General features: G+C 66.2%; 36 protein-coding genes, 1 tRNA gene and 1 pseudogene. 2 read left to right on the forward strand and 36 right to left on the reverse strand.

All coding sequences use genetic code 11. The annotated features are described in order from the left end of the window. The 34 genes and pseudogenes from ACESNG_RS15440 to tilS form a co-directional block, all read right to left on the reverse strand. Positions 1–213, reverse strand: a pseudogene (locus ACESNG_RS15440) (hypothetical protein); the annotation flags it as partial. Then, a complete protein-coding gene (locus ACESNG_RS15445) occupies positions 210–1,760 on the reverse strand; it encodes a UDP-N-acetylmuramoyl-L-alanyl-D-glutamate--2,6-diaminopimelate ligase (protein WP_373062125.1) in 1,551 nt (516 codons plus the stop codon). The gene ACESNG_RS15445 and the pseudogene ACESNG_RS15440, both read right to left, overlap by 4 nt. Continuing rightward, the gene (locus ACESNG_RS15450) at positions 1,757–3,913 is read right to left on the reverse strand and encodes a penicillin-binding transpeptidase domain-containing protein (RefSeq protein ID WP_373062123.1); all 2,157 of its coding nucleotides are present in this window, start codon (positions 3,911–3,913) and stop codon (positions 1,757–1,759) included. The genes ACESNG_RS15445 and ACESNG_RS15450 overlap by 4 nt, the downstream gene beginning before the upstream one ends. Further along, positions 3,910–4,287 carry a hypothetical protein gene (locus ACESNG_RS15455; protein WP_373062121.1) on the reverse strand — a complete coding sequence of 126 codons (378 nt, stop codon included), beginning with the start codon at positions 4,285–4,287 and terminating at the stop codon, positions 3,910–3,912. Before ACESNG_RS15455 ends, ACESNG_RS15450 begins: the two co-directional genes overlap by 4 nt. Continuing rightward, positions 4,287–5,237 (reverse strand): 16S rRNA (cytosine(1402)-N(4))-methyltransferase RsmH, encoded by a 951-nt coding sequence (rsmH, locus tag ACESNG_RS15460; RefSeq protein WP_373062119.1) that lies wholly within the window; start codon positions 5,235–5,237, stop codon positions 4,287–4,289. The genes ACESNG_RS15455 and rsmH overlap by 1 nt, the downstream gene beginning before the upstream one ends. A 206-nt stretch (positions 5,238–5,443) precedes the next feature. Continuing rightward, entirely contained in the window at positions 5,444–7,147 is a 1,704-nt protein-coding gene (locus ACESNG_RS15465; RefSeq protein ID WP_373062117.1) for a tetratricopeptide repeat protein, read from the reverse strand. A 226-nt stretch (positions 7,148–7,373) separates the two neighbouring features. After that, a tRNA-Val gene (locus ACESNG_RS15470) sits at positions 7,374–7,447 on the reverse strand. 133 nt (positions 7,448–7,580) lie between these two features. Beyond that, positions 7,581–7,751: a hypothetical protein gene (locus tag ACESNG_RS15475; protein ID WP_373062115.1), complete on the reverse strand. Its 171-nt coding sequence runs from the start codon at positions 7,749–7,751 to the stop codon at positions 7,581–7,583. Between the two features lie 60 nt (positions 7,752–7,811). Then, the gene (locus ACESNG_RS15480) at positions 7,812–8,885 is read right to left on the reverse strand and encodes a peptidase MA family metallohydrolase (RefSeq protein WP_373069644.1); all 1,074 of its coding nucleotides are present in this window, start codon (positions 8,883–8,885) and stop codon (positions 7,812–7,814) included. Next, positions 8,816–9,715, reverse strand: coding sequence for a tetratricopeptide repeat protein (locus tag ACESNG_RS15485; protein ID WP_373069646.1), 900 nt, complete (start codon positions 9,713–9,715; stop codon positions 8,816–8,818). The genes ACESNG_RS15480 and ACESNG_RS15485 overlap by 70 nt, the downstream gene beginning before the upstream one ends. Before the next feature lie 20 nt (positions 9,716–9,735). Next, positions 9,736–10,185, reverse strand: coding sequence for a chemotaxis protein CheW (locus ACESNG_RS15490; protein ID WP_373069648.1), 450 nt, complete (start codon positions 10,183–10,185; stop codon positions 9,736–9,738). Between the two features lie 29 nt (positions 10,186–10,214). Then, a complete protein-coding gene (locus tag ACESNG_RS15495; protein WP_373069650.1) occupies positions 10,215–11,372 on the reverse strand; it encodes a chemotaxis response regulator protein-glutamate methylesterase in 1,158 nt (385 codons plus the stop codon). Continuing rightward, positions 11,359–11,835: a chemotaxis protein CheD gene (locus tag ACESNG_RS15500; protein ID WP_373062105.1), complete on the reverse strand. Its 477-nt coding sequence runs from the start codon at positions 11,833–11,835 to the stop codon at positions 11,359–11,361. Before ACESNG_RS15500 ends, ACESNG_RS15495 begins: the two co-directional genes overlap by 14 nt. Continuing rightward, the gene (locus tag ACESNG_RS15505) at positions 11,835–13,523 is read right to left on the reverse strand and encodes a DUF4388 domain-containing protein (RefSeq protein ID WP_373062103.1); all 1,689 of its coding nucleotides are present in this window, start codon (positions 13,521–13,523) and stop codon (positions 11,835–11,837) included. The genes ACESNG_RS15500 and ACESNG_RS15505 overlap by 1 nt, the downstream gene beginning before the upstream one ends. Then, entirely contained in the window at positions 13,523–15,250 is a 1,728-nt protein-coding gene (locus ACESNG_RS15510; RefSeq protein ID WP_373062101.1) for a DnaA ATPase domain-containing protein, read from the reverse strand. The genes ACESNG_RS15505 and ACESNG_RS15510 overlap by 1 nt, the downstream gene beginning before the upstream one ends. Continuing rightward, positions 15,247–15,957 (reverse strand): ATP/GTP-binding protein, encoded by a 711-nt coding sequence (locus ACESNG_RS15515; RefSeq protein WP_373062099.1) that lies wholly within the window; start codon positions 15,955–15,957, stop codon positions 15,247–15,249. Before ACESNG_RS15515 ends, ACESNG_RS15510 begins: the two co-directional genes overlap by 4 nt. Positions 15,958–16,031: 74 nt before the next feature. Then, positions 16,032–17,114, reverse strand: a complete 1,083-nt coding sequence (locus ACESNG_RS15520; RefSeq protein WP_373062097.1) for a DUF4388 domain-containing protein — start codon at positions 17,112–17,114, stop codon at positions 16,032–16,034. 7 nt (positions 17,115–17,121) lie between these two features. Continuing rightward, positions 17,122–19,839, reverse strand: coding sequence for a tetratricopeptide repeat protein (locus ACESNG_RS15525; RefSeq protein ID WP_373069652.1), 2,718 nt, complete (start codon positions 19,837–19,839; stop codon positions 17,122–17,124). A 20-nt stretch (positions 19,840–19,859) separates the two neighbouring features. Next, on the reverse strand, positions 19,860–20,480 hold the full coding sequence (locus tag ACESNG_RS15530) for a chemotaxis protein CheC (protein ID WP_373062093.1): 621 nt from the start codon (positions 20,478–20,480) through the stop codon (positions 19,860–19,862). A gap of 38 nt (positions 20,481–20,518) precedes the next feature. Further along, the gene (locus tag ACESNG_RS15535; RefSeq protein ID WP_373069654.1) at positions 20,519–22,438 is read right to left on the reverse strand and encodes a chemotaxis protein CheW; all 1,920 of its coding nucleotides are present in this window, start codon (positions 22,436–22,438) and stop codon (positions 20,519–20,521) included. A gap of 33 nt (positions 22,439–22,471) precedes the next feature. After that, complete coding sequence (locus ACESNG_RS15540) at positions 22,472–22,837, reverse strand: response regulator (RefSeq protein ID WP_373062089.1); 366 nt, start codon at positions 22,835–22,837, stop codon at positions 22,472–22,474. Continuing rightward, on the reverse strand, positions 22,834–23,307 hold the full coding sequence (locus tag ACESNG_RS15545) for a chemotaxis protein CheW (protein WP_373062087.1): 474 nt from the start codon (positions 23,305–23,307) through the stop codon (positions 22,834–22,836). Before ACESNG_RS15545 ends, ACESNG_RS15540 begins: the two co-directional genes overlap by 4 nt. Continuing rightward, positions 23,255–24,325, reverse strand: a complete 1,071-nt coding sequence (locus ACESNG_RS15550) for an RluA family pseudouridine synthase (protein WP_373062085.1) — start codon at positions 24,323–24,325, stop codon at positions 23,255–23,257. The genes ACESNG_RS15545 and ACESNG_RS15550 overlap by 53 nt, the downstream gene beginning before the upstream one ends. Continuing rightward, a complete protein-coding gene (lspA, locus tag ACESNG_RS15555; RefSeq protein WP_373062083.1) occupies positions 24,322–24,873 on the reverse strand; it encodes a signal peptidase II in 552 nt (183 codons plus the stop codon). Before lspA (ACESNG_RS15555) ends, ACESNG_RS15550 begins: the two co-directional genes overlap by 4 nt. Continuing rightward, positions 24,870–25,433: a signal peptidase II gene (gene lspA, locus ACESNG_RS15560; protein WP_373062081.1), complete on the reverse strand. Its 564-nt coding sequence runs from the start codon at positions 25,431–25,433 to the stop codon at positions 24,870–24,872. Before lspA (ACESNG_RS15560) ends, lspA (ACESNG_RS15555) begins: the two co-directional genes overlap by 4 nt. 1 nt (position 25,434) lies before the next feature. Beyond that, the gene (locus ACESNG_RS15565; protein WP_373062079.1) at positions 25,435–25,860 is read right to left on the reverse strand and encodes a TraR/DksA family transcriptional regulator; all 426 of its coding nucleotides are present in this window, start codon (positions 25,858–25,860) and stop codon (positions 25,435–25,437) included. After that, on the reverse strand, positions 25,860–29,153 hold the full coding sequence (ileS, locus tag ACESNG_RS15570; RefSeq protein ID WP_373062077.1) for an isoleucine--tRNA ligase: 3,294 nt from the start codon (positions 29,151–29,153) through the stop codon (positions 25,860–25,862). Before ileS ends, ACESNG_RS15565 begins: the two co-directional genes overlap by 1 nt. Before the next feature lie 66 nt (positions 29,154–29,219). Continuing rightward, on the reverse strand, positions 29,220–30,038 hold the full coding sequence (locus ACESNG_RS15575) for a purine-nucleoside phosphorylase (protein ID WP_373062145.1): 819 nt from the start codon (positions 30,036–30,038) through the stop codon (positions 29,220–29,222). Positions 30,039–30,118: 80 nt separating this feature from the next. Then, on the reverse strand, positions 30,119–30,730 hold the full coding sequence (locus tag ACESNG_RS15580; protein WP_373062075.1) for a DivIVA domain-containing protein: 612 nt from the start codon (positions 30,728–30,730) through the stop codon (positions 30,119–30,121). 17 nt (positions 30,731–30,747) lie between these two features. Continuing rightward, positions 30,748–31,431 (reverse strand): YggS family pyridoxal phosphate-dependent enzyme, encoded by a 684-nt coding sequence (locus ACESNG_RS15585; RefSeq protein ID WP_373062073.1) that lies wholly within the window; start codon positions 31,429–31,431, stop codon positions 30,748–30,750. A gap of 11 nt (positions 31,432–31,442) precedes the next feature. Then, a complete protein-coding gene (locus ACESNG_RS15590) occupies positions 31,443–33,290 on the reverse strand; it encodes a protein O-mannosyl-transferase family (protein ID WP_373062071.1) in 1,848 nt (615 codons plus the stop codon). A gap of 103 nt (positions 33,291–33,393) precedes the next feature. Beyond that, on the reverse strand, positions 33,394–35,379 hold the full coding sequence (gene ftsH / locus ACESNG_RS15595) for an ATP-dependent zinc metalloprotease FtsH (RefSeq protein WP_373062069.1): 1,986 nt from the start codon (positions 35,377–35,379) through the stop codon (positions 33,394–33,396). A 12-nt stretch (positions 35,380–35,391) separates the two neighbouring features. Then, a complete protein-coding gene (gene hpt, locus ACESNG_RS15600) occupies positions 35,392–35,955 on the reverse strand; it encodes a hypoxanthine phosphoribosyltransferase (protein ID WP_373069656.1) in 564 nt (187 codons plus the stop codon). Then, on the reverse strand, positions 35,948–37,324 hold the full coding sequence (tilS, locus tag ACESNG_RS15605) for a tRNA lysidine(34) synthetase TilS (protein WP_373062065.1): 1,377 nt from the start codon (positions 37,322–37,324) through the stop codon (positions 35,948–35,950). Before tilS ends, hpt begins: the two co-directional genes overlap by 8 nt. Positions 37,325–37,459: 135 nt before the next feature. Here tilS and ACESNG_RS15610 point away from each other — a divergent pair, with 135 nt between their 5' ends. Then, on the forward strand, positions 37,460–37,615 hold the full coding sequence (locus ACESNG_RS15610; protein WP_373062063.1) for a hypothetical protein: 156 nt from the start codon (positions 37,460–37,462) through the stop codon (positions 37,613–37,615). Between the two features lie 217 nt (positions 37,616–37,832). Here the strand turns inward: ACESNG_RS15610 and ACESNG_RS15615 are convergent, their stop codons facing one another. Both ACESNG_RS15615 and ACESNG_RS15620 read right to left on the reverse strand, forming a co-directional pair. After that, positions 37,833–39,161, reverse strand: a complete 1,329-nt coding sequence (locus ACESNG_RS15615) for an ammonium transporter (protein ID WP_373062061.1) — start codon at positions 39,159–39,161, stop codon at positions 37,833–37,835. Then, positions 39,161–39,571: a P-II family nitrogen regulator gene (locus ACESNG_RS15620; RefSeq protein ID WP_373062059.1), complete on the reverse strand. Its 411-nt coding sequence runs from the start codon at positions 39,569–39,571 to the stop codon at positions 39,161–39,163. The genes ACESNG_RS15615 and ACESNG_RS15620 overlap by 1 nt, the downstream gene beginning before the upstream one ends. 147 nt (positions 39,572–39,718) lie before the next feature. On the opposite strand from ACESNG_RS15620, the gene ACESNG_RS15625 reads away from it, so the two are divergent. Then, positions 39,719–40,240, forward strand: coding sequence for a type 1 glutamine amidotransferase domain-containing protein (locus ACESNG_RS15625; protein WP_373062057.1), 522 nt, complete (start codon positions 39,719–39,721; stop codon positions 40,238–40,240). Positions 40,241–40,461 lie beyond the last annotated feature (221 nt).

Genomic DNA, 40,461 nt, shown 5'->3' on the forward strand with positions numbered 1-40,461 from the left:
CACGTCGAAGCGTTCGCCGATGAGCGCGACGAACACGTCGCCACGGGCCATCGCGCGCGTGTCGGTGGAGACACCGGCCAGCGGACGTGGGATCCGCGGTCCGGTACCCAGCGCATCAGCCACGCGCTCGAAGGTCCAGTACGCATGCGCATGGTCGGGCGCGACGGCGGGAATCGCGCTGAACGCGGTGCCGGCGGTTGAGAAAGCGGTCACGCAGAATGGGGCGGACTGTGAGGAAGGACAGCCGGCATCGCGGCCGTGAGTTCGCGCACGATCTCACGTTCATCGAACGGATACGACGTCGTACCGCGTATCTGATAGGTCTCGTGTCCTTTGCCGGCCAACACCACCACGTCGTGCGGTGTGGCGATGCGCAGGGCGTGGGCGATCGCATCGCGCCGATCGACGATTCGGACGTGATCACGCCGCGTCATGCCCGCCTCGATGTCGTCGAGAATACGATCAGGATCTTCGGTGCGTGGATTGTCACTAGTTACGATCGCGACGTCGGCCAACGCCTCGGCAAGACGGCCCATCTCGGAGCGCTTGCCGCGATCCCGGTCGCCGCCGCAGCCGAAGAGCACGATCAGGCGGCTGGACGATCCGTTGTCCTGCCGCGTGAAGGGGCGCACGGCGCGGAGCGCGCGATCGAGCGCATCGGGTGTATGTGCATAGTCACGCAGCACCGTGGGCGCCGTGTGCAATCGTTCGAGACGACCCGGCACCTGCGGTGCGCACGACAGTCGCTCCGCCACGTCGGCGATCGGCATGCCCAAGGCCAGTGCGACGGCGGCGGCACCAAGTGCGTTGGCGATGTTGAAGTCGCCGATGAGCGGCAACGACACCGACTGCGCGCCGTGCGGCGACACGAGCAGGAAATGGCTGCCTTCACTGGTGAACGTGACATCGCGGGCCGAGATGTCGGCACCCGACTCGCTGCCGAACGTCCACGACGTGGGCGCGTTGGTCACACCGCGCCAGGACGGATCGTCGGCATTGAAGAGGGCCACGCCATCGCGCGCCAGCAGTCCCACCAGCCGCAACTTGGCGGCACGATACGCCTCCATCGTGCCGTGATAGTCGAGATGATCGCGCGTGAGATTGGTGAACACCGCCGCCGCGAACGAGAGGCCATCCACCCGTCGCTGATCGAGCGAGTGCGACGACACTTCCATCGTGACCGTGCGCACGCCACGATCGAGCAGTTCACGCAACACGCGCTGCAACTCCACGGGGCCTGGTGTCGTGAGTCCGCTGCCACCGGGCATGGCCACGCCGTCACTGCCCAGAAGCACACCGAGCGTACCGATCGACGCCGCCGGTCGCTCGGGGGCATCGAGCAGATGACGCAACAGGCCGACGGTGGTCGTCTTGCCGTTGGTGCCGGTCACACCCACCAGTGTGAGATCGCGCGCCGGCCAGCCATGGAAGGCGGCCGCGGCCACCGCGGCCGCTCGTCGGCCATCGCGTACCACGATCGCCGGGAGTTCGGCGGCCGCCGCTGCGGCGGCGCCATCGGCCGCGTCCTCCACCAGCGCGAGCGCGGCCCCACTGGCCTTGGCCGACGGCAACCAGGCATGACCGTCCTGGACGGCACCTTTCACCGCGATGAACGCTGATCCTGCGGTCACGCGCCGACTGTCGTCGATCACGTCGGTCACCGAGGTCGGCAGATCAGCGCCTGCTGACACCAGCAACCCGGCATCGCGCAGCGCATCGAGTACGACCGACACGTTTACCGTGCGCGAGGTCGTACTCACTTGGCCGACTCCATGCGCGGCATCTCCAGTTGCACCGTGCTGCCCATGCGCAGCAGCGTGCCGGCAGCGGGACGAGTGCGCACCTCGGACCCCGGCGCGACGCTCACCTGAAAGCCGGCCGCGTAGAGTGTGCGCGTGGCCTGCCGCACGTCGAGCCCGAACACGGATGGCACCACCCGCACGTCGCGTTGGTCGCGCGCGATTGCCTTCGGCGCCTTGAACGGCAGCGAGACGACCACGCGCGCGGCAGCGGGCGCTGGCTCCGCCTTCGGCGGCGGTGGTGCCAGCAGTGAGTCACGCCGCAAGGAGTCGCGCGTCGCGAGCGCCAGTGCTTTCTCCGATTTCGGCTTCGCGACGGGCACCGGCATCGCCTTCGCGACCCCCGCCAGCGCATTGCGATCGAGCGCCGAATTGCGGGTCGCGAGCGCGGCCTGCAAAATCCCGTTCACGAGCGTGCCAGAGACGATACCGCCATAGTACGTCCCCTTGGGATCGATGATGCGCGCGACGAGCACGTACTGCGGTGCCTGCGCCGGGAACATGCCGGCGAACGTCGCATTGTACTTTCCCACGAGGTATCGCCCGTTCTCGCTGCGTCGCGCCGTGCCCGACTTGCCGGCCACATCGAAGGTGGCCAGCTCGGCGGCCGTGCCCGTGCCACTGTCGACCACCGACGCGAGCAGGCCACGCATTTCCGTTGCGGTCCTGGCCGTAAGTACGCGACGTACTACGCGTCGTTCGTGGCGATAAATCGTCGCCCCCTGCGCGTCGCGCACTTCCTTGACCAGAGCCGGCTGCAGCAGTTCACCACCATTCGCGATGGCAGCATAGGCGAGGGCAATCTGCAGCGGAGTGGCCAGCACTTCGTAGCCGATGGAAACCGCCGTCTGGGTACTGCCACTCCAGCGCGCGGGCAGCGGCAACGACCCCTTCGATTCGGCCGGATAGGGCACACCAGTGAGCGAGCCGAAGCCGAAATCACGCATCGCTTCGAACTCTTCGCGTGGCGTCAGGCGTAGCGCCAGCTTGGCCGTGCCGATGTTGCTGGAAAAACGGATCACGTCGCGCACCGGCATCTGCGCGGCCTTGTGTTCGTCGGTGAGCGGCCGTTTGCGACCGGGCAGCATCGCGCTGCCGTTCTCGGTGTTGATGATCTCGTTCGACGTGGCCTTCCCCATATCGAACAGTCGCGACACGAGAAACGGCTTCATCACGGAGCCCGGCTCGTAAGCCAGCGCCATCGGCGTGCTGGTGCTGGCCGGCTTGCCGTCGCGCACTCCGGCCAGCGCGAGCACCGCACCATCGCGCGGATCGAGAATCACGACATCGCCGCCGGTGCCGCCGGTGCGGACCAACGCCCGCTGCAGTTCGTTCTCCGCAATCTCCTGCAGCGCCTGATTCACCGTGAGCGTGACCGTATGTCCCGGTAGCGCGTCGACACTGACCAGCTCCGGCGACTCCACATTGCCGGCCTTCGGATCCTTCACGACAGCCCGCCGGCCTTCTTGTCCACGCAAGAACGAATCGAGTTCCAGTTCGATGCCGCCAACGGGTGCATCGTCGGCATCGACGGCGCCGAGTAGGCCGCGCAGATTGTCGCTGGCCGAGTTGATCCGACGGCGAACCCGCTCGACGTGCACGCCGGGCAAGCCGGCAAAGCGCTCCACATCGGAGGGCGAATAGAGCCTGGGCAGCGAGACCCACTTCTGATTGGTGTCCAGCGCCTTGCGAATCTGCGACTCGGGTACCGACAGCGCACGCAGTCCATTGCGAATTACGGTGCGCGTTTTCACGAGCGGGTCGCCGCGCTTGGCGTTTCTGCGGCGCACATCGCGAATCTCACGCGGCGCGATGCTCAGCTTCATCTGCTCGCGCGATTCCACCAGCACGGTGCCAGTGGCATCGGTAATGGCCCCTCGCAGCGGTTTCACCGTTTGCTGATCCACGTGCTGTCGGTCAGCGGTCCGCAGCCAGGTGTCGTGCTCCACGATCTGCAGCTGCACGGCGCGGGCCAGGATCGCGACGGCAAACACAACGAGTCCAGCGTGCACGATCATGGAGCGCGCGCGGCTGACCGTGGCTGGCGTGTTCACGACATCGGCGACGGGCCGTAGCCCGTGCGCGGCGGCTTCTCGAATCGGTCCGAACATCATGAGCGCGAGGCAGAGTCGGGTGCGGCGGTATCCGGGCGAACCGGATCGGCAAACATCGAATCGGAGAGCATGCGGGTTTGCGCGTCAGTAGCCACGTGTAGTCCCAACCGACGTTCGGCCTCACCGATGACGCGACTACGGGCCATGGCAGCTCGGATGTCGCGATCGAGCGTGGTCTTCTCTGAGATGAGCGCCCGCTGGCGATCGATCAGCCGTTCAATATCGCGCGCGGTGGCCACCCCGACACTGCGCCGCCACACCGCAAGTGATGCGACCACCACGAAGACGCCTAACCCGATCGCGACCCAGGCGCGCCCCTTGAGGGGACCTCGCGAGGTACGACGGGTGGTGCGCTTCGCGGAGGCGGCGGCCATCAGCTCGCGAACTTCCAGGCACGCAGGCGCGCGCTGCGGGCGCGCGGATTCCCGTCCACCTCTACGTCAGTGGCGTTGATCGGGCGACGCGTGAGCGTGTCGCCAAGAGGCATGCCGCGGCAGGTGCAGATCATCTGTCGTGGCGGGCAGATACAGGCCGTGCTCCAGTCGCGGAAGGCATTCTTGACGATGCGATCTTCACCGGAGTGATAGCTGATGATCGCCAGCACACCGCCGGGGGTGAGTCGATCGCGCAGCAACGGCAGCGCGTGTTCGAGCCCGGAGAGCTCGTCGTTCACGGCAATGCGGATGGCCTGGAAGATGCGCGCGAAGTCGGGCGCGCCACTGCGCGGTCCGAGCACGGCGCGAATCGCATCCACCAGATCATCGGCGGTAGCGAAGGGCCGCCGCTCGCGGCGTCGCACGATCTCGCGCGCCATGCGCGCCGCCCGCGGCTCGTCGGCATAGGCCCGCAGCAGCGCCGACAGATCGACTTCATCGATCGTGTTCAACAGTTCACCCGCATCCGTCTCGGCGTCAGTTCCCATGCGCATGTCGAGCGGCGCCCCCTCGCGGAAGGTAAAGCCGCGACTGAGATCGTCGAACTGGTGCGAAGACACGCCGAGGTCGAGCAGAATGCCGTCGAAGTGCTCGATCGGGGCAAGCCCGGCGGCGTCGAGGGCGGCGTAGTTGCCGAGCAAAGCGCGGAACTGTCCGGCCCGCTCGAAATCGGCCAATCGTTCGCGCGCCGATGCGAGCGCCCGCGGATCGCGATCAATGCCGCTGACACGCATGCCACGTTCGAGAAGGGCAGCGGTGTGCCCGCCACCGCCCAAGGTGCAATCGAGAACGGTCGAGGCGCTGGCGAGCAGCGTCTCGATCTCGGCCAGCAACACTGGGACGTGGTAGGCGCCAACGCGCCCTGATGGGAGAGTACGAACCGGGCTCACGCGCGTAATGGGGACTTGTTAGGGCGCGTCATGTTAGTGAGGTACTGAGTGCACCGTCAAGCGATGATGACGCGTTCAAGAATGTGTATTACCCGTATTCGCGCACGGATGTGATGGTGCCTGTGGTATCCCGTGCGCGGACGGGGGGAAAACGAACGGGCCCACCGTCGGAGCGACGGCGGGCCCGATGTCCTACGAAGGTGGTCTTACTTACAGAACGCCTTCACCATCTGGTCGGCCGACGGATCGAGCTGCATTACGAAGCCCATGTACTGGCGCATGGCGTCCGGGGCAAACGTGCCGCCCTTTGGCAGATTGATCTGGGCGTCGACGAAGAGATTCTTCGCTTCCTTGGCCAGTGCACAGCTTTTTTGCTCACTAGCCGCCGTCAGCTTGAGCTGGCCATACACAACGCCAGCCGCACCCAGGAGAAACTGCGCCTGAGCTTTCACCGGTCCCTTCGAGACCGAATCAGCGTAGTTGAGCGTTGAGATCATGGCATCGAACTCTGCCGGGAGCTTGCTCGCCTGCGCCTTCTTGAACTGATCGTTGCCGATTTGCACGAGAATCTGCCGCACGAGCGTGCTGGTGTCGCCGGCCGCAATCAGCGCTCGAGCCGCAGGAACGACCTCCACGGTGCGGTTCAGATCCTTGAGGAGCGTGAGCCGCAGGAACGCTGAGTTATCAACGGACACCTTGGCGGCCGTCGCCTTGTCCAACGCTTCGAGCGCCTGCTGGTTCTGACCGGCCTTCTGGAGCGCCACGATCTGCGTGAACGAAAGGCCGGGGTTGCTGGGGAACTTGGCCAGACCCAACGCGGCCATCTCGGCCGCCTTCTGGAACTGGCTGTCCGCCGCCATGGCCGCTGCGGAGAGCACGAAGTACGTGGTGTCGGCAAACGACGTGTCGAGCTTCACGAGTTCTTCGCCCTGCGCGAAAGCTTCCTTGTAGTCGCGCGTGGCGAGGAGAATGCGCCAGCGAAGACGGAGCAGGTCCGGATCGCCCGGGTTGAGCATCACGGCCGTATCGATAACGGGCTTTGCGAGGCGCGGATTGGCGACGCTGGCCAGCTCTTCGACGACGTCCTTTTGTAGACGCGGGTTTTTCGGATCGGTCGCGAGGAGACGCGTGAGCGACACCACGGCCGAGTCCTGCTGACCAAGCGCACGGTATGAGGAGGCGAGAATCGCGAGGCCCGGACGACTCTTGGGGTCGATGGCGACGATCTCTCTGGCAATCACAAGCTGCTCAGCGGACGGCGCCTTCTGTGTGATCATCACGTTCGCCATGCAGATGCGGGCGAGCGTGGCGCGCGGGTACAGCACGAGGCCTTCCTTGGCCGCTGCGATCGCCGCGTCGTACTTCTGTTCGCGAGCCAAGTTGATGCACTTCTTCTCGGCGTCGAGCTGCTTGCGGGCTTCCTTCAGCTCCTTCGAGATCGCGCCGGCGGCATCGCCCACCGACTTCACGTCGTACGAGCCGATCGGCTGCACGAGCGCATTATCGCGGGCGAGTACCAGGTTCGCCTCGACCTTCACACCGGTCGCCGTCTTGGTGACGGTTCCGGTTACGTACTCATCGGCGCGGAGCAGTGTTGCGAGCGCGCGCTGGTCATGCGCTTCAAGAGCGTCGGCGATGGGGAAGCCGGAGGCTTCCAGCGTGGCGTTGATATCCGTTTTGGGCAGGACATAGACCTGCTTGAACGGGAACTCGCTGTTCATGCGCGAGCGCACCGCATCGGAGGCCTGCACTCCCAATCCCTTCTCAGCAGCCTTGAACACCGCCACGAGAACACGTGTGGCGTTCGGGTCGGGGACCCGATTGTACTGAGCGGACGCAATCGACGGCACCGCAAGGGTACCACCGAGGGCGAGACCGATTCCGGCGAGCGCCTGGAAATGCCGTGACATCAATGTCGTAACCTCCGCACCGTGAGCCGTGGATCCGGCATAATGCCGGCCTACCTGCAACCCGAGTGGCCGTGCGCGAGCCAGGCGGGTCTGGGGGGAACTGCAGAACTTGAAGAGCGCCTGCGCATCGTGCAAGCATCTGGCCGAAGCCGAAGCAAGTCGGTACGGACATCACATCCCGAACGAATCGCGCCACACCGCCGCGCGGCTGCACGGTAGAGCCGAGTGGGCGAAGAGGGACTCGAACCCCCGACATCCTGCGTGTAAGGCAGGCGCTCTAACCAACTGAGCTATTCGCCCGGTGATACTACGCGCCGCATTACCCATTGAGAAACTACAACGGACGGGGAGCGCTGTTCCCGCTTGAGGCACAACTTAACCGGATCGTCACGTTCGGTAGGGCCATCGGACCGCCCTCGGCCGTCGTGTCCGCTCAGCCTTTCAGGATGGCAAGCGGTACCAGCACCACGTAGCCGATCACGAGCAGCAGTGGTGCGATGGTCTCGCCGCCACGGGCAAGATCCACGTAGCCGACCACCAACGAGAGTGCAGCGGCGCCCCAGTACATCAGGGCGCGAGAGCGGGGCTTGTCGATCGAAGTCATGGCGCACGATACCGCTAGACCAAGCAGCACGGCAAGGGCGCGGTCAGACCGGCTTCGTTATCAGAAGACCCCGGTAGTCCCGGATGGACCCGCGTTCTGTCCCAGTTCCTGTATGACGTCCCGTCCACCGTCCTGTCCCGCATCCAACAGCGCCTGCAACGCGGAGGCCCGAGCGGCAGCCTCTTGTGCCACATCGGCCGCCCGCATCGCTTCCAATTTCTGCCGGTCGCGGCGCCGCTTGCTGATGTACAACGGCACCAGCAGCACGCCGAACAGTCCGAACACCGCAGAAATGTTGGTCACCAGCGAAAGGGCCCCGTAGCGGCGCCGCGTGCGCGCCTGCCAGTGCTTCTCGAACTGGTCACCCGTGATCCCGTACGCCTGCCGGACCGCCTTCTCCATTGAGCCGGTCGCTTTCCAATAACTGAAAAGATTGGAGAGCCCGTTTATCGGATCGAGCGCCTGCAGTTCGCTCACCACGCGGTAGGCCATTGCGTAGCTCCAGCTTGCCTCCGATGCACCGGCAAAAAAGCCGTCCTCCAGCCGTTGAAGGGAGGGCAGCGTGCGCCACACCATCGTCAGGGACGTTTCGAAGGCCGCATCGCGGGTCCACTCGCCGGCGGCGACGCTGGCGTAGCCTTCATCGAACCAGCGCGGTGGCAGACGCCCCATCTGCTCGTGCAGCGCGAGGTGGGCCAGTTCGTGACGCAGCACGGCCACCGGATCGCCGGCATCGCTGCCCGCCCCACCGCCCTGCAGGACCAGCCGCTGCTCGTCGGGGATCGCAATGGCGGCGCCCCACTCCGGCGCGTGCGGACCCACCCATTGCCGGAATCGCTCGGCGTTCGGAGCCACCGCGATGAGCACATGCGCCTTCGGACGCGGCAGTCCGGGAAAGCTGTCGTTCGCCTGCGCCGCCGTGAGCAGCGAGCGGGCCAGCCGGGCATCACGCGCCTCCGCGACCACTGTGAAACGACCCTCGTCGAGCCGCACACCAGGTGCCATCGGCGTCTGCGCCGAGACGGCGCGTGCACCGGCAATCGCCGCCACGAACAGCGCGACCGTCAGTCGGTGCGCGGTGGCGCTCCGCCCTGCTCTACCTGCCCCAGCAGCTCCGCGCAGCGTTTCCCCCATGGATTGAACTTGTTGGCCTCTGCACCCGAACGCCACGCCGCGAGCGCTTGATCGCGGCGATCGGCGAACCAGTGCACGCGTCCAAGTTCATACCAGCTCTGCAGCAGGTTTGGTCCGAGCTCGAGGGCCTTACGGAAGAATGTCTCGGCGTCGTCGTACATCTCGCGCTCGCGGTACACCATCCCGAGATAGAGATGCGCGTACAGCGTGGCTTTCCGGTCGAGGTCCAGCCGGATCACGCGCGAGAGATGTTCGATGGCCTCGCCATAGAGCCCTCGCCGGAGGCAGATGTAGCCCACGTTGGTGTGCGCCAGCGCGTATTCGGGGTCGCGCCCCAACACGCGCTGAAAGGTGGCGAGGGCAGCGTCGTATTGCGGTTGCATCATCTGCGCCCACCCCAGCAGCGTCTCCGCTTCGTTGCTGCCCGGTGCCAGTTCCAACGCCCGGCGAAGCGCCACGTCGGCGCCAACCGGATCGCCCAGCGACAGCTTCGACCAGCCCTTTTCGATAAACGTCGACGCGCCCAGATGATCAATGCGTCCCGAGCCGGTGAACCCCGTCGGCGCGGCGGCCGCTGATGCGGCGGCCGCTGATGCGGCGGCCGCTGATGCCGCGGCCGCTGGCGCGCCGTCGAGCGATTTCCAGCGTTCCACCAACTCCTTTACGTTGGCCTTGAACGTGAGCGCAGCCGAGACCTTGGCATCGGCGTCGCGGAAGAGCGCGATGATCTGCTCTTTGAGCCGATCGCGTTCGTCCGGCGCCGGCTGGGCGGACAGGGCGTCGCGAATGGCGTCAAAGCGCGTCTGCAGGTCGGAACCGGTATGCGGCATGGCGCGGTCACATGACAAAGTCAGCGGAGCAAGCGAACGAGGTCGAGCACCAGAACAGTACTTCCCCCTCGCGCGAAGGTGGCGATGGCACCGATGCGATGAACATCGGGATGGTCAGCCGGCAGCGGGCGCACCTCACTGGCGTCCACCGTGATCACTTCATGCACCGCATCCACCGGCAGCGCCCACCACTGGTCGTTCACGTGGGCGACGAGCACGCGGCGCAGCGCCACGGTGCCGCCGCCGAGTGTGAGTCCAAGTGGAGAAGCCAGATCGGCGTACGGGAGCACGCGTCCCTCGAACGACACGCTGGGGTTGTCGGTGGACGGGCGCAGCACGCGATCGATGAGTTCGACCGGCCCCGCGAGCCGATGCTCGCCGATCGAGAAACAGACGAACGTGGCGCGTTCCACCGTGCTCACGGCGCGACGGCGCACGGCGAACATCGCCGTCGACTTGAACTGGCTCACGGGCACCTCACGAGTGTTTCACGCATGACTCAGGCGAGCCGCGCTACGCTGTCGTCGAGGGCGATGCCCTGTGCCGCGACGAGCCGTGCGATGGCGCCGTGCATGTCGCTCAGGGCCACGACGTCATCCGCGCCGGCCACGCGGAGCGCGAAGTCGGGCATGCCCGGGATCACGCACGACGTGCGCTCCTGCACGATCGCCAGCCCTCCGGCTTGGCGAATAGCGAGGAGTCCATCGGCACCGTCCCGCCCCATGCCGGTGAGCACCACCCCCAGGCACGCCGTGCCGAAGCTTTGCGCCGCCGACTTGAACAGTCGGTCGGCCGCCGGCCGTACTCCCCATTCCGTCGGCTCCTGATCGAGCAGCACCACGGGCGCATGTCGGGTGCCTCCGATGCGCAGATGAAAGCCGCCAGGAGCGACGTACACATGGCCAGCCTGCAGCGGCTCGCCGTGCATCGCCTCGTGGACCGCCAGCCGCGAGACACCGTGGAGGCGCCCGGCGAAGCTCGCCGTGAAACCCGCGGGCATATGCTGCACGATCAACACGGCGGCCCGCTCGAAGCGCGGCAGCTGCGGAATGAGCTGGCTCAGCGCAGCCGGACCACCGGTGGAGGCGGCGATGCACACCACGAACGACGGTGGCTGTCCGGGCGAATGCGCGGAGACGCGCGCGGGTGACCGCAAACCACGATCATGGGCTGAACCGCGCATGCCCGACGACGCGGCTACGGACGTCGTTTCGAGTACTTGAAGCCGCGTAACGGACGCGGCGGCACGCAACGCGTCGAGTAGCTGCTCGCTCACCAGCTCGAGATCGAGACTGATGGCGCCCGAGGGCTTCCGCACAAACTCGACCGCGCCACGATCGAGCGCCCGCAGCGTCGCATCTGCGCCGCCATCGCTTCCCCCCGCACTCAGCATCACGACGGGCCGCGGCCAATCCCGCATGATCCGATCGAGACAGGCGAGGCCGTCGAGGTTGGGCATGTCCACATCGAGCGTGATCAGATCGGGGTCGAGCAGCGGCATCTGCCGCAACGCATCCAATCCATCGCGCGCCGTCCCGACCACGTCGAACTCACCGCTGGACGCCACGATGTCACTGACCAGCCGTCGCATGAAGGCACTGTCGTCCACCACGAGCACGCGACGGCGCGCGGTCTCCGAGTCGCTAAAGGAGGACATCGGCGCCTCGCACAGTCCGCACGTGCACACGTCCGGTGGCCACATCGAAATAGACCGAGCGCCCGCAGTCGCCACCGACGGCTTCGCCCACGATAGGAATGTCATGTGCCGCGCAGGCCGCCCGCGCCGCCTGCACGTTCCGCGCGCCGAGACTGATGGCGCCGGACGCCAGGAGCGACGCGAACATGCTCGCGCCGCCCACCAGTCGCGCTTCGATATCATGCGTCGCCCCCAGCGCCTGCATGCGGGAGATCATCGCCGGAACCGCTGTGGAGGCGGCCTTCCCCGCACTCGGTGCGTCGGCCGTGAGCGCGTGATGCGGCAGCAGCACGTGGGCCAGGGCGCCGATGCGATGCGTCCGATCGTGCAGCGCGATGGCGACGCACGAACCGAGTCCTATGGTCACCAGCGCGATATGCCCGGCACCGGCTGTGAGATCGGCGATTCCGACGGTGTGCTGCACTATGCCCGGCTCATTGCGGCGCTTCCGACCAGCGCATCGTCGCTGGCCGCAGGCACCGGCTCCGAGGGCGTGCTTGCACGACGCATGGCATCGAGATTGGCGCGCACGATCCGATTGTCGGGGTCGAGCGCGAGCGCCTGCTCCCATGAAGTCTGCGCATCGGCCAGCGCACCACGGCGATACTGCACGTTGCCGATCTTGAGATACACATCGGGCCCGTGCGACGGCATGAGCCGTACGACGCGCACGAACGACTCGAACGCTTCGTCATAGCGCTGCCCGCGATACAAGTAGTCGCCGAGATTCTTATGCAAATGCGCACAGTTGGCATCTTCGAGCAGGGCGTGCTCGATGGTGCGGGCGGCCAGCTCGTCGCTCCCCCGCCGCTCCTGCACCACGGCCAGGTTGTTGTGCAGCGCGGCCGCATGCGGATGGAGTGCAATGCCCTCTTCCAGCAGGGCAGCAGCGCGCGCACCGTCGCCACCGAGTGCCGCGGCCAGTCCAGCGGCATGGAACCAGGCGGCCGACGGCTGACGCGCGCCCCACGCGCTGCGCGCCTCCGCCAACGCCGACTCGGCGTCCGCGATTTCGCCCACGCGCAGTGCGAGCGTGGCTCGGGAGAGGGCGATGCGGGGGTCGGGGACCACCATGCGCCGTGACGCGTCATCGAGGTAGCCGGCCGCCGCTTCGAACTGGCCGCGCTGCTCGCACACATACGCGAGATTGTGCAGAACGGCCGACGGAGCATCCGGCTCCTGTGACGCGCGCAGAAACGTGTCGAAGGCGCCAACCCAGTCGCGACGACGCAGCTGCACGAGTCCGAGATGAAAGCGTGCGACGCCATCGGCGTCACGCAGCTCGAGCACGCGGCGGAACTCGCGCTGCGCTTCATCGAGCATACCGGTGCGATAGAACGCGATGCCGAGATTGCGATGCTCGGCCACGCGGCTCTCCGGCGGCGGCTGACGTCGCGCGGCACTCCGGCCGACACGCTGCGCGTACCCGGCCGTGAGTAATCCGAACACCGCCTTGCCGACTTCGAACTCGCCAAGGCCGGAGCGCTCGATCACCGTGTTGAGATCCTGCGTGCCGTCGAGAAACGGCAGGATGCGCTCCTGCGTCGCGCTGAGCGGCACTTCGCGTTGGGCAAGCCGTGGCCCGTCGAGTTCGAAAATCAGATCGAGACTCGGCACCTTCTTCGCGATCTGCGTCCACTCGTCCACCCGACGCGCACCTTCCAGCAACAGCGAGTCGGCGCTGACCGACACCAAGGCAGCATCGGGAGACTCATCGGCCTCGGGCTCGAACGTGAACGAACCCAGCGACCAGCTGAACAGATGGTATACCGCCTCTTCAACCTGCGTTCGATACTCTCCGACCAGCACGTCGCGCTCGATCAGCCCCTGCGCCAGCAGCGTATGCGCGAGATCCCGATCGTCCTGCGGCGCACGCATGGCCGTGTTGCGTGCGAGGTCATCGGGAGTAATCGCCCCGATGCGCACGAGACGATCGCCGAGACGATCGCGACGATTCACCAGCTCGGCGTGCACGATGCGACCACCGGCAAAATGCACGGTGCCAACGCTGCCCTCCCGCGCGACACTGAGACATCCGGTCTTCTGACCGAGCGCCAACAGCTGCAGCACGTCGGCGAGCGACGCCTCACTGAGATTTCCGCGGATCGCCACTACCGGTACTCCTCGATCAGTCGTCCGCCGAGGTCCGGCCAGTTCCACATCGTCTTCTCGCGATCCTCGAAGAATCGATCGAGTTCACCGGGTGTGCGCTCTACGAGCTGTTCAACGCGCTGTCGCTCGCGCGACTGCAGCGCGACCACCAGCCCGCCTTCGAATCGCGAGCGGAGTCGATCGGCGAGCTCGGGCAGCTCGCGCGGCGCGTGCGTGCTGGTCAGCACGATCTGACTACCGCGCTCGTACAGGTGATTGAACAGGTGAAAGAGCTCCTCCTGCGTGCGCTCTTTCCCCGCTAATACTTCGACGTCATCAAGGATGAACAGATCGGCGGCGCGGAAGCGCAAGCGCCAACGCTCCATGCCGCCTTCCTGCATGGCGGCGATCAGCTCGTCCACGAAGGCGTTGGCCGACAGGCAGGCCACGGCGGCACGGCGGCGCATCGCGTTTCCCAGCGCATGTGCCAAATGCGATTTGCCGCTGCCGTCCGGTCCGCAGATGAACAGCGGATTGTAACGCGTACCTGGCTGCTCGATGACCGAGTCGATGGCCTTGACCGCCAGTTGATTCGCGTGACTCACCTCGATCCGTTCGCGCGTGAACACCGGTGACGGCGCGGGAAGCGGTAACGTACTCGCCATCGCGCGCTCGACCAGCTGCTGCGCCAGCGGGATCGATTCGACATCGCGGAATACAGCATGCCCGCGTAGCGTCGGATCGAGGCTGGTGGCCTGTGCTTCGAGGTTGCGCAGGTGTTCTATCGCCGAGGCGAACGTGGCCAGCAGACCGTCCACATCGGGCGCCGCTTGCAGCGTCAAGGCGCGGTCGAGCACGGCGATACTGTACCCATGATTCTTCCAGCGGGACATCGCTTCGCCGAGCGCCACGCGCCATGGCTCGACGCGGTTCTCGACTTCCTGCAGGACGTCGGCGAAAAAGCTTTCGTAGTCGGTGCCGTCGGGAATGATGGCTTCGATGCGCGGCGGGTGCGAAGGCGTGGATGACGCCCGCTCGCCCAGCACCGCGCGCACATCAGGCGGCGCGACCGGCGTTCCCTCGAGTTGCTGAAAGGCCGAGAGCTTATTGAGGGCACCCTTGAGTTCGCGCACATTCCCGAACGCGAGCCGCGCCACTTCGTCGAGTACACCGTCGGCGAACTCCACGCCACGCACGCCCGCGACATTGCGCAGAATCGCGAGACGCATTTCGTAGTCCGGGGCGCCGACGTCGACCACCAATCCGCCGATCAGGCGCGACAGCAGGCGCTGGTCGACATCGGGAATCTCCGATGGCTGACGATCGCTGGTGAGCACCAGCTGACGACCGGTCCCCTGCATGATGTTGAACAGTCGCAGTAGCTCGGACTGCGTTTCGCGCTGGCCGGTGAGAAACTGGACGTCATCGAGAATGAGCAGCTCTATCTGCTGATAGTGCTCGATGAATCGTTGTGGCTGACCACTCGCGATCACGCGATGCAGATGCTCAGCCACGTCCTCACCCGAGGTGAACTCGACGCGCAGATCGGGCTTGACCGCACACGCCTGATGCGCGATGGCCGCCACGAGATGCGTTTTGCCAAGTCCGGAGCCGCCATACACGAACAGTGGATTGTAGACACTTCCCGGCGCGTCGGCCACCGCTCGGGCGGCCGACACGGCGAGGCGGTTCGACGAGCCGACCACGAAGGTGTCGAAGCGATAGTTACCGTCGAGTGGGCCGCTCATGCGTCACTCCCGGCGACGCCGGTCAGCACATCGGCCGTGACGCGGCCGGCGTGCCGGACCGGCGTGAACGCCGGCGTGCGCAAAGCGAGGGCCGCACGATGGGCCGTTTCCGTGCCCTCGTCGGCACCGAGCCGCCTGAGCACGCGCATACCGAGTGATCGCAGGGTGTCGAAGACGCCCGGGCCGTGGAGCGCGTCGCCGGCAAACTCGGGAACGCCGCGGAAGTTCAAGGCGACCGACAGCTCCGCCACACTGGCCGCCAGCGAGACGGGCAAATCCTGCTTGTTGTACTGCATCACGATGGGCAGATCACGCGCATCGACCCCATGTTCGGCAAGATTCGCGTGCATGTCCTGCAGACTTTCGAGGTTGTCGTCCCAACGATGGCGCTGGCTGTCGGCCACGAACGCAATGCCGTCTGCGCCCTGCAGCACGAGCTGCCGAATGGCGCGGTAGTACGGTTGTCCCGGCACCGTGTACAGCTGAAAGCGGACGCGATACGCGCCCACGGTGCCAAGGTCGACGGGGAGGTAGTCGAAAAAGAGTGTGCGATCGCGACGGGTGGCCAGCGACGTGAGCTCGCCGACCTGCGTGCCCGGCAACGCCGAGTGCAGGTACGTGAGATTCGTCGTCTTGCCAGACCGTCCCGGTCCGTAGTAGACCAACTTGCAGGTGATCAGCCGTGTGGCATGATCGACAATGGGCATGCGCCCGCTCCTCTCCTCGCCGCCGGTGTCGTCGCGCCCGAAGGTCGCGAGAGCACCGCATGTCTCTTACGCCGTTACGGATGCAGCAGCGCGTGCAACCGGGCCGTGAGTGCGATCGCTTCGCGCAGGCGATCTGCGTCAGCAAACGACTCCGGTAACCGAAGGGCAGCGTGCCAGTGGGTCAGCGCGCCGGCGAAGTCACCACGCCGGGCCGCTTCATCACCGAGCCGGCACAACGAGTCGGCCTCGACGCGCGCAGCGATTCCGGCCGTCTCCCCTCGTGGCATGGACGGTTCAGCGGCCTGCGAGGCAACCGGTGGCGACGCCATCCATGGCGTAAGTCGACGGGGGAATCCTTCGGGGGAAATGACCCCCAATTCCACCGGATCGAAGAGCGAATCCTCGTCGAGTGATCCGGACTCGTGATCGGGGGGCGACGACGAATGTCGCGTATGGTCCACCGTCGGGATCCAGAGATCGCCGGCGATCTCGCGACCATGCGGCGCGGGGATCGCCGCCATCGCGGGCGGCGTGGGATTCCGGCGCGGCGCCACTGGCCCTTCGCGCAGGACCAACAGCCCCGCCCCGATCAGGCCGTGGACCTGCTCCGCCACGTCCAGTAGATCGCGACCGAGCGATTCGGCCAACAGCAGCAGGTCACGCTGGCCGTCGACACGGGTGAGAATCTCCCACTGGACCGGTGCCAGACGCAGGAGCGGCAACTGTTGCGGCTCGACGTCCACGAAGGCCGGCACGACGCGCGAGTGCGGTACGCGATCCTCGATCCGCTCCCAGACCGCCGCCCGTTGCGCGGCTTCCATGAGTAGTGGCTCGATCGCCAGACGGATCGAAGCGCTCGTGGGCGCGTGGTCGTCGGCGGGCGCAAAGCGGAAGGCGCCGTCACGCCAGAGGAGCAAGTCGAGCATGATCGCTTCGACCTCCCGCGCTTCGTCGGCCGTCCGCGTGCGCAGCGTCCGGGCCGACTCGTCTTCGTTCCACGTGGCGGCGTTCACCACGCGGCCCTGCTGAAAATGCACGGCAGCGTGTCGCCCCTGAAGCGCAGACTCGAGATGCAGCACACCCGACTTCCGGCTCAGGGCGAGCAGTTGCAGCACCTCGGCCAGGCCGAGCTCACGAAGGCGGCCCTCGAGGCTCATCGCGCGCTCATGCGACGCGCGCCGGGTCGCTGGGAGCGCCGCTGCCGTAGACGGCATGCGGCACGGCATGTCGGGCGCGTTGTACGAACGCGTCGTCTTCAGCCGATTGCGCGAGACCGGCCCAACGGGCCAGCGCGTCGCGGGTGCGCGACTGCTGCGCGAGGAGCACGCCATCGAACCAGCGCGCTCCGGTGTTGTCGGGGTCATGACGCAGCACGCGATCCACCACGATGCGCGCATCGTCGGGACGCTCCTCGCCCACGAGCACCTCGACGAGCAGCTGCAGCGCCTCGATATCGGTGGGACAGCGCTCGAGCACATCCACTAGAATCCAGCGCGCGTCGGCATGCCGCCGCGCATCGCGGTGCACGCGCGCCAGTTCGAGCACGGCGTCGCGCCAGTTCGGGACCGCCGACAGCGCGGCCACCAGCTCGAGACGCGCCGCGAGCAGATCCCCGCGCTCGCGCAGCATGCGCGCGATCATGACGCGCGCCGTGGGACGCGCCGGATCGTGCGCCAGGGCGCGACGATAGAAGCCAAGGGCCAGCGCTTCATCGTGCAACTTCATCGCCGCATCGCCGGCGAAGTGCAGCAGGGCCGCGCTGGTCACGTCCTGCCGCAACAGGCGCAGCATGGCGGATCGCGCCGTCTCCGCACTCGCCGGATCGCGGTCCGCGTGGGAGGCGGCGGCGAACGCGAACAGCGCCAGCACCTCCGGATGATACGGCCAGACGGCACCGGCCCGCCTGAGTTGCGGGAGCGCCTCGCCCCCACGGCCCAGCAGACACAACGACCGTGCCTCGCCCAGCGTGGCGCGCTGCCACAGGAGCTGCATCGGGGCCGACATGGCCGCTACTGACGGCGCGTCGACGGCGGCACGCGCCCGCACGTACCGTTCGAGGGCCTCACCATGCACCGTCCGCGTCGCAAAGCCGTCGGCTTCCTCGCAGGCGCGTGCGGCATCCGTGATCGCCTTCGCCACCGCCGTCGCGATCGCCGTCGCGATCGCATCGTGGCCGACAGGCAGTTCGTCGGACACGGCGGACGATTCCGGGTGCTGCGCCGGGTGCTGCTCGGGCAAAAGCGCCGCGAGATCATCGCCCGGCAGCACGATGCCGCGCAGTGGCGACCCGCCCTGTATGACCAGCAGCTCGAGCGCACCCACTGCATCGGGGCACTCGCGCTGCAAGTCGATCGCCACCGAGAGGCGTGATGCGGTACGCATCGGCGCGTACTTCAGCGCCAGTTGTGTTTCGCGCGCCGCTCCATCGGCATCGCCGAGCCGCTCGAGGATGCGCGCGAGCCCGTAGCGGGCTTCGGCGTGCGACGGTCGGCACTCGATCGCGGTGAGCAACGCATCGCGCGCTTCCTCGGGGCGCTCCAGCGCCTGCAACACCGTACCCATGACCTGCCACGACGTCGCATCACGCGGATGGAACGCCACGAGTTCGCGCAGCAGCGCCAGGGCGGCCAACGGATCGCGCTGTCCCGCCAGCCACCGCGCCAGATTGAGGCGCGCGATGATGAGCGGGGGATCGAGTTCGGCCGCGCGCAGGAACGACTCGCGTGCGGCCTGGTGATCGCCGAGATCGTCGAGCGCGACGCCCAGATTGTTATAGGCCAGCGCATGGCGCGGATCGATGCGCAGCGCGCGACGATAGCTGTCGGCCGCCGCGTGCACGTCGCCCGACTGGTGCAACGCCACACCGTGCTCGTTCCACAGGCGCGGCTGTTCGTGCAGCGCCAGCAGCGATTCATACCGCGCACGCGCGTCGTCGCATCGACCGGCAATCAGATCGAGCTCACCGAGTGCGTGCTCCGCCAGGCGCGCATCCTCGCCACCGGCGATCGACCGTTCAAACTCGCGGCGCGCTTCGTCGAAATATCCGCGCTGCCGAAAGGCGAGTCCAAGCCCGTAGCGGGCGAGCGCTCCTTCGGGCGCTACCCGCATCATGCCGTTCACCGGCGACGGATCGATCGCCACCGGTGTCCCGGCCTGGGCCCCCGATTCGAGCGAGAGATCGATCTGCGCCGTGGAGAGCGTGGGATTGAGCTGCGCCGCCAGCCGCGCGGCGGCGATCGCGGCGTCGTGACGCCCCATGTCGCCAAGGACGAAGCCGCGCAGCAGATGCGCGTCGGCACAGTCCGCCTGGCGGGCCAGCAGCAGGTCGAGGCACTCCAACGCCTGCTCATTCTGGCCGCGCTGATACAGCACTTCCGCGAGATGCAAACGGGCGTCGGTGTCGGCGCCACCCACATTCACGGCACGCTCGAACCAGCGTTGCGCTCGCCGGAGATCGCCCGCGCGCTGTTCGATCAGTCCACGCTCGAAGAGCGCGGTCGCGTCGTCGGGATCTTCGGCAAGCAGGGTTTCGAGCTGACGGATAGCGGCTTCGTTCCGGCCGACCAAACGCGAGAGTCGCGCGCGCTCGAGGGCCGCCGCACGATCGTCGGGATCAGCGGCCACGCGCGTGTCGAGCGCCGTCATGCGCGCATCGCAGGCGCCCGGCTGCGCGGCGGCGATCTCGAGGTTGCGCGCGGCGGTACGCATGCGCGCATCGATCGCGAGCGCGCGGAGAAACGCATCGACCGCTTCCGCGTGCAGCCCGCGCGCGTGATACAGCACGCCGAGGTTGTTGAACGCACCGGGATCCTGCTGGTCGACACGCTCGATCAGCGCTCGCAGCAGGTCCACGTCGCGACCGGCCGACATGACAGACGACATGAGCGGAGCGGTCCCGACGCTCAGGCGAGCCGCAACGCGCGGAGCATCACCTGCAACGAGGCGGGATCGGGGAGGAGCAGGAAGAAGCCGCGCAGTGTCTGCTGCATCTCCATGAGCTGGAACTCGCTTTCGACGCAGAGAATGGCATCGGGATCGGGCGAGAACTCGCCGATCGCACTGGTCAGCACTGCGGTGGACATGTCGATCACCAGACTCGGCGGCGACGGCAGCAGCAGCATACCGAGGAAGTCACTGAGCGCGTTCATGTACGCGCCGCTCAGGATGTTGCCGGCTTCCTTGATCGCCGACGTCTCGAGTTCACTGAAGGCCGTGGACGAACCGACCGGCCGACGCAGCATCAGTTCGGCCAGACGCATCACCGTCGGTTTCGGAAATACGAGCATCGTGCGACCACTGAGGTCCCCGAGCATGTGCATCAGGACGGCCGCCACCGGCTCTTCTTCCGGCGTGAACTGCGAGGGCAGCTCTTCGATGCTGGCGACCGTGATGTTCGGCACTTTGATCATGATCGTGCTGCCGGTCATCTGCGACAACGCCGTCGCGGCGTGACCGGCGCCGATGTTGGCCGTTTCACGCAGTGCATCCAGCTGGATGGTCTTGAGAGACCGGATCGCCGACATGTTCAAGTCACCTTCGGTCACGAGTCGTCTTCACTTCGTCATGCCACACTACTCACATCGACGATGAGCGCGGGGCTCCCGTCACCGAGCACGGTGGCGCCGCTGAACCAGGGCCGGGCGCCGCGGACGGCGTCCAGTGGCTTCACCACGATATCCTGCTGGGCCAACAAGGCGTCCACCAACAACGCCGTTCTCCGTCCCGCCACCTCGACGATGGCGACATGACGTACCCCGTCCGGATTGGCGACGGCAGGCGCCAAGGGGTCATCCTCGAAGCGCTGCTGCAGCGCCACCAGCGGTACAGTCTCGTCCCGGACGGTGATGGTGAGCGCGCCGGTGCTACGGGACGCTCCGTGGAATTCCAGCACTTCCATCACGTGCGCGGCGGGAATCGCGTAGGTATCACCGCCCACCTGCACCAGCAGCGCGCGCATGATCGCGAGCGTGAGCGGCAGCCGCATCGTGAACACCGTGCCTTCACCGGTGATCGTCTCGAGGTCGATCTGACCGCCCAGCGCGCGCACGCGAGTGTTCACCACATCCACGCCGACGCCACGTCCGGAGATCGAGGTCACCGACCTGGCGGTGGAGAATCCGGGATGCGCGACCAACTGCAACAGCGCGTCATCGGCCAGCGTGGTGATCTGCTCCTGTACCAGCCCTTGCTCGTGCGCACGACGCAGCACGACATCGCGATCGATTCCGCGCCCATCATCCTGCACCTGAATCACGACGGTGGCCCGATCACGCGCCGCGCGCAGAATCAGTTCGCCGCTGGCTGGTTTACCTGCGGCGCGACGGGTGTCGGCGTCTTCGAAGCCGTGATCGAGCGCGTTGCGCAGCAGGTGCATGATCGGATCGCCGATGGCATCGAGCAGCGATCGATCGAGTTCGATCTCGCGGCCCTCCATCGTGAAACGTACGTCCTTGCCGAGATCGCGCGCGATGTCGCGGACGAGCCGCGGGAAGCGATCGAACACCTGCGCCACGGGCAGCATGCGCGCCTGCAGCACTTCATCCTGCAGTGTGGCCACGAGACGTGCCGCATCGGCGGCCGCGCGCACGACGGCGCGATCGGGATGATCCGATTGCTCGATGGCGCGCAACAGACGGTCACGGGTAATCACCAACTCGCCGACCAGGTCGAGCAGCGTATCGAGTCGGCGCGCATCGAGACGCACCGTGCGCGGCGCGTCAGTCACGCGGGCGCTCCCCTGCGCCGGCGTAGGCCTGGCCAGCGTCACCGCAACGCGTGCCACATCTCCGGCGCTCTGCGCCGCGGCGGTGATCTCGTCGTCGGAGGCCGACGACTGCAGCGTGAGCCGGAACGCACCGTCGAAGAGATCGTCCTGCCAGCGCTCCTGTGCGGGCTCGGCGCCGCGCAGTGTGCCCAACGCCGACAGCTTGGCCAACACGATCATGGCACGCACGCCCTTCAGCGGGCAATCCGCGGTGAGGCGCACATCCACCTGCCGGGCGGTACCGACCGCATCACTCGGCACATCGGGAATGACCTCCGGCGTGTCCGCAATGGCATGGACATTTGCACCGGCGTCGTCGACCGCCGCTACCGAACCGAGTCGTTGCACAAATGCGCGCATGGACGACGTGAGCTCAGTGTGTCCACGCGGCACTGCATCGACGGCGGCGCGCAACAGATCGGTGCCGTCGAACAGCAGCGCCAGCACGTCGCCGCTCAGCGCTTCTTCAGCGCTGCGCAGCGGCTCGCAGCGGCTCTCGAGCGCGTGCGACAGCTGCTCGACCGCGGCGTAGCTCATGGCAGCGGCCATGCCCTTGATGGTGTGCACACCGCGAAAGACTGTCGCGATGTGAGCGCCGGTTGCCGCAGCGTTCGCGTGCGCAGCGTCACGCTCGAGGGCGAGCAACGCGTCGTCGACTTCCGTGAGATGCTCGCGCGATTCACTCAGGAACAGCGTGGCATACCGAGCGGCGTCCATGGCCGTTAGTTCGGAACGTACGACCGCGACGACCTATGCGGCGAGAACGCGGTTCACGGCTTCGAGAACACGGCTGGGCTGGAACGGCTTCACCACGAAGTCCTTCGCTCCGGCCTGAATGGCTTCGACCACCAGCGCCTGCTGTCCCATCGCGCTGCACATGAGAATCTTGGCACCGGGATCGAGCTTCGTGATCTCCCGGACCGCATCGATCCCGCCCATGTCAGGCATCACAATGTCCATCGTGACGAGGTCGGGACGAAGCTGCTGATAGCGCTCCACCGCCTGCACGCCCGTTTCCGCCTCTCCGATGATCTCGAAGCCCGCCTGCGTGAGAATGTCTCCCACCATGGTGCGCATGAAGATCGCGTCGTCGCAAATGAGTACCGTTCGGCTCACCGTTCCCTCTCGTCGGCTGAATGCAGGTGCCGCGCGCAGAGCGCCACGGCGTCCAGCGGCACGATGCGGTCGACGGCGGACTCGCGCTCGTGTGGGGACTCGAGCAACGCTTCCAGCACGCGGACATCGTGCGCGGCATGCACGGCGAGCCCGATGAGGCGCGATCCGTACTCGAGGAGGACGACTGACCCCGCCGTGACGGCACGCGCTCCCGTCAGGAGGGCCTGAAGGTCCAACACGGTGACGATGGCGCCCCGTACGTTGACGATACCGCGGAGCACCGGCGGACTGCCCGGCACCCGGCGGAGCGAGGCGCTCCGAATCACCTCTCGGACTTGCTCGACCGGAATGCCGAACGTATCCCGGTCGGACGCGACGACCAGCACCCGGGGGCGCTGCTCGTCGCCGTCGTCGCCGCTAATCGAGGGCGTCGTCGTGATCGTTTGGCTTGTGTCCGGGAAGGACTTCATCGGTTTTGTAGAACCCGAAGACATCGAGCGGATCCTGGTGTGTGGCGAGTTCCGGCATGAGGCTGACAACGGACAACGACTGACGCAGGTCCGCCGGAAGCGGCGAACGCAGGTCGACCGGAGCTCCCGTGATCGGATGACGGAAGCGCAGCCAAGCCGCGTGCAGGAAGTGCCGTCTGCCAGGCAACTCCACCAACCGCCGACCGCCTCCTCCCCCGTACGTATCGTCACCGACCACCGGGTGGCCGATCGACGACAGGTGGACGCGAATCTGATGCGTCCGCCCGCTGTGCAGGTGGGCGCGCAGCAGATCCGCCGAGTCGAACCGACCGAGGCGCACGAAATCCGTCCGCGACATCCGTCCGTCAGGGACGATCGTCATCTTCGTTCGGTCCCGTGGATCGCGGCCGATGGGCTTCTCCACCGTAAGGTTGTCGGTGGACAGGTGGCCCCAGCAGAGGGCCACGTACCGTCGGGTCACCTTGCGTGCGGCCAGAGCAGCGCTGAGCGAGCGATGGGCCACATCGGTCTTGGCCACGATCAGCAGTCCCGACGTGTCCTTGTCGAGACGGTGCACGAGGCCGGCGCGCTCCTCGCTGCCTCCATCGGCCAACGGCTCGCCGCGCCCGATCAGGGCGTTCACCAGCGTGCCCGTCCAGTTGCCAGGCGCCGGATGCACGACCATGCCGGCGGCCTTGTCGACCACCAGCAGATACTCGTCTTCGTAGACGATATCCAGCGGAATGTTCTCGGGGACGATGTCCCGTCCCGGCGGCGGCGGAATCACCACATGGATTCGGTCGCCCGCTTCACTGCGATACGAGGCCTTCTCCGCCTTCCCGTTGACCGTGACCTGACCGGTAGCGATCAGCGTCGCCGCCTGAGTCCGCGACAGCGCACAGTGACGTGACACGAGCAGGTCGAGCCGTTCACCCGCGTCGCCACTGTCGTCCGCGAGCTGAAAATCATGCACGGCTGCCGACGGGGTTCCCGACGCGGCTCCTGAAGCAGCGTTCACGAGGCCGTCGCTTGCTGCTGTGCTTTGTCCAACTGCCACAATGCGATCACGAGACAACCAGCTCCGATGGTAACGGCAGTGTCGGCTACGTTGAACGTCCAGAAGCGAACGTCGCCGTACCCGATGTCGATGAAATCCACGACGCCGTCTCGCAGCCGAATGCGATCGAGCAGGTTGCCGATGGCTCCCCCGACCACGACGGGCACGCCGAACGCGGCGAGCCGTGAGATCCGGGTGAGGTCGGCCGTGGCGCGAATCAGCACCACGACAATCACGACGCTGAGCGCCGCAAATATCCAGCGTGACGCAGGACCGAGGTGCATGCCGAAGGCCGCCCCTGGGTTGTACGCGAGCGTGAAGCGCACCACGTCGCCGAGAATTCTATGTGGAATATGACGTGGCGCGAGATACTCGACGGCCAGCGCTTTCGAAATCGCGTCGGCCGCCGTGATGAGCAGCACGAGACTCCAGAAGCGGAGCGTGGCCGAGGCGGCCGGCACGTCGTTGACGACAGCCGACGCCGTGGCACTGCGGGTCGGGTTCGTCATCGCGTCAGGTCGGCCTGTTCAGGCGCCGGAGCGCTCACTATCCGCGCGGCGCTCTGCTCGGCGGCCACCGCCGCAGCGGCCGCGGCCGTTTCGCGCTTTTCCTCGCCCCACAGCACCAGCGCCAGCAGGAACGCGCCGCTGCTGACCGCCATGTCCGCCACGTTGAACGTGGGCCAGCGATGCACCCCGAACCCGATATCGATAAAGTCGACGACGCCCAGATCCGACCGGATCCGGTCGATGACGTTGCCGAGCGCGCCCGCCGCCACGAGGGACACGGCGAGCGCTTTGCGCAGATCGTCCGGCGCGGTCTGCTGGTAGAGTCGCCACAGGATCACGATGGCGCCGCACGTGAGCGCCATGAAGATCCAGCGCGAGTAGTTGCCCAGATGCAGCCCGAAGGCCGCCCCTGGGTTGTACACCAGCGCGAACCGGAACCAGTTCCCGAATACCGGACTGGCTCCGCCGGCGGGCGCGAGTGTCGCGACCGCCACGGCCTTGGTAATCAGGTCGAGGACGAGGACGACAAGGAGGACAGGAATTGCGACGAGTGCCTTCACATCAGCCCTTTTTGGCGTCTTCCTCACGCTGCTTGCACGCAAAGCAGTAGCGCGCATGCGGCAAGGCGTCGAGTCGCTCGAACGCGATATCTTCCCAACACTGGTGGCACTTGCCGAATGTCTCCGGCGACTTGTACAAGCGACGCAGGGCCTGATCGATATGAAACAGGAAGCGACCCTCCTGCGAAGCAAACAGGAACGCCTTCTCCCGTTCCATGGCGTCGGTGCCCTGATCGGCCATATGGAAGGAGTACGCACTGGTGTCGCCGTCGGCATCGCCGTTGGGACCGAACGCTTCCCCGTGGTGCCCGAGCTCCTTCAGCACGCGTTTCCGCTCTTCGAGTAACCGCTTCTGGAAGTGCTGTAATTGCTTCTTGGGCATCGGCTTCGACTTCTTCGTATCCTTCGCGGCGTTGGATCCAGCCATTACGACCCTTCCTTGGTGAGCGCGAGGCGGATCGAACGTCCATCGACGTCCACCACCTGCGTCGCGGTCCACGTGGAACCGTTGCCATCTGCATGGAACGGCGAGCCAGCCTCCGTGCCGAGCACCAATCGCACGGCGAGCACCTCGTCAGCGATACGGCCACGGTGCGTGGCCACAGCGCCCTCCAGCTCCTCATCACCGGCGATTGCCACCGCGATGCGGTCACTCACATCCAGCTGCGCCTCCTTCCGGAGACGCTGCACTCTGCTGATCACTTCGCGTGCCAACCCTTCAGCCCGCAGCGCGGGGGTAATCGTGGTGTCGAGCGCCACGCCGTATCCGCCACTTTCCTGAACCACGGCGGCACCCGAGGCGCGCCGGATGATGGCGACGTCATCGGGAGCAATCAAGCGCGGAGTTCCCGCCACCTCGATCGTGACCGATTCGCCACCGGCCAGCTGACGGATGAGCTCGACGGGCATGACCGGCACGGCCGCCGCCACCAGCGGCGTCTCCTTGCCGAACTTCTTGCCGAGCGTGCGGAAATTGCCCTTCACCTCGAGCGATACGAGGGCGTCGGTTGAGCTCACAAACTCCACCAACTTCACGTTGATCTCGGAGGCAAGTAGGGCACCCAGTTCCGACGCCGGTCCGGGGTGCCCCGGCACCACGCACTGCACCGACGGCAGGGGCTGGCGCACATTCACGTCGGCCACGTCGCGGGCCGCACGGGCCAGCCCCGCCAGGGTCCGAATGTCGTTCATGGCGGACTCGAGTGTTTCGTCAACCGGCGTCGGATTCGGCCGCGTATACGAGGCGAGGTGCACCGACGTTCCGGTCAGGGCTCGGTGCACGGCGTCGGTGATGAATGGCGCGAACGGCGCCAGCAACCGGCAAGTGACAGCGAGCACTTCGTGCAGGGTGGCGAACGCCGCCCGGTTGTCGGCGCTGTCGATTTCATAAAAGCGGGCGCGCGACTGACGCACGTACCACTTGGAGACGTCGTCGTCCATGAACTGCATCACGCGACGCGCCGCCAGGGTGGCGTCGTAGTTGTCGAGATACTGATCGACTTCCGCCTCCACCCGCGTGAGACGCGACAGGATCCAGCGATCCAACGCCGGACGATCGGCCACTCGGGGATCGTTCGCGCTCGGCGTCCATCCGAAGTTGGCGTACTGCGCGAAGATGCCGTTGTACACGTTGCGAAAAGTAAGCAGGAACCGCCCGGCCGTTTCGCGGATCGCGTTCTCGTCGAAACGACGCGGCACCCACACCTGGCTGGTGGCCACCAGAAACAGACGTACCGCATCGGCGCCATGACGCTCCAGTACCTGCCACGGGTCGACGGTATTGCCCTTGCTCTTGGACATCTTCTGACCCTGCGCGTCGAGCACGAGGTCGTTCACGACCACATGGCGATACGGCGCCGCGGTGCGATCGGTGTTGTTGGGCAGCGCATCGCCCAGCCCCGTCGCGATCGCCAGCAGCGAGTAGAACCAGCCACGCGTCTGATCGACGCCCTCGCAGATGAAGTCGGCCGGGAACTGCGCCTCGACTTTGTCGTGGTTCTCGAACGGATAGTGCCACTGTGCGAACGGCATCGAGCCCGAGTCGAACCAGGTGTCGATCACTTCGGGCACGCGACGCATGGTACCCGTCCCCGACGGGGCCGGCCACGTGTATTGATCAATGTGCGGCTTGTGCGGATCGAAATCCTCGGGCAGCGGCCGGCCGATGCGCGCGGCGAGATCGGCATAGCTGCCGATCACATCGATTTCAGTGGCGTCTGCGTCATTGACCCACACCGGGAGCGGCGTACCCCAGTAGCGATCGCGCGAAATAGCCCAGTCGACGTTGTTGGCAAGCCACTCACCGAAGCGGCCGGTGCCGACTTCGTCAGGATGCCAATCCACGGCCGCATTTCGCGCCATCAGGCTGTCACGCGTCGCCGTGGTGCGCACGAACCACGACCCGCGTGCGTAGTACAGCAGCGGCGTGCCGCAGCGCCAGCAATGGGGATACGAGTGCGTGAAGGTGGTGGCTTTCCAGAGCACGTCGCGCTCGCGTAGCACCTCGATGATACGCGCGTCGGCTTGCTTCACGAATACGCCGCCCACTTCCGGCACATCGTCGGTGAACTCGCCGCGCGCCGTCACCGGCTGCAGGAAGGCGAGGCCATGACGCTGGCCCGCTGCGTAGTCGTCGGCACCGAAGGCCGGCGCCATATGCACCACGCCGCTGCCGTCGTCCGCACTCACGAAGTCTTCCGTCACGATCACTTCATGACGGCCCTCTTCGGGATACGGCACCCAGTCCAGCGGTCGGCGATAGCGTTTGCCCGACAGGTCCGCGCCGGTCATCTGGCCGGTCACGTCCCAGCGATCCGCCCAATCGGCGCCGAGCACGCCCGACACGCGCGCGTCGGCCAGAATGATGGTCCACTCGGTGCCCGACTTCTTGCGCAGCTCCACGTACGTGAGTGTGGGATGCACCGCCAGCGCGGTGTTCGACACAAGCGTCCACGGCGTGGTCGTCCACACCAGAATGCGACGACGCTGCGCAGGCGCGTGGCCCTGCTCGTCGAGCAGATCGAGCGCCACGTACACGCTCGGATCGTCGACGTCGTCATACCCCTGCGCGACCTCGTGGCTGGAGAGCGCGGTACCACAGCGCGCACAATACGGCAGGATCTTGTGCCCGCGCACCAGCAGCGATTTCTCGTGCAGCGTACGCAGGGCCCACCACACCGACTCCACGAAGTTGTGCGAGTACGTGACGTAGGGGTCGTCGTAGTCGAGCCAGTAGGCCGTGCGCTGCGAGAGCTTTTCCCAGTCGCCGCGATACTTGAACACGCTCTCGCGGCAGCGACGGTTGAACTCGGCCACACCGGTTTGTTCGATGAGCTGCTTGCCGCCAAGTTTCGCGATCTCCGACGGATCGACGCCCTGACGCGCCGCTTCTTCGCGCTGCAGCTCTTTCTCGACTTCGATTTCCACCGGCAGGCCGTGCGTATCCCACCCGGCCTTCCGCGGCACGAAGTATCCCTGCATCGCGCGGTGGCGGCAGAAGAGGTCCTTGATCGTGCGTGAGAATACATGGTGAATGCCCGGACGGCCATTGGCCGTGGGCGGCCCCTCGTAGAACACGAACGGCTTGGCGCCGGCCCGCGCGGCCTGTGCCTGCTCGAACAGCTGTTCGGCGTCCCAGCGCGCGAGCAGTTCCTGCTCGAAGGCGTCAGCGCCCGAGTCGGGAAGAAGCGGATACGAAACGGTGTCCTGCGGTGCAGTCATGAGAGCGGGTAATTCGGAGCGTTCAGTCAGGTAGCGAAACAGCGGTGACACAGCGGACGCGCGGTGCTACATGCGCGCGATCACGCCCTTCACGACGGCGGCAAGCTTCGGTTCGGCGGAACGGGCCACGCCCACGATCTGGGCAAGACTGGCCGGCTCGAGCGCATCCGGAAGACACTTGTCGGTAATGATGGACAGCCCGAGTACGCGCATACCGCCGTGGAGCGCCACGATCACTTCCGGCACGGTACTCATGCCTACCACGTCGGCGCCGATACCACGCAGAAAACGATACTCGGAGCGCGTTTCCAGGTTGGGCCCCTGCACCGCTACATACACGCCTTCACGCAGTGTGATGCCGTTCTGCACCGCCACCTCGCGCGCGAGCGCACGGAGGGCCGGATCGTACGGTTCCGACATGTCGGGGAAGCGCGCACCGAGCGTGTCGTCGTTCGGTCCGATGAGCGGATTGTCACCGAGCAGGTTGATGTGATCGGAGATCAGCATCAGATCGCCCGCCTCCCACAGCGGATGCATACCGCCACACGCGTTGCTCACGATCAACGTCTGTGCGCCCAGCGCCCGCAGCACGCGCACGGGGAACGTGACCTGCTGCAGCGAATAGCCCTCGTAGCGATGGAAGCGGCCCTGCATGGCTACGACCGTCTTGCCGCCGAGCGTGCCGCAGAGCAACCGGCCCTTGTGCGACTCGACGGTGGACAGCGGAAAGTTGGGCAGATCCTTGTACTCGATCGTCTGCTCGACGTCGATCTCGTCGGCCAGGCCACCAAGGCCGGTGCCAAGGATGATCGCGGCATCGACCGCGCGCGAAAAGCGCGCGCGCACGGCCTGCGCACACGCTTCGATGCGTTCACGTGCGTGCAGACCGAGCGCCGGATGCGACAGGCCGACCGCCGTGTGCTCCTGCGTGTACTGCAGCTGCGGACGGGAATTCTGTGAGGCGGTCATGCGTCATCCTCGACAACATCGAGCCACGACGGCGTAGGGGCCGCCGGGCGTGGGGGTAACTCGCGAATCTCCTGCACCACCGATGGTTCCGCACGGATCGCCGCCATGGTGCGCGGCGTCGTGAAGTCGGGGATCGGTTCGGATTCCGCGGAGTTCAGCTCGGTGAGTTGACGTTCGAGATGATGACGCAGCTGCGCGAGATAGCTCCGACGCGTGCGCCAGAGCGCTTGCACCTCTTCTTCGGTGCGACGCAGTTCGTCGCGCACACCCTGCAGCAGCTTGTCGGCCTCGGCCTGCGCTTCACGCAGGATCAACTGCGCCTCGCGCTCCGCCTGCTCCTTGATGTCACCGCGCAATTGCTGGGCGCTCACGAGCGCTTCGTTGAGCGCCTTGTCGCGATCGCGAAACGACTTCAGCTGCTCGTGGAAGTTACGCGCCTTCTGATCGAGCTCCTGATTGGCACGCGACAAGCGCTCCAGTTCCTCGGCGACCTGCTCGCGGAACTGGTCTACGCGCGCGCGATCGTAGCCACGCAGTGCGTTGCCGAAATCGAAGCGCCGCGCATCGAGCGCGGTGAGATGGAAGCCTTGAAAGCCGTCGTCCGCCATGCGAATTCCCGGGTGAATCAGGTCCGACTGCCGAACAGCATTGTGCCCAGCCGTACATGCGTTGCGCCTTCTTCGACAGCGATTTCGTAGTCGCCCGACATGCCCATGCTCAACCACTCGGCCCCGAACCCGGCCGCCTGCAGCTGCGACCGCGCGTCCCGCGCGCCATGGAAGACGCCACGCAATACCGATTCATCGGCATCGAACGGCGCCATCGTCATCACGCCCCGGACTCGCAGATTGCTGCAGGCGTGGAGGCGCTCAGCGACGGTCGGCAGTTCGTGGAGCGCAAACCCACTCTTAGTGGACTCCCCGCTCACGTTGACCTGCACTAGCACCTCGAGCACCCGCTGCGCCACGCCGGCCGCGTCGTTGAGCGCGACGGCAAGCCGTTCGCTATCGAGACTGTGGACGAGGTCGAACGTCGCGGCATTCTTCGCCTTGTTGCGCTGAAGATGACCGATCAGATGCCAGCGGACCGGCACCGGCACCTGCGCCATCTTTGCTTCGGCTTCCTGCACTTTGTTCTCGCCCACATCGTGGACGCCCGCGTGCCAGGCCGCCAGAACGGCGTCGGGACCATGGGTTTTCGTGACCGCGATCAGGGTGACGTCCTGTCCGTGTCCGCCCCGTGCGCGTGCGGCGGCGATGCGCTCACGAACCTCCGCCACCATCGTTGCGACATGGTCCGAAATTGGCATAGCACATAAGGTTAGGGAGCATTGCACGACGACACAAGTAACGGGTCGTCGATACGCCGCACTTGCGTACAACGCAGCAGCGACTGCATCTGCGCCACGGCCGGATCGGCGCCGGCCGGGATAGGGGCGAGCACGGAGCGAGGCACCTGCTCCCGCGCGCGCGCCAACGCGGGGGCATCGAGCGTGATCGCGCCCCGCGCAGTACTCGCCGACGGCGCATAGACCAGCCCCTGCAACGCCCATCCCTGCGTCCGGTCGATGCGATCGCGGTCGGGACGGGCCAGCAAGGTGCTGACCCGCACGTCGCGCCCGTCTTCGGTGGCGTGGATCATGACCGACCGCAGCGTGGCCTCGAGCCCCGGCCAACTGCGCACCGCCTCGGGCGGTAACAGCCGACGCTTGGCGAGCGACTCGCGGTACCACGCGGCGCCGAGGAGCGGCACCGTGACCACGGTCACATCCGACCGGTAATCTTCCACCTGCTGCAGATACCAAAGCGGAAACGTGTCGTTGTCACCGGCGGCGAGCAGCACCCCGCGCTGCGGTACCGCGTCGAGCAGGAGCCGGGCGTAGGCGCGTGGCATCATCGCGATCGGCTCACGGGTGCGATCCATCACGGAACGATTGGCCACCAGCGGCACGGCGCCGAGCAGCAGCGGCAAGGCGGCGATCGGCGCTGGCAGGCGTTTGGAGAACGCCGCCGCGATCGCGGCAAGACCAGCCCCCGCCAATAGTCCCCAGCTCCAGAAACCGAGTACGAAGAAGTAGTCGCGTTCACGCGCCTCATGCGCTGCGCCGGCCGGAATGAAGCTGCCGCCGAACGTGGGACCAGCACGCATGTTGAGCCAGCAGGCCACTCCCATGGTGCCCGACAGCAGCAGCACCAGCATGGCGCGCCCTACCCGCGCCTCATAACGCCACACCGTGCGCAGCCCGATCGCCGCCAGCCACACGAACGACAGGGTAAGCAGGGTGCGCGGCACGGACGGCGTGGGGAACGGATGGACGCCGAACGCGACCTGCCAGTCGGCCCACTCGAACACGTTCGCCAGCTGCAGCCAGAGCGGCGCCATGCGCGGCAGCAGTCCGGCAACTTGGTACTGCTCGCGGCGCAGCACAGCCACCAGCGCCCGCAGCGAGTCGGGATGACCCGACGCCAGTTCGGGCCCGGCAGCGTACAGCAGCGGAAGCACGGCCACCGCCGACACACCGAGCAGAGCGAGCGCGCCCCAGCCGATCACATCGAGCCGCCGTACACGAGGGCCGCTCCACGCGAACACCAGCGCGGCCGGCAGTGCCACCAATACACTCAAATGCAACGGCACCGCGATCGCCGCCATGAACACGATCAGCGCGCGCGCGCGGCGACACGCGTGATCCGACACACCAGGCCGACCGGCATACTCGCCAGCAGCGAGCATCAGCGCCGAGCAGAGCAACGACAGCGCATACACTTCGGTCTCGGTGGCATTACTCCAGACTGTCGTCATCGTGCCGGCGACCACGGCGCCAACTACGGCACCACGCGATCCAATCCACCGTCCCAGCATCGACGCACCGACACCGCCCACCAACGCACTCGCCAGCACCGACACCATGGTCACGGCACGTGCCGGTCCGGTATTGGAGAACAGGTTCGAGACCACGTGCGCGATGAGCACCCAGAGCGGAGTGCCCGGCGGATGCGGAATGCCGAGCGTGCGCGCCGCCGTCACGAGTTCCGTGGCATCCCAAAAGGTGAGATCCGGCGCGGCCGTGGCGAGATACGCCGAGAACAGCACCACAACGGCCACGACCGGGGCGATGATCGACGGTGGTAGCTGAAAACGGGCGCGCGGCGGTCTTCGCGTTGTGGTCAACCCGCCAACGTCACGCGACGACCCCGAATTCGAGGCCGTCGCGCCGTGTGCACTGCATTTCCTGCACGTTGCTGAGGTCCGTCACGCCGGACCCAGGTCGCGATTATGCAGGGGCGATTTCCGGACCGCCCAGCATCGGCGGCGCGATCGGACGGGCCACCGGCACGGCCGGCGTCGCCAGCGTTTGCGGCATCATCGGCATGTCGGGCGGCAGGCGCGGCGGCAGTTCCTTGCCGGCCTTGAGCAGCAAAATGTCGTCACGCGTGAGCGTCTCGCGCTCGAGCAACTGCGTAGCCACGATGTCGAGCAGCGAACGATGCTCGGTGAGCACGGCGACGGCCCGAGCATGCGCCTCGAACGCCACGCGTTTCACTTCGGAATCGACCAGCTGCGCGGTCTGCTCGGAGACCTCCCGACGCGTCTGGATGTCGCGACCGAGAAAGAGCTCCTGTTCGACGTCACCAACCAGGATCGGCCCGATGGTATCGGAGAGTCCCCACTGCGTGACGTACCGACGGGCGATGCTGGTGGCCTGCTGAATGTCGCTGGCCGCGCCGGTGGTGACGCGGTTGTGACCGAACACGATCTCTTCGGCGGCACGACCACCGTACGCCATCACGAGCTTCGCTTCGAGCTGCTCGCGGGTGACCGACACCCGATCATCCTCGGGAAGCGTGAAGGCGATACCGAGCGCGCGACCACGCGGCACGATGGTGACTTTGTGCAACGGATCGTTGCCGTAGACCATCATCGCACACACCGCATGTCCGGCTTCATGAAACGCCGTGAGACGACGCTCATCGTCCTTCATGACGAGCGACTTGCGCTCGGCGCCCAGCATGACGCGATCCTTCGCTTCCTCGAGATCGCTCATGTAGATCTTGTCGTGACCCTTTCGGGCCGCGAGCAACGCGCCTTCATTCACCAGATTCGCGAGGTCGGCGCCAGCCATGCCCGGGGTACCACGCGCCAACAGATGCACGCTCACGTCTTCGGCCTGCGGCTTGTTGCGCAGGTGGACCTTGAGAATACCCTCACGGCCGCGGAGATCCGGCGCGTCGACCACGATCTGACGGTCGAAGCGGCCCGGGCGCAGCAGCGCGGGGTCGAGCACATCGGGACGGTTCGTGGCCGCGATCAGGATCACGCCCTCGTTCGACTCGAAGCCATCCATTTCCACGAGCAGCTGGTTGAGCGTCTGCTCGCGCTCGTCGTGACCACCACCCATGCCGGAGCCGCGATGGCGACCGACGGCATCGATTTCATCGATGAAGATGATGCACGGCGCATGTGCCTTGCCCTGCTCGAACAAATCGCGCACGCGCGAGGCGCCGACGCCGACGAACATTTCCACGAAGTCGGAGCCAGACATCGAGAAGAACGGACGGGCGGCCTCACCGGCCACGGCTTTGGCGAGCAGCGTCTTGCCGGTACCCGGAGGACCGACCAGGAGCGCACCCTTCGGCAAGCGACCACCAAGCTTGGTGAACTTCTGCGGATCCTTCAGAAACTCGATGATTTCTTGCAGTTCGACCTTCGCTTCATCGGCACCGGCGACGTCGGCAAAGGTGATCTTGGGCGTGTCGCCGCTCAGCAGCTTCGCCTTACTTTTGCCGAACGAAAACGCCTTGTTACCGCCCGATTGCATCTGGCGGAACAGGAAGATCCAGAAGCCGATGAGCAGGATATACGGCAGCATGGTGATGAGCAGACTGCCGAAGTTCGCACGCGGCTCGGTGGCGTTGGTCCGCACACCACGCTCGAAGAGGCGCGCCTGCTCCTTTTCGGCGGAGCCCGCCACCAGACGCGTGACAAACTTCCGCGCCTCGCGGTTGTTCACCCGCACCGGTTGGTTGAATTGACCAGCCAGCACGTTGTCGGTCTGGAACGTGGCCGTCTTGATGTTGCCGACTTCGAGTTGCTGTCGATACGCGTTGTAGTCGAGTTCCGGCGCCTGCGATTCACGACCGTTTCCGTACGTCAGGAACGCGGTCGGAATCAGGATCACGAGGATCCAGAAGGACAGCGTCTTGGAGAAGCGTCCCCAGTTGAACGGCTTCTTCGGCGAGGGCGTCATGTTTGTTGCCATGGGTTGAGCGCCTTACTGCAGGCTGGCGACATACGGGAGGTGCCGAAAATTCTCGGCGTGGTCTAGCCCGTAGCCAACCAGAAATTCGTGCGGCGCATCGAACCCGATGAACCGCGTGGGATGATGGAGCTCCGTCGCGATGTGCTTGTGCAGCAGCGCGCAGATTTCGAGCGAACGCGGCTTCCGGTCGCCCAACAGCTCGATGAGCCGATTGAGCGTACGACCGGAATCCACGATGTCTTCAACTAACACAATGTGTTTCCCCTCCAGTTCCGTTTCCGGATCGTAGAGAAGACGCACCACGCCGCTCGATTCCATCGCGTCGCCGTACGACGAGGCCACGAGGAAATCGACTTGCAACGGGCGCTGGATGTGGCGCACGAGGTCGCTGAGAAAGATAAAACTGCCCTTGAGCAGTCCCAGCACGAGCAAATCACCATCGGGATACGCCGCCGTGATCGCCACGCCCAGCTCCTGCACACGCGCGGCAATAGTGGCGGCATCGTACACGATACGCCTCACGGCACGGCCGTCGAGGCGAGGATCTTCCGCGATGGGTTGGCTCTGCTCAGTCACACTCGGGCTCACACCGGTACCAGATCAACTCCGACCGACCGGGCCGGGACGGTGCCGCGAGAGCACGGCAAACTCCAGGAACCCACACGAGCTCGTTGGCGACGAGCAAGACCGGCCACGTTGGCCGATCCAATGCGGGTATATGTGCTGCTGAAAAGTATCGCGTGACGCGCCTCCCTGCTGGCGCACCAGCGGTTCGGATGCGATCTCCTGCGGTCCAGACGCGCAGCACGACCTGTTCGCCACGGGGGAACCCCATGGACCACAGGTCCTGCTCCATACACTCGCCGGGTGGTGGCGCGGTGTGCAGTCGTCGCCAACGGAACCGTCCGAAGCGCGGTGGCAACGTTTCGGAGACACCAGACCACGCACGTGACGCGTCGCGAACCCGTGGCGGCGACACCCGCCGCACTTCGTACCGATCGCCGACTGGTTCGCCCGCAGCAGCGCCCCGTCGCAGCACGATCGCTCCACCTGAGACACAAATACTCGAGCCACGCTTCCCTGATCTGGTAAACTTCACGAGCTCGCGAGTTCCTTTGGCGTCCAGTGTCACACCGGCGCGGGCGCAGATTGCAGGCCACAGCACACCGCGCCCTTCGCTGGAGGTGGACTCCAGTGCCGCCGCCGGGCAGGACACCCGATCGAGCGACGGCGACACGGCAAGGCCGATCGCATCGACGTGCCCTTCGACCTCGCGTCGCCACGACGCCGCCTTCTCGGCGCTCGCGAGGATCTGGTCAGCGAAGCCGGGCGTCGTCGCCTCGAGCGCCGGCAGCAGCTCGTGCCGAACACGTCCGCGCAGGAAGGCGCGCGAGACGTTCATCGGATCATCGAGATAGGCAACCTTCTCCAGCGTCGCCCAGCGGGCCAGCTCAGCCCGCGATACACCGAGCCAAGGGCGCACCACGCGCGAGGGCGCGGCCAATGCCGCCAGGCCGCGCGCACCCGCCCCACGCATGAGACGCATCACGACAGTCTCGAGCTGGTCATCGCGCGTATGCGCCGTGGCCACCCGCGCCTTGTAGGCGCGGGCGATCCGGCCGAGAAAGTCCCATCGGGCCGCGCGCCACGCCGCTTCACTGTGGCCCGGCGTGCGCGACCGCTCGCGCACCACCGTGAGCCCCAGTCGGCGCGACTCCGCCGCCACCAGCGACGCCGCCTCGGTCGCGTAGTTGCCGGTGCCGTGGTCGAAAGTGGCCACCGCCGCGATGCGCTCAGGGGCCCACCGCGCCACGGCCTGCAGCAGCACCATGGAGTCGCGCCCCCCGGAGACAGCCAACACGAGCGGACCAACGACGGGCGCCATGGCCACCTCGAGCGACGCGTGCAGCAGTGCCTCGGGCGGGAAGATTGTCAGTTCGGACATGCTGGACTGATCGCCCACCGACGTCGACGCGTCAACCACCCCCTACCTTCCGGCCGCCCGGTCGCTTACTCTTTTCTTCACTTGGCGGGCACACGCAGCTGCGTGCCCGGCATCAATCGACTTCGGAGACAGACAGTGGAATTTCACGGAACGCTGGGCACCATCTGGGCGTCGTTGGGGATGACCGCGTATTACATGGCGCTGATCTGGATCAACGCCCTGCTCGTACTTTTCCTGTCTCCGCTGTTCATGATCCCGCTCACGTGGCTGCAGGATCGCACGAAGGCGTAAGAGGGGCGTTGGCAAAGATAAGGAGTGGGGCGCTCACGTGATGGTGAGCGCCCCTTTCGTTTGTGGGACGGCGGAACTGCCGACTGCTCAGGAGGCAGGAAGGAGGGTATCAGGGGGCAGGAAGCAGGTGAACGGCGCGAGGTGCCTGCACCCTCCCTCCTGATACCCTCCCTCCTGATACCCTCCCTCCTGCCTCCTGAGCTGTTGGCGGTTGGCCCTACGCCCGCCTCGCCACCACACTCTTCATGTCACTCGCCGACAGCACCACCGCGTCTCCCAGTGCCGTGCGTCGACCGGTCAAGTCACTCAAGTCGCTGCCGTGATACGCTTCCTCGCCATGTTCGGCCAGATCGATGCCCTGCACTTCCGCGTCGACGCGTATGCGTAGCGGCATCACCAGCTTGAGGGCGGACAGAATGCCGAAGCTCGCGGTGCCGGCGAAGGCGACCGTGGCCACGACGGCGAGCACTTGAATGCCCACCAGCGACGGGTTGCCGCGCAGCAGACCGTCGGCGCCGATGGGGTTCACATCCTTCGAGGCGAAGACGCCCGTGAGCACCGCGCCCATGATGCCGGCCACGCCGTGGCAGGCGAACACGTCGAGCGTGTCGTCGAGCGAGGTTTTCGCGCGGTAGTGCAGCACGAAGAACGACATGGGTGCGGCGAGGACGCCGATCGCCAACGCCGACATCGGCGTCACGAACCCCGCAGCGGGGGTGATGGCGACGAGGCCGACCACGGCGCCGGTGGCTGCGCCGACGGCGGTAGCGCGGCCGCCCTTGTATAGCTCGAGCAACATCCATGTAAGCAGGCACGAGGCCGCGGACGCGTGCGTGGTGACGAGCGCGTTGGCGGCGATACCATCGGCCGCGAGCGCGGAACCCGCGTTGAAGCCGAACCAGCCGAACCACAGAAGGCCCGCGCCCAGCAGTGCGAACGGCACGTTGTGCGGCACCGTCGGGACGCGTTTGAAGTCGCGTCGTGGCCCAAGCACCTTCGCCAGTACCAGCGCGGTAATGCCGGCGCTGATGTGCACCACCGTGCCGCCCGCGAAGTCGAGCGCGCCGAGCTTGCGCAGCCAGCCGCCGTCGCCCCAGACCCAATGCGCGAGGGGATCATACACCAGCGTGGTCCAGATCAGACCGAACGTGAGATACGCCACAAACCGCATGCGATCGATGATCGCGCCCGAAAAGAGCGCGACGGTGATACCGGCGAACATCGCCTGAAACGCGGCAAAGAGCAGATGCGGCAGCGCGGCGGCATAAGTGGGATTGGGCGCGGCGGTGACTCCCTGAAAGCCGAGGAAGCTCAGGCCACCGATCCAGCTCGAGCCCGGACTGAAGGCGAGACTGTAGCCGAAGAGCACCCACTGCACCGTCACGATCGCCAGCGCGCCCAGACTCATCAGCATCGTGTTGAGCGCGCTCTTGCTGCGAACGAGTCCACCATAAAAGAAAGCCAACCCGGGCACCATCAACAGCACGAGAGCCGTCGAGATCAAGACCCACGCGGTGTCGCCCGAGGAGATCGTCGGCGCCGGCATCAGTAGTCGTCCTTGTCGGGGATCCGCATTTCATGCTGCGTCTGTCGCATGATCTCGTCGGCATTCACGGCCGTGAGCGCGTGATTGTCGCGCTCACCCGTGCGGATGCGCACCGTGTGATCGAGCGGCAGCACGAAGATCTTGCCGTCGCCCACGTCGCCCGTGCGCGCGCCGTCGCAGATCGCGTCGATGGTGCGCTCGACGAACTCCTCCGAGCAGGCTATTTCAATCCGGACCTTCTCGTGGAACTCGAGCACCACCGATTCTCCGCGATACTGTTGTACCACGTCCCGCTCCCCACCGTGCCCGCTCACACGGGACAGCGTCATGCCGGTCACGCCGACCTGAAAGAGCGCACGTTTCACATCCGCCAGCTTCTCCGGACGAATGATGGCGACGATAAGCTTCATGGTGTATAGGGCGAAGGGCGGCCGGTCGCAGTACGATTCCCGGGAATAGCTGCACGCCGTGGGGAGCGTTTCCGGCTTCGCCGTATTCTACTGCACGGGCGCACCAGCTCGCTGGCCTCCGCCTCTTTCCCGAATTTGAGATTCGCTATGTCGACACTCGGCACGATCGCCATCCTCGTCGGACCCGACTACGAAGACCTCGAGGTCTGGTATCCAAAGCTCCGCCTGGAAGAGGCGGGCTATCACACGCCGCTGATCGGCAACGGCGAGGCGAGCTATCACGGCAAATGGGGCTACCCCGCCACGATGGACGGTCAGGTGGCCGACCTCGATCCGACCACGCTACGCGGCATCGTGGCGCCCGGCGGATGGGCACCCGATAAGCTGCGACGCGATCCGTCCGTGCTCTCGCTGGTGCGGAGCGTGTACGAACAGGGCGGCGTCGTGGGCACCATCTGCCACGGCCCCTGGATTCTCATCTCGGCCGGCATCGTGCGCGGAAAGCGCATGACGTCGTCGCTGGGCATTCGGGATGACCTGACCAACGCCGGCGCGATCTGGGTCGACGAGCCCGCCGTAGTCGACGGCACCATCGTCAGCGCGCGCGTGCCGAAAGACCTGCCGGCGTTCACGCGGGCGATGCTGCACGTACTGAGCGAAACTCGGTAGGGATCGGCCAGCTCGACGTCGATCACGCTGCCTCGTCCAAGGCCGCAGCAACGGCCACCGCACCGGAAACAGCGAAAAACCAGAATACGGATAAATACGGATGGACGGAAACAGCACAGGATAAGATTAAAAGCGCTTTTGGCTTATCCCGTCTGGTTTCCGTCCATCCGTTTCATCCGTGTTCCAGCTGTTGCGCTTCGCTGTTGCGCTTCGCTGTTGCG

Source organism: Gemmatimonas sp. (assembly GCF_041689975.1).
GTDB lineage: Bacteria > Gemmatimonadota > Gemmatimonadetes > Gemmatimonadales > Gemmatimonadaceae > Gemmatimonas.

What these genes read in the sequence shown, in the direction of transcription:
- ACESNG_RS15450 (WP_373062123.1), bottom strand. Translation starts at nt 3,913, where the DNA reads ATGATGTTCGGACCGATTCGAGAAGCCGCCGCGCACGGGCTACGGCCC.
- ACESNG_RS15455 (WP_373062121.1), bottom strand. Translation starts at nt 4,287, where the DNA reads ATGGCCGCCGCCTCCGCGAAGCGCACCACCCGTCGTACCTCGCGAGGT.
- ACESNG_RS15465 (WP_373062117.1), bottom strand. Translation starts at nt 7,147, where the DNA reads ATGTCACGGCATTTCCAGGCGCTCGCCGGAATCGGTCTCGCCCTCGGT.
- ACESNG_RS15475 (WP_373062115.1), bottom strand. Translation starts at nt 7,751, where the DNA reads ATGACTTCGATCGACAAGCCCCGCTCTCGCGCCCTGATGTACTGGGGC.
- ACESNG_RS15480 (WP_373069644.1), bottom strand. Translation starts at nt 8,885, where the DNA reads ATGGGGGAAACGCTGCGCGGAGCTGCTGGGGCAGGTAGAGCAGGGCGG.
- ACESNG_RS15485 (WP_373069646.1), bottom strand. Translation starts at nt 9,715, where the DNA reads ATGCCGCATACCGGTTCCGACCTGCAGACGCGCTTTGACGCCATTCGC.
- ACESNG_RS15495 (WP_373069650.1), bottom strand. Translation starts at nt 11,372, where the DNA reads ATGTCCTCCTTTAGCGACTCGGAGACCGCGCGCCGTCGCGTGCTCGTG.
- ACESNG_RS15510 (WP_373062101.1), bottom strand. Translation starts at nt 15,250, where the DNA reads ATGAGCGGCCCACTCGACGGTAACTATCGCTTCGACACCTTCGTGGTC.
- ACESNG_RS15515 (WP_373062099.1), bottom strand. Translation starts at nt 15,957, where the DNA reads ATGCCCATTGTCGATCATGCCACACGGCTGATCACCTGCAAGTTGGTC.
- ACESNG_RS15520 (WP_373062097.1), bottom strand. Translation starts at nt 17,114, where the DNA reads ATGAGCCTCGAGGGCCGCCTTCGTGAGCTCGGCCTGGCCGAGGTGCTG.
- ACESNG_RS15525 (WP_373069652.1), bottom strand. Translation starts at nt 19,839, where the DNA reads ATGTCGTCTGTCATGTCGGCCGGTCGCGACGTGGACCTGCTGCGAGCG.
- ACESNG_RS15530 (WP_373062093.1), bottom strand. Translation starts at nt 20,480, where the DNA reads ATGTCGGCGATCCGGTCTCTCAAGACCATCCAGCTGGATGCACTGCGT.
- ACESNG_RS15535 (WP_373069654.1), bottom strand. Translation starts at nt 22,438, where the DNA reads ATGGACGCCGCTCGGTATGCCACGCTGTTCCTGAGTGAATCGCGCGAG.
- ACESNG_RS15545 (WP_373062087.1), bottom strand. Translation starts at nt 23,307, where the DNA reads ATGAAGTCCTTCCCGGACACAAGCCAAACGATCACGACGACGCCCTCG.
- lspA (WP_373062083.1), bottom strand. Translation starts at nt 24,873, where the DNA reads ATGACGAACCCGACCCGCAGTGCCACGGCGTCGGCTGTCGTCAACGAC.
- ACESNG_RS15565 (WP_373062079.1), bottom strand. Translation starts at nt 25,860, where the DNA reads ATGGCTGGATCCAACGCCGCGAAGGATACGAAGAAGTCGAAGCCGATG.
- ileS (WP_373062077.1), bottom strand. Translation starts at nt 29,153, where the DNA reads ATGACTGCACCGCAGGACACCGTTTCGTATCCGCTTCTTCCCGACTCG.
- ACESNG_RS15580 (WP_373062075.1), bottom strand. Translation starts at nt 30,730, where the DNA reads ATGGCGGACGACGGCTTTCAAGGCTTCCATCTCACCGCGCTCGATGCG.
- ACESNG_RS15585 (WP_373062073.1), bottom strand. Translation starts at nt 31,431, where the DNA reads ATGCCAATTTCGGACCATGTCGCAACGATGGTGGCGGAGGTTCGTGAG.
- ftsH (WP_373062069.1), bottom strand. Translation starts at nt 35,379, where the DNA reads ATGGCAACAAACATGACGCCCTCGCCGAAGAAGCCGTTCAACTGGGGA.
- tilS (WP_373062065.1), bottom strand. Translation starts at nt 37,324, where the DNA reads ATGTCCGAACTGACAATCTTCCCGCCCGAGGCACTGCTGCACGCGTCG.
- ACESNG_RS15615 (WP_373062061.1), bottom strand. Translation starts at nt 39,161, where the DNA reads ATGCCGGCGCCGACGATCTCCTCGGGCGACACCGCGTGGGTCTTGATC.
- ACESNG_RS15620 (WP_373062059.1), bottom strand. Translation starts at nt 39,571, where the DNA reads ATGAAGCTTATCGTCGCCATCATTCGTCCGGAGAAGCTGGCGGATGTG.
- ACESNG_RS15625 (WP_373062057.1), top strand. Translation starts at nt 39,719, where the DNA reads ATGTCGACACTCGGCACGATCGCCATCCTCGTCGGACCCGACTACGAA.